Source organism: Vibrio sp. 1751 (assembly GCF_033339895.1).
Lineage (GTDB): Bacteria > Pseudomonadota > Gammaproteobacteria > Enterobacterales > Vibrionaceae > Vibrio > Vibrio alginolyticus.
In genome coordinates this window covers 1-52,242 of sequence record NZ_JAWOVM010000025.1, presented here as the reverse complement: position 1 = coordinate 52,242, position 52,242 = coordinate 1, and the positions used below count along the sequence as shown (strand labels likewise).

Annotated in this window: 45 protein-coding genes and 1 pseudogene; 21 read left to right on the top strand and 25 right to left on the bottom strand. The window is 47.6% G+C overall.

What is annotated here, in order from left to right; translation table 11 throughout:
* Together R7041_RS10785 and R7041_RS10780 are read left to right on the top strand one after the other, a co-directional pair.
* A partial coding sequence (locus R7041_RS10785; protein WP_318128626.1) for an arginine deiminase-related protein occupies positions 1-132 on the top strand: 132 nt, incomplete at its 5' end.
* A gap of 265 nt (positions 133-397) precedes the next feature.
* Positions 398-1,636: a DEAD/DEAH box helicase gene (locus tag R7041_RS10780; protein WP_064369552.1), complete on the top strand. Its 1,239-nt coding sequence runs from the start codon at positions 398-400 to the stop codon at positions 1,634-1,636.
* Positions 1,637-1,701: 65 nt separating this feature from the next.
* Here the strand turns inward: R7041_RS10780 and R7041_RS10775 are convergent, their stop codons facing one another.
* The gene (locus tag R7041_RS10775; RefSeq protein WP_206949178.1) at positions 1,702-2,394 is read right to left on the bottom strand and encodes an MOSC domain-containing protein; all 693 of its coding nucleotides are present in this window, start codon (positions 2,392-2,394) and stop codon (positions 1,702-1,704) included.
* 110 nt (positions 2,395-2,504) lie between these two features.
* Between R7041_RS10775 and R7041_RS10770 the strand changes: the two genes are divergently transcribed.
* Together R7041_RS10770 and R7041_RS10765 are read left to right on the top strand one after the other, a co-directional pair.
* On the top strand, positions 2,505-3,320 hold the full coding sequence (locus R7041_RS10770; protein WP_017634526.1) for an AraC family transcriptional regulator: 816 nt from the start codon (positions 2,505-2,507) through the stop codon (positions 3,318-3,320).
* Between the two features lie 88 nt (positions 3,321-3,408).
* Complete coding sequence (locus R7041_RS10765; RefSeq protein WP_158155576.1) at positions 3,409-4,401, top strand: zinc-dependent alcohol dehydrogenase family protein; 993 nt, start codon at positions 3,409-3,411, stop codon at positions 4,399-4,401.
* Between the two features lie 73 nt (positions 4,402-4,474).
* Here R7041_RS10765 and R7041_RS10760 read toward each other — a convergent pair whose 3' ends face one another.
* From R7041_RS10760 to R7041_RS10750, 3 genes are all read right to left on the bottom strand, one after another.
* The gene (locus R7041_RS10760) at positions 4,475-5,170 is read right to left on the bottom strand and encodes a VC0807 family protein (protein WP_053303949.1); all 696 of its coding nucleotides are present in this window, start codon (positions 5,168-5,170) and stop codon (positions 4,475-4,477) included.
* Between the two features lie 166 nt (positions 5,171-5,336).
* Positions 5,337-5,867, bottom strand: coding sequence for a sigma-70 family RNA polymerase sigma factor (locus tag R7041_RS10755; protein ID WP_255209459.1), 531 nt, complete (start codon positions 5,865-5,867; stop codon positions 5,337-5,339).
* A 120-nt stretch (positions 5,868-5,987) separates the two neighbouring features.
* Complete coding sequence (locus R7041_RS10750) at positions 5,988-6,674, bottom strand: DJ-1/PfpI family protein (RefSeq protein WP_005374612.1); 687 nt, start codon at positions 6,672-6,674, stop codon at positions 5,988-5,990.
* Between the two features lie 126 nt (positions 6,675-6,800).
* Here R7041_RS10750 and R7041_RS10745 point away from each other — a divergent pair, with 126 nt between their 5' ends.
* Together R7041_RS10745 and R7041_RS10740 are read left to right on the top strand one after the other, a co-directional pair.
* Positions 6,801-7,757, top strand: coding sequence for a LysR family transcriptional regulator (locus tag R7041_RS10745; protein WP_054576541.1), 957 nt, complete (start codon positions 6,801-6,803; stop codon positions 7,755-7,757).
* Positions 7,758-7,884: 127 nt separating this feature from the next.
* Positions 7,885-8,424 (top strand): CAP domain-containing protein, encoded by a 540-nt coding sequence (locus tag R7041_RS10740; protein WP_005398264.1) that lies wholly within the window; start codon positions 7,885-7,887, stop codon positions 8,422-8,424.
* Between the two features lie 79 nt (positions 8,425-8,503).
* Here the strand turns inward: R7041_RS10740 and R7041_RS10735 are convergent, their stop codons facing one another.
* On the bottom strand, positions 8,504-8,923 hold the full coding sequence (locus R7041_RS10735) for a VOC family protein (protein ID WP_005374615.1): 420 nt from the start codon (positions 8,921-8,923) through the stop codon (positions 8,504-8,506).
* A gap of 230 nt (positions 8,924-9,153) precedes the next feature.
* Between R7041_RS10735 and R7041_RS10730 the strand changes: the two genes are divergently transcribed.
* Positions 9,154-9,723, top strand: a complete 570-nt coding sequence (locus R7041_RS10730) for an imm11 family protein (RefSeq protein ID WP_053350147.1) — start codon at positions 9,154-9,156, stop codon at positions 9,721-9,723.
* A 248-nt stretch (positions 9,724-9,971) separates the two neighbouring features.
* Here the strand turns inward: R7041_RS10730 and ahpF are convergent, their stop codons facing one another.
* From ahpF to R7041_RS10715, 3 genes are all read right to left on the bottom strand, one after another.
* The gene (gene ahpF, locus R7041_RS10725) at positions 9,972-11,540 is read right to left on the bottom strand and encodes an alkyl hydroperoxide reductase subunit F (protein WP_005374617.1); all 1,569 of its coding nucleotides are present in this window, start codon (positions 11,538-11,540) and stop codon (positions 9,972-9,974) included.
* 169 nt (positions 11,541-11,709) lie between these two features.
* Complete coding sequence (gene ahpC / locus R7041_RS10720) at positions 11,710-12,267, bottom strand: alkyl hydroperoxide reductase subunit C (protein WP_005374632.1); 558 nt, start codon at positions 12,265-12,267, stop codon at positions 11,710-11,712.
* A gap of 305 nt (positions 12,268-12,572) precedes the next feature.
* A complete protein-coding gene (locus R7041_RS10715; RefSeq protein ID WP_206949177.1) occupies positions 12,573-13,031 on the bottom strand; it encodes a MarR family winged helix-turn-helix transcriptional regulator in 459 nt (152 codons plus the stop codon).
* Positions 13,032-13,168: 137 nt separating this feature from the next.
* Between R7041_RS10715 and R7041_RS10710 the strand changes: the two genes are divergently transcribed.
* The gene (locus tag R7041_RS10710) at positions 13,169-13,591 is read left to right on the top strand and encodes an organic hydroperoxide resistance protein (protein WP_005374640.1); all 423 of its coding nucleotides are present in this window, start codon (positions 13,169-13,171) and stop codon (positions 13,589-13,591) included.
* Between the two features lie 78 nt (positions 13,592-13,669).
* Here the strand turns inward: R7041_RS10710 and R7041_RS10705 are convergent, their stop codons facing one another.
* Together R7041_RS10705 and R7041_RS10700 are read right to left on the bottom strand one after the other, a co-directional pair.
* Positions 13,670-14,767 (bottom strand): YdcF family protein, encoded by a 1,098-nt coding sequence (locus R7041_RS10705; RefSeq protein ID WP_017634518.1) that lies wholly within the window; start codon positions 14,765-14,767, stop codon positions 13,670-13,672.
* Between the two features lie 298 nt (positions 14,768-15,065).
* On the bottom strand, positions 15,066-15,965 hold the full coding sequence (locus tag R7041_RS10700) for an AraC family transcriptional regulator (RefSeq protein WP_042522251.1): 900 nt from the start codon (positions 15,963-15,965) through the stop codon (positions 15,066-15,068).
* A gap of 184 nt (positions 15,966-16,149) precedes the next feature.
* On the opposite strand from R7041_RS10700, the gene R7041_RS10695 reads away from it, so the two are divergent.
* On the top strand, positions 16,150-17,013 hold the full coding sequence (locus R7041_RS10695) for a helix-turn-helix domain-containing protein (protein WP_206949176.1): 864 nt from the start codon (positions 16,150-16,152) through the stop codon (positions 17,011-17,013).
* A gap of 91 nt (positions 17,014-17,104) precedes the next feature.
* Positions 17,105-17,692, top strand: coding sequence for a GNAT family N-acetyltransferase (locus tag R7041_RS10690; RefSeq protein ID WP_042522248.1), 588 nt, complete (start codon positions 17,105-17,107; stop codon positions 17,690-17,692).
* A gap of 81 nt (positions 17,693-17,773) precedes the next feature.
* Here R7041_RS10690 and R7041_RS10685 read toward each other — a convergent pair whose 3' ends face one another.
* The 6 genes from R7041_RS10685 to R7041_RS10660 all read right to left on the bottom strand — a co-directional run bounded on the left by R7041_RS10685 (position 17,774) and on the right by R7041_RS10660 (position 25,029).
* The gene (locus tag R7041_RS10685) at positions 17,774-18,040 is read right to left on the bottom strand and encodes a DUF2999 family protein (protein WP_004746427.1); all 267 of its coding nucleotides are present in this window, start codon (positions 18,038-18,040) and stop codon (positions 17,774-17,776) included.
* Positions 18,041-18,143: 103 nt separating this feature from the next.
* On the bottom strand, positions 18,144-19,253 hold the full coding sequence (locus R7041_RS10680; protein ID WP_206949175.1) for a lipocalin-like domain-containing protein: 1,110 nt from the start codon (positions 19,251-19,253) through the stop codon (positions 18,144-18,146).
* Positions 19,253-21,763, bottom strand: coding sequence for an ABC transporter permease (locus tag R7041_RS10675; protein ID WP_042522245.1), 2,511 nt, complete (start codon positions 21,761-21,763; stop codon positions 19,253-19,255). The genes R7041_RS10680 and R7041_RS10675 overlap by 1 nt, the downstream gene beginning before the upstream one ends.
* A complete protein-coding gene (locus R7041_RS10670; protein ID WP_042522244.1) occupies positions 21,750-22,460 on the bottom strand; it encodes an ABC transporter ATP-binding protein in 711 nt (236 codons plus the stop codon). The genes R7041_RS10675 and R7041_RS10670 overlap by 14 nt, the downstream gene beginning before the upstream one ends.
* A gap of 226 nt (positions 22,461-22,686) precedes the next feature.
* The gene (locus R7041_RS10665) at positions 22,687-22,932 is read right to left on the bottom strand and encodes a DUF3297 family protein (RefSeq protein WP_005374689.1); all 246 of its coding nucleotides are present in this window, start codon (positions 22,930-22,932) and stop codon (positions 22,687-22,689) included.
* 105 nt (positions 22,933-23,037) lie between these two features.
* The gene (locus tag R7041_RS10660; protein ID WP_064369561.1) at positions 23,038-25,029 is read right to left on the bottom strand and encodes a U32 family peptidase; all 1,992 of its coding nucleotides are present in this window, start codon (positions 25,027-25,029) and stop codon (positions 23,038-23,040) included.
* A gap of 227 nt (positions 25,030-25,256) precedes the next feature.
* Here R7041_RS10660 and R7041_RS10655 point away from each other — a divergent pair, with 227 nt between their 5' ends.
* Complete coding sequence (locus R7041_RS10655) at positions 25,257-25,703, top strand: DUF302 domain-containing protein (RefSeq protein ID WP_005383492.1); 447 nt, start codon at positions 25,257-25,259, stop codon at positions 25,701-25,703.
* A gap of 96 nt (positions 25,704-25,799) precedes the next feature.
* Here the strand turns inward: R7041_RS10655 and ptsG are convergent, their stop codons facing one another.
* Positions 25,800-27,242 carry a glucose-specific PTS transporter subunit IIBC gene (ptsG, locus tag R7041_RS10650; protein ID WP_081048937.1) on the bottom strand — a complete coding sequence of 481 codons (1,443 nt, stop codon included), beginning with the start codon at positions 27,240-27,242 and terminating at the stop codon, positions 25,800-25,802.
* A gap of 247 nt (positions 27,243-27,489) precedes the next feature.
* On the opposite strand from ptsG, the gene R7041_RS10645 reads away from it, so the two are divergent.
* The 3 genes from R7041_RS10645 to R7041_RS10635 are packed head-to-tail and all read left to right on the top strand — an operon-like array spanning position 27,490 to position 30,864.
* Entirely contained in the window at positions 27,490-28,197 is a 708-nt protein-coding gene (locus R7041_RS10645; RefSeq protein ID WP_005383484.1) for a response regulator, read from the top strand.
* A complete protein-coding gene (locus R7041_RS10640) occupies positions 28,187-29,617 on the top strand; it encodes an ATP-binding protein (protein WP_017634508.1) in 1,431 nt (476 codons plus the stop codon). The genes R7041_RS10645 and R7041_RS10640 overlap by 11 nt, the downstream gene beginning before the upstream one ends.
* Positions 29,618-29,619: 2 nt before the next feature.
* The gene (locus R7041_RS10635; protein WP_017634507.1) at positions 29,620-30,864 is read left to right on the top strand and encodes an ABC transporter substrate-binding protein; all 1,245 of its coding nucleotides are present in this window, start codon (positions 29,620-29,622) and stop codon (positions 30,862-30,864) included.
* Positions 30,865-30,938: 74 nt separating this feature from the next.
* Here the strand turns inward: R7041_RS10635 and R7041_RS10630 are convergent, their stop codons facing one another.
* Genes R7041_RS10630 through R7041_RS10610 form a run of 5 tightly spaced genes read right to left on the bottom strand, consistent with a single transcriptional unit; the run spans position 30,939 to position 38,187 of the window.
* Positions 30,939-32,141, bottom strand: coding sequence for a type III PLP-dependent enzyme (locus R7041_RS10630; protein ID WP_064369563.1), 1,203 nt, complete (start codon positions 32,139-32,141; stop codon positions 30,939-30,941).
* Positions 32,134-33,963 carry an IucA/IucC family protein gene (locus R7041_RS10625; RefSeq protein ID WP_064369564.1) on the bottom strand — a complete coding sequence of 610 codons (1,830 nt, stop codon included), beginning with the start codon at positions 33,961-33,963 and terminating at the stop codon, positions 32,134-32,136. Before R7041_RS10625 ends, R7041_RS10630 begins: the two co-directional genes overlap by 8 nt.
* Entirely contained in the window at positions 33,935-35,140 is a 1,206-nt protein-coding gene (locus tag R7041_RS10620) for an MFS transporter (protein WP_005374702.1), read from the bottom strand. Before R7041_RS10620 ends, R7041_RS10625 begins: the two co-directional genes overlap by 29 nt.
* Positions 35,141-35,146: 6 nt before the next feature.
* Complete coding sequence (locus R7041_RS10615) at positions 35,147-36,979, bottom strand: IucA/IucC family protein (protein ID WP_170889925.1); 1,833 nt, start codon at positions 36,977-36,979, stop codon at positions 35,147-35,149.
* Positions 36,976-38,187 carry an ATP-grasp domain-containing protein gene (locus R7041_RS10610; protein ID WP_170889926.1) on the bottom strand — a complete coding sequence of 404 codons (1,212 nt, stop codon included), beginning with the start codon at positions 38,185-38,187 and terminating at the stop codon, positions 36,976-36,978. The genes R7041_RS10615 and R7041_RS10610 overlap by 4 nt, the downstream gene beginning before the upstream one ends.
* A gap of 250 nt (positions 38,188-38,437) precedes the next feature.
* Between R7041_RS10610 and R7041_RS10605 the strand changes: the two genes are divergently transcribed.
* The 6 genes from R7041_RS10605 to fecE all read left to right on the top strand — a co-directional run bounded on the left by R7041_RS10605 (position 38,438) and on the right by fecE (position 46,527).
* On the top strand, positions 38,438-40,474 hold the full coding sequence (locus R7041_RS10605; protein ID WP_206949174.1) for a TonB-dependent receptor: 2,037 nt from the start codon (positions 38,438-38,440) through the stop codon (positions 40,472-40,474).
* A 120-nt stretch (positions 40,475-40,594) separates the two neighbouring features.
* On the top strand, positions 40,595-42,733 hold the full coding sequence (gene pvuA / locus R7041_RS10600) for a TonB-dependent siderophore vibrioferrin receptor PvuA (RefSeq protein WP_017634503.1): 2,139 nt from the start codon (positions 40,595-40,597) through the stop codon (positions 42,731-42,733).
* Positions 42,734-42,834: 101 nt separating this feature from the next.
* Positions 42,835-43,758, top strand: a complete 924-nt coding sequence (locus tag R7041_RS10595; RefSeq protein WP_053308093.1) for a Fe(3+) dicitrate ABC transporter substrate-binding protein FecB — start codon at positions 42,835-42,837, stop codon at positions 43,756-43,758.
* Positions 43,759-43,832: 74 nt separating this feature from the next.
* A complete protein-coding gene (locus R7041_RS10590) occupies positions 43,833-44,792 on the top strand; it encodes a FecCD family ABC transporter permease (protein ID WP_373417389.1) in 960 nt (319 codons plus the stop codon).
* Complete coding sequence (locus R7041_RS10585) at positions 44,789-45,760, top strand: FecCD family ABC transporter permease (protein ID WP_005383459.1); 972 nt, start codon at positions 44,789-44,791, stop codon at positions 45,758-45,760. Before R7041_RS10590 ends, R7041_RS10585 begins: the two co-directional genes overlap by 4 nt.
* A gap of 2 nt (positions 45,761-45,762) precedes the next feature.
* The gene (gene fecE / locus R7041_RS10580; protein ID WP_213987579.1) at positions 45,763-46,527 is read left to right on the top strand and encodes a Fe(3+) dicitrate ABC transporter ATP-binding protein FecE; all 765 of its coding nucleotides are present in this window, start codon (positions 45,763-45,765) and stop codon (positions 46,525-46,527) included.
* Between the two features lie 117 nt (positions 46,528-46,644).
* Here the strand turns inward: fecE and R7041_RS10575 are convergent, their stop codons facing one another.
* A complete protein-coding gene (locus R7041_RS10575) occupies positions 46,645-48,531 on the bottom strand; it encodes a methyl-accepting chemotaxis protein (protein ID WP_005383451.1) in 1,887 nt (628 codons plus the stop codon).
* Between the two features lie 364 nt (positions 48,532-48,895).
* Here R7041_RS10575 and R7041_RS10570 point away from each other — a divergent pair, with 364 nt between their 5' ends.
* On the top strand, positions 48,896-51,646 hold the full coding sequence (locus tag R7041_RS10570; protein ID WP_005374719.1) for a M16 family metallopeptidase: 2,751 nt from the start codon (positions 48,896-48,898) through the stop codon (positions 51,644-51,646).
* An 87-nt stretch (positions 51,647-51,733) separates the two neighbouring features.
* On the opposite strand, the gene R7041_RS10565 is transcribed toward R7041_RS10570, so the two are convergent.
* Positions 51,734-52,075, bottom strand: a complete 342-nt coding sequence (locus R7041_RS10565; RefSeq protein WP_318128624.1) for a polymer-forming cytoskeletal protein — start codon at positions 52,073-52,075, stop codon at positions 51,734-51,736.
* Between the two features lie 14 nt (positions 52,076-52,089).
* Positions 52,090-52,242: pseudogene (locus R7041_RS10560) on the bottom strand (M23 family peptidase); the annotation flags it as partial.

Sequence of the window (52,242 nt, the reverse complement as noted above, 5' to 3'; positions counted from 1 at the left end):
CAAAGAAACCAATTGGCGACGCACGGTAAATTGCTGCCATTCGACGTTTCTACCATAGAATCTATTGGTGGTGGTTCGGTTCGTTGCATGTTGGGTGAAGTGTTCTTACCGAATCGTAAAGCTGTGCTTTAATAAACTGCACATTTCTTTTCAGCCGCAGTGAAAGGCTGATGAAGCGTTCTCTTCAAGGGTTTTTAGCCGTTAGCTCTGTGGCAGTACAGACTAACGGCTTTTTTGCGCTTTTTAGTTTTCTGACGATTTGCGTAGGCTACGCTTGGTTTAAGCGCCTAAAATAGGATGGTTCACCTAGCAGATTGTGGTAAAGTCCGCGCCTGCGTTTTACCGCATCTTCATTATTTTTATTGCTTCTTCAACCCAAAGTACAAGGTTTTCGTTAATGCCATTTTCTACTCTCTCATTGAGTTCTGAGCTGATTCACGCACTGCCAAAAGACTTCAAGAAACCGACCGATATTCAAGCGTTGGCCATTCCTGAGCTGTTGGCTGGTCAAGATCTATTGGCTTTGGCAAATACAGGCAGCGGCAAAACCCTTGCTTATGGTTTGCCTTTGTTGGAAAAGCTGGGTGTCAATCCAGAGCAAAAAGCGCTGATTCTTGTGCCAACTCGTGAGCTGGCAATGCAAGTGAGTGAAGCAATTAACCAAGTTGGTCAAGTTCTTGAACTCAACGCAGTGTGTTTGTGTGGCGGCGTTGATAAAGAGCAACAACAGCAGGCGCTAGCGACAAATCCTCATATCCTTGTCGCGACGACAGGTCGTTTGGTTGATCTGGCAAACAACGGTTTAGACTTAAGCAATATCCATTACCTAGTGTTGGATGAAGCGGATCGTCTGTTGGATATGGGCTTTTGGCCTGACGTACAAAATATTGCGGGGCTGATTTCAAACCAGCGTCAAACCGCGATGTTCTCGGCAACGTTTTCAGATGAGTTGAAGGGTAAAGCGAAGCTGCTTATGCCGGCACCAAAGCAAGTTGCAGCGCATCAAGAAAACAGCACCAACCAAGATATTGCTGAAACGCTGTACCTCGTTAACAAAGGCAGTAAAACCAAGGCATTGATTGAACTGATTCAAAAAAACGCGTGGACTCAGGCATTAGTATTTATTGGTGCGAAAGAGAACGCCGATGGCTTAGCGAAGAAGCTGAATAAAGCGGGCATCTCAACCAATGCGCTGCATGGCAATAAGAGTCAAGATGAGCGAGAAGAAGCACTGGCGCAGTTTAAATCTGGGCAAATTCAGGTGTTGATTGCCACCGATCTACTAGCGCGCGGCATTCACATTGAGCAATTGCCTGTAGTGATCAACTTTGAACTGCCAATGCATGCAGAAACCTATGTTCACCGAGTAGGACGCACCGCTCGCGCAGGCGAACAAGGTGTGGCGGTGTCATTGGTTTGTCATGGTGAAATGGACGCACTAAGCGCGATTCGTCACCTGACTCAACGTGCATTACCAGTGCAAGATCTGGCAGGTTTTCCAGTAACGGATAAGCCATCAACTGGCGAGAGCAAACGCGCGCCACGCGATAAAAAAGCCAACCGCCGAACTAATGCTAAGAAGAGCATTAAGCAGTTTCAAGGTAAGTCGAAACGCCCAGCCCCGAGTGCGAAGTAAACCAAAAAAACACGCTCTGACGGCATAGTCGGTTCAGAGCGTGGCTTAAATTTTACTTTGGGGTGTTAACCCACAGTTGGGCCAACCAAGCGCATTTCCCAATCTTCAACTTCGCCAGTTTCTAGGCGGCGCTCGACCAACTTGCCCCAAGACTCGACTAACGGCAGCTCAGACAGCTGAGTGAGTTCTTTTCTATCTAAACAGCCAGTGAAAACCGCGCCCATGATGTGAGCCAGTGGCCATTCTGGATAAGGTCTTTCGCACAGAATAATCTCGTCACCTGCACCGATATCGCCTTCTTCCAACACTCGGAAATACCAGCCTGTTCGAAGCGTATCTTGCAGTTTTCTCGCCATGTCGTGTTGGTCAAAACGTACGTTAAGTTTCCAGCAAGGCATGCGACCTTGCGACACTTCCAGTTGTGTTGAGCCGATGCGAATTTTATCTTTCAAGCAAATCGTGGATTCGGTGACGCCTTCGGAGCTGATGTTTTCGCCAAAGCCGCCGGCGGATTGGAAAATTGGTCTTTCGCCTAATTCTTGTTGCCAGATTGGGTAGTGCTCGCTTGGGTAAATATGAAGCGCTTTTTGAATGCCACCATGAAAGCGCGGATCACCTTGCTCATCACTGGTAAAACCAAGCTCTGTTGCGTGCTGGCGCTCAGGTAGCACTTGTTTGTTGATTGCGCTTTGCGCTCCATGAGCATAAGGGACGGTTTTCCCTGCTAGCACAGCTTTTACGACGCCGATTTTCTTCATATAACCTCCTTATATTTGAATGAGAGATAAAGTGTTTACCTTCATTCGCAATGCGGAGCATGATAGCCTAGTAAACTTGTGTCGGTGTAGGGATGAAAAGACAACTAACAATGCTAACTCGCCAAATTGATTCGAAGTCAGGCGTCGTCACCTCCAATGAGATGATGGCCGCGAATCCCCATTCTCCTGTTTTAGTGAAAACCATCGACATGCCAAAAGGTTACATTGATGCGCTGCATCAACACACTTGGCATCAAATCATCTTTCCTATCAAAGGGTTATTGCAAACACAAACTGAGCATTATCAGCATTTGGTTCCGCACACCTCTGCGTTATTTGTTCCTGCGGGTGTTCAACACGAGTCGATTGCTCTAAGCAATACGATATTTGTTGGCATTTACCTCAACCCTGAGTTTGGCGCAACGTACGAGCCACAAGTGAGAACCATTGCTTTAACGCCGTTTTTAAATGAGCTTTTACAAGAGATCCGCAGACAGTGTGAAGGTGAGACAAGCCACGAAGAAGTGCTGCATTTGCTGGCGGTGTTGCATGATCAAATTTTGAAACGCAACGTGCAGACATTTCAGTTATTGCTACCACAAGACAGACGACTAAAACTGATTTTCGAGCAATTGACAGACGAGCCCGCGTTAAGCTGTTCGCTAAAAGAGTGGGGGGAGAAAATTGGGGCGTCTGAGCGTACTTTATCACGGCTGTTCGCCAAGGAATTCAACACTTCATTTCTGCTTTGGCGGCAACAAATTCGGCTAATTTACTCGCTTTCTTTGTTAGATGAATCGTTGCCAATCCAAGCCATTGCAGACCTAGTGGGTTATCAAAATGACTCATCCTACATCAAAGCATTTAAAGCCTATTTTGATATGACGCCACAACAGTTTAGAGTGAACGGCGCATCGCGCAGGTAGAAATACAGAGTTTCGACTTCACTTAATGCTTTTGAGTAGAAGTTACGAAACTTCCTTTTTGAATTTCAATTACATGGTATGAATAACAATGGCACCAACGATAAATACTCGAGTGAATCAATTCTGTTTTGGCCAACCCAAAACGTCGCTGTCGTTGGAAAAAGAGCCCCTCAAACCGCTTGCTCAGGGCAAGGTTCGGGTGAGACTCGAAGCTACAAACATTAACCCAAGTGACTTGCTTTCCATTCATGGTGTTGGGCAATACCGCCGCGTTCACGTACCACCTCGCGTGCCGGGATTTGAAGCGGTTGGGCGTGTGGTGGAAGTCAGTGCAGTCGGTCAAACTGACCTTCAAGTTGGGCAAAAGGTGTTGGTGGCGATGAGTGGTACTTGGCAATACTACATAGATGCCGCGCCTGAGAATCTTTTTCCGCTACCTGAGAGTTTGGAGAACGGCTATGCCTGCCAATTGTACATCAACGCGCTAACCGCGTGGGTTATCACCACTAAAGTGGCGAAGTTGAACAAAGGCGATGTGGTGATCATCAATGCGGCAGGGTCAGCGATCGGTAAGATATTCGCCCAGCTTGCTCACTCACTGGGTTTTACACTGATTGCTGTGACTTCAAAGCCAGAAAAGTATCCGTACGATACGATTCCAGTGTTGGACGCAAAACAAGACTTACACGCGCAGCTGCAAACGCGCCAACTGCCACAACCAACGGTCGCTTTGGATGCGATAGGCGGTGAGGCTGGCACGGATCTCATTCGTACCTTGAAAGAAAACGGCCAATACATCAACTACGGAACATTGTCGTTAACGCCTTATACGCCTGAGTTTTTTGAATCGATGAAGGCCAACAACATCGACTTTAGTACATTCTTTTTGCGGTATTGGGAAGAATCGGTAGGTAAAGGCGGGAGAAAGACGGTGTTCGCTGAAATGTTAGAACACTTTACTAGCAGCGACATAAAGTTAAACGTTGCATATGATCTGTCGTTAGAGGACTTTCAAACAGCGATTGAAATGGTTGAGCGACGCTCGTCAGCAGTGTCAGGTAAAATCATTTTGACGCTATGATTTACAGTGAGTCTGTTGAGAAAAGGGAGGATAAAATCCTCCCTTTTTTATGGGTTTATTTGTAATGATAGGGCTATTTTAGATGGAAGATTTGCTCTGTTTCGAGCGATGTCATCGCACGTACTTGACGCCAAATGTAATAAAAAATACCGAACATCATCAACATACTTGGGATGGCAATCATTGGGTAACTGTACAGCGTCATTTTTCCTAACTCTTCGTTAAAGGCAGCAGTACCAGAAGGGCTAGTCACAATCCAAGTCGCAAGGAAGTAGTTCATTGCAGATGAGAACGCAAAAGTACTTGCAAACAGGTAGTTAGAAGACATAAGGCAACGTTCGAACGCATCGGTTTTATCATTTTCTTTTAAACGTTGGTTAATCAACGCGAGGTTCAACACTGTGTCATTCAGTACTAACTTCTGCATCAGCGGGTAGCGGGTAAACGTTGAACCCAAAACCGCTAAACCGATCAGGCCAGGAATCAGGGCTTCTTTTAGTGCTAACCAGCGTGTATCAAGCTCTAACAAGCCGATGCCACCAGTTAGTAGAACACTGATAAAGCCCAGAGCAGAAATAAAGTTAAATTTCTTGTTACGGACAAGGTCCATACCGCCATAAATGATAGGAAATAGCAAAGCGACAACCAGCGCCATTGCTGTCCCTAGATGCTCATCGCCACTAAACTTCATCAAAATGAAGGAAGGGATAAATACGTTGAAAAGGATTTCAAATAAGGGATTCGGCTTTTTCGCCGTCGTGTTACTCATAATGTTTTACTGACTCTACTCTATGTCGGCTGTTATTGTACTTTGACAAGAAGTGTTCATCTAGTCGCGCTTGATGTAAAGCGTTAAAGCGTCGAGTTGTGTAACGACTTATGAAATAGACCGGAGCATAGCCAGTTAGTTTACATGGTTGACTACTTTTTGTGTCTTAATGACTCTCCTTCTGTGCGATGATCTGATTACGCGCTCTGAATAATCGAGTCGCCACTGTGTTGTGGTTGAGCCTCAAGGCTTGGGCAATTTCATCATGATTCAACCCAGCCACTAAGCTCAAGAGCAACGGCTCTCGGTATTTGGGTTCGAGAATCATCATTTGTTTTTGAAGCCAATCTTGGGCCATGTCGTAGTCACTGCCAGGGTAGGTTTTTGTCTGTATTGCACACTCATCAATGTCGACAAAATCGTACTGTTTTCTATCAAAGCGCCGAGCATTCTCACGACGCAAAATAGTAATGAGCCAAGACTTCGCGGCGTTGGGGTCATTTAATTTATCAAAGAATCGCCACGCTTTCAGAAAGGTTTCTTGCGCTAAATCTTGAGCAAGGTGGTGATCTTTGCATAACCAATACGCGAGACGGTAGATCTCTTGGTATCGATCTTTCGTCAGTGCTTCGTAACGTTTATGTTTTTCCATAGCATTAAGATAAAAAGTTTGGAGAGCACGTTGTGTCTGCCAGATGAACGACAACCCTTTTTATCGCTTTTACAGTGATAAAAAGGGTTGTTCGATTAGGAAGATAAATTCGAAGAGTTAACCTTCGAAATATCGAAGGGTGGCTCTGATTACTTTCTTACACGCTTAAAATGGTTGGTTGGAAAAACGTGAGTACTGGATGGCATCTGCGACTTCCTGAGCTTTAGACTCTGAAGTCATAAGGTGAAGTAGCTTAAGAGCAGCTTGATAGCTAACTAGGCTACCGTTCGAAGTGATAACGCCATCATCAATGACAAAATTCTGGTCGACTTGTACTTTGACTGCTGGGTAATCTCTTTGAAAGCCGTTTTCACCTCCGGCCCAAGTTGTTGCTTTTTTGCCGTTTAAAAGGCCAGCTTCGGCTAACAAATACGCGCCAGAGCAATTACTTGCCATCCAATCTGCCGCCTTTGAGGTAGTTTTAATAAAGTGAATGAGATCTTTATTTTCGATTAGTGCATCCATGTCATAGCTGGATGTTAAAACCAATACGTCGAGTTCCGGCAGATCACCAATCCAAGCATCCACACCAATTTTTAATCCTTCTTCAGTGGTGATGGTTTTCTGATCTGAGACGGAAATGGTGAGCACGTCATAATCACTAAACCAAGTGAGACGACTTGCGACGCCAAAAACCTCTAAAGGAGCAGTAACATCAGAGGTCAGTACGCCATCGTAAACCAGAATACCAATTCGTTTATCTGCGGCATGTGCTGTTTGAAGCACCCCAAAGAATAGGACTAGTGTCGCTATCAATAGTTGTAGTGCATTCTTCAATCCGTTTTTACCCATGGTTTTTTCCTCGCTAACAGAGCATCAAGTTATTGAGGTTCATTATATTTAGGCTAATTAGTGATTGAAGAGCCACTTGGTCTTTACTAAAGTGAATAAAATTCATGAATAGAGTTCATTGGTTATATGGATAAGATACGGTCCCTACGATTTTTTATTGCCACTTTAGATGGCGGTAGTTTTGCTGCGGCTGCCAAAGTGTATGGCACTGACCCTTCGACCGTGAGTAAAGCCATACATCGTCTTGAAAGCGATTTGGGTATACAGCTTTTTCAACGTTCTACGCGACAGAGCCGCCTGACAGAAGCTGGTCGTAGGTACGCAAATACTGCTAGGTTTGTACTGGAGGAGCTGGCGGCATGTGAGGATTCATTAAAAAGTCACAATGATGCGCTTTCAGGGCAGCTTAAGATTAATGTGCCAGTCTCGTACGGTCGCCTCTATATTCGTCCTTTATTAAAAGAGTTTTGTCGCCGCTACCCTAACATCACTATCGATATTCATTACGATGACGCCTACGTTGATATTATTGAGCAAGGTATTGATGTGTCGATTCGCTCTGGTGTCGTTCACGATAGTCAATTGATTGTGCGTCAGCTGAGCCCTATCGATTTTATCATTTGTGCCAGTCAGGATTACTTAGCGCGCCATGGTGTTCCGAGTGGCCCGGATGTATTCAATGACCATTCTTGGGTTCGTTTTCGTTTTAAACAAACGGGGAAACTGTTGCCGATTCGGATGCCAGAACCAGACGGTGCGAGTGAATATGACCCCGAAAGAAACTACATTGTAAATGACGGTGAATCCATGGCAGAGCTTTGCGCAGAAGGCTTAGGATTAACTCAGATCCCTCATTTTATCGCGAGAGACTGGCTTAAAGCGGGGCGTTTAGTGCCGATATTTCCGAGCATGCGCCAAGCAGGAAATGGCGTGTATCTTCTCTATGCCAACCGGGATTATGTGCCTGCACGAGTTAGGGTGTTCATCGATTTTATCACTCAAGCAATACAGGATATGGATGAAACGCCATTCCATACTTGGGCTGAAACGTTGCCGATTTATCGACCGAACCAAGGCGATTGAAAACTTCATGTGAGTCTTTGGTTAAAACCCCCTAAGCTATATGACGCTTTTATTGGTTTTTGTTAGTTTATTGGGCGTTATTATCGAAAAGCGCAGTTTGCTCTTCGTCACTCATAAAGGAAAGACAATGCCAACTAAGATCTTAGTGCCTGCTTTGGCCCTACTTCTCAGCGCATGTGGCGGCGATGGGGAGTCGTCAGCCCCAGCAGAAAGCGGCTCACAAAACACAGGTTCCACATCGTCACAAGGCACATTTGCCGAGCAGATGCTTGCAGCGGTCAACAGCGCTCGCTCTACTACACAACAGTGTGGCGCAACCACCATGCCACCTGTTGGGGCCCTGACTTGGAGCTACGATTTGGAAAGCGCCGCTTATCGACATTCAAGCGATATGGCGAACAGCGATTTCATGAGCCACACAGGCTCTGATGGCAGCAAAATGTCAGATCGAGTTAACGCAACGGGTTATGCTTGGAGCGCCATTGGTGAGAATGTCGCCGTAGGGCAAAGCACCATTAACGCCGTCGTGAATGCTTGGTTATCGAGTGAAGGTCACTGCCTTAATATCATGAGTGCGGATTTTGATCAGATGGGCGCGTCGCTTGTCGAAAATCACTCTGCACGTTACGGGTATTACTGGACTCAGGTTTTTGCCAAACAGCGCTAATGCGATAAAGAAGCCCGATAGATAAAAAATAAAACGCCAGCAGTCACTATCTGCTGGCGTTTTATTATTTACATCTCTTTTAGCTTGTCAGGTTACGAAGTTTTGGGTCATCCGCCAGGTATTCAACAAATTCAATCTCAAAACCTGCAGGGTCAACAAAATACACATTTTTGCGATATGGTTCATCAGCACCAGGTTGGGCAATCGGATAACCTGCATCGGTTAGTCTTTTGATGATTGCATCGACGTTGTTGGTCACATAAGCAAAATGCGCTAGCCCAACTTGGTGCCCGCTCAACTCGCGGTTTTCTCCTTCGCCATGGTCACTCATGGCTATGTATTGATACTCGTCGCCAAAATGTAGCCAGTTTCTTGGCTTGCCACTCCATTCGCCTTTACCTTCATCACGCACGTACCAATGTGGAAATGCAGTTTGGTAAAACTTCAGCATTTCAGGGATATCTTTCACGACTAAGTTAATATGTTCTAGTTGGATCATGATGTGCTCCTTTTTGTCATTTTCTAGCCAACGATGAATATGCTAAAACCTCAAGTAAAGTTGAGGTAAAGGGCTTTTTTGATTTTATTTGTAGACGCCATTTATAAAGGTCAGGCAGCTGACACTGAAGAGTTGGCTCACACAGAAATCATTGAAACCTTGTGCAAGATTGGAAAGATGTTACATGATGGGGGACTTCCAGTTAACCGTTTGATTTAAGTAAGCAAAAGATGAAAGTTTTTACACTTAATCATGATGTTGAGAATTTCCCTTTTTTACAAGAAACTCAACTAGAGATTTCTATACAATACTCGGATGGCGATTTGCGGGAGTTATGTGGTGAGCGTGTCGCTGATACTTGGATGATTATTGATTTGGAGTGGGTGAGTGATAACCACATGCTTACAACAAAACCTGATTTTGCAATCTGGCGTGCAGGCGAGTTTGCTTGTTCTGAGTCCGCATATAATCAAATAAACGAAGCTCTTGATTCCAGTTGTGAGTTTTTGCCATTACGCGTCGCTGGCGAGCGTTGGTATGCTATAAACATACTCAAAACTTGCGATGCCATTGATAAGGATCGCACTGTGTTAAATGTAAGAGCTAATGGTAAGCCAAGTCGTGTAAAGCGGTTTAAAAAATTAGTGTTGAGTAGTAAATCAATCAAATCCGGAGGCTTGTTCAGGATTGAAAATAACGGAAGCGGTGTTTACTGCAATGATGAATTAGGTGGTTTGTATGAAATTTACCATCGTTGTCAGCTAAAAGGCCTGATATTTGAAGCAGTAGAAACGAGTTAAAGCCCGCAATGTTTCACCCTAAGTGTATTTCGGCAGCTTTATTTTACGCTGTTATTTCTAGTAATAATTTGTTTCCCCCCCCCCAAAAAAAAACAAAAAAGCCAGCAGTTAATACCTGCTGGCAAAGTCTTTGGGCTTCTAGGTTTTTTGATTTTATTTCTTGTTACTCATCGCTGTCACGGTGCCCCGATTGGTTTTCCGGGGAAGAAAACACAGCACCGTGCGCTTTGTGCTCAAGAAATTGGAGATTAACCTTGCTTACGGATTAGGTAGTCAAATGCGCCTAAGCTTGCTTTTGCACCTTCACCCATCGCAATGATGATCTGTTTGTAAGGAACGGTTGTTGCGTCACCTGCTGCGAACACACCTTCTAGGCTAGTATCGCCACGGCTGCCGACTTCGATTTCGCCGCGCTCAGATAGCGCTACTTCTGAATCTTTTAGCCATTCTGTGTTCGGTACTAGACCGATTTGAACAAAGATACCTGACAATTCAATCTCTTTGATTTCGTCTGTGTTGCGGTCTTTGTACTTCAAGCTTGTTACGCGAGTACCGTCGCCCACTACTTCTGTTGTTTGCGCCATCGTGATGATGTCTACGTTTGGTAGTGAGTTCGCTTTGTCGATAAGCACTTGGTCTGCACGAAGTACGTCTGCGAATTCAAGAACCGTTACGTGTTCTACGATACCAGCAAGGTCGATAGCTGCTTCGATGCCTGAGTTACCACCACCGATAACTGCAGTTTTCTTGCCTTTGAACAGTGGACCGTCACAGTGTGGGCAGTACGCGACACCTTTGTTACGGTACTCTTGCTCACCCGGAACGTTCATTTCACGCCAGCGTGCACCAGGGCTTAGGATGACACTCTTACTCTTCAGCGTTGCACCGCTTTCAAGTTGGATGTGAATCAAGCCATCTTCAGTGTGTGCTGCGCCCATTAGCTTCTCAGCTTGTTGCTCAGTCACGACGTCTACGTCGTATTCTTTTAGGTGTTCTGCTAGGTCTGTTGCCAGTTTTGGACCTTCAGTGCGTTTTACCGAAATGAAGTTCTCGATTGCCATGGTGTCCATAACCTGACCACCAAAACGCTTAGCAACAACGCCAGTACGAATACCTTTACGAGCAGCGTATAGTGCAGCTGCGCTACCACCAGGACCACCGCCGACAACAAGTACATCGTATGGGTCTTTTTCGCTCAGTGCTTTCGCGGCTTTCTCGCTCGCGCCGTCATCCACTTTGTTTAGGATTTCAGTCAGAGACATACGGCCTTGACCGAATAGCTCACCGTTCACGAATACGCTTGGTACGGCCATGATGTCGCGTTGTTTCACTTCATCTTGAAACAAACCACCGTCGATCATGGTTGCTTTTACTTTCGGGTTGATCGCCGCCATCATGTTGAACGCTTGAACCACGTCCGGACAGTTTTGACACGAAAGTGAAATGAAGATTTCTACGTCTAGATCTTTGTCTAGTGCTGCGATTTGCTCAATCACTTCTGGTTCTAGTTTGATTGGGTGACCGCCAGAATGAAGCAGTGCCAATACTAGAGAGGTAAATTCGTGACCCATTGGCAAGCCTGCAAAGCGTAGTGCTGTGCCTTTTGCTGGGTTAGTTACCGCCATCACTGGTTTACGTGCGCTTGCGTTGTCGTCACGTTCAACGGTGATTAGGTCGCTCATCTCTGCGATTTGGTTCGCTAGAGACAAAATGTCATTCGATGCTTTGCTTTCATCTAGACTAACCACTAAACGAACTTCTTCTTTTACATTAGCCAGATATTGTTTGAGTTGTTGTTGGATCGCTTGGTCTAACATAGTTGTTACTACCCTAAAAATATTAAAAGTGGTTACTGTAGATAAAACCTGAGGGGGAGAGAGCAAATCAGGCAGAAGGTCGTCAAGGTATCTAACCTGAAGTGCTCTCTAATTCAGTTCTAATCAGAAAAAGGAAATCGGAACTGATTAGAACTTAAATTTCAGTGGCTTAGATTTTGCCAACTAGGTCTAGTGATGGAGCTAGTGTCTCTTCACCTTCTTTCCATTTAGCTGGGCAAACTTCGCCTGGATGTGCTGCTACGTATTGAGCTGCTTTCACTTTGCGTAGTAGGTCTTCTGCGTCACGACCGATACCTTCAGCAGTGATTTCCATTGCTTGGATAGTACCTTCTGGGTCGATTAGGAACGTTGCACGGTCTGCAAGACCTTGACCTTCACGCATCACACCGAAGTTGTTTGTGATGTTGCCTGTTTGGTCGCCAAGCATGTAGTACTGAATCTTACCGATTGTGTCTGAGCTGTCGTGCCATGCTTTGTGAGTGAAGTGTGTGTCAGTTGATACTGAGTAAACTTCTACGCCACGTTTTTGTAGCTCTTCGTAGTGGTCTGCTAGGTCGCCCAGTTCTGTTGGACATACAAACGTAAAGTCTGCTGGGTAGAAGAAGAATACTGCCCATTTACCTAGAACGTCTTGTTCTGTTACTTCAACGAATTCGCCGTTTTTGTACGCTGTAGCTGCAAATGGTTTGATTTGAGTATTAATCATAATTTACTTTCCTTTGAATGTTTTAAGCTGAGCTGTTGTTGCTTTCGGAAAGTATATTCTCATCGGAGTGTGTTTAAGGAAAATCGCTTGTAACTATCCTATTGATAGCCATTTCCTATTTCACTTGATAGGGAAATCCGATGTAAGAGGGGTTCCTTTGATAGGTTTTATTGAAGATGAAGGCAGAGTAGCAATAGAGAATAGCGGAGATGACCTTAAGTGGATCGTCTGAATAAGATCGAAAGAGCCTGCATCTCGGCAGGCTCTTTCTAATAGGAAGTTGGGAAGCGAATGCTTCTATTTTTTTAGCTCAGATTGTCGAGCACTTTGCCACACAACTTCTTCAGCATGATCATTTCATCCAACTCTAAGGTGATTTTACACATCATGGCGTTTGGCACTGACTTGGCTTGTTCTTTAAGGTCACGACCTTGTTCTGTTAGGTTGAGTACGCGAACGCGTTCATCGGTTTCACTTCGGCCGCGTTCTACATAACCTTTTGCTTCTAAGCGTTTGAGCAGCGGTGTGAGTGTGCCAGAGTCCAAATGCAGTTGTGATCCCAGCTCTTTCACGCTGGCACCGTCTTTCTCCCACAGCACCATCATCACTAAGTACTGCGAGTAAGTCAGATCAAGCTCGTCCAGCAACGGGCGGTAAGCTCGGATCACTGCATTTGCTGCGCTGTAGAGCGGGAAGCAAACTTGGTTTTCGAGTAAGAGTTTATCGTTGTCGGTCATGGTATTGTCGGTGTAACACTGGCTCATTGGTGTTGCCTACCTGCTTACAGAGAAAGAGAGTTATAAAATAAATTGTGCACAATATAGTTGCAAACTATCTTCACTTCGATGTAAGATTGCAAGCAATTAAATTGTGCGCAACTTAAATTAAGAAGGACACTCGCATGACTACTCTATACAAAACTCAAGCTACCGCTTTGGCTGGTCGTAATGGTCAAGTAAAAACTGATGACGGTCTTCTCGATCTAGAGCTGTCATACCCGAAGGAAATGGGCGGCACAGGCGCAGCAACTAACCCAGAACAGCTGTTCGCAGCGGGCTATTCAGCGTGTTTTTCTAACGCGATTTTGCACGTAGCACGTGAAGGTAAAGTAAACCTGAAAAGCGCTCCTGTAACGGCAGAAGTGGGCATTGGTCCAAATGATAACGGTGGCTTTGCACTGACAGTGAGCCTAGCGGTAGAGCTAGACATGCCACAAGAACAAGCGCTAGAGCTAACGCGCATTGCACACCAAGTTTGCCCATATTCAAACGCAGTTCGTGGCAACATTGATGTGGCAGTAACGGTAAACGGCGAAGCAATTTAAGCGGTTCTTACCACGTTACAAAGACAAGAAAGCCTGCAAGTGCGCAGGCTTTTTTTGATTGGTATGAGTCGAGAATACTTAACGCGACTCTAGCGGGTAAGAGCGGTAGCTCCACATGCCGTATGTACGCAGTGCATCGCGGTAGATACCAAGCAGTTCGCTATCGCTGGCTTTGGCTAAGTCTTTCAGTGGCTTGTCTGGGTAGCTTACGGTGTCGAAAGTGATGCCTTGTGGGCCAGTTTGCCAACTTGCGATTTCAAACAATGTTTGACCACGGCGCACGTGACTCGCTGAGCTGATGATGGTCGCGTGTTTAATGTTATGACGCGCCAATGCGTAGCTGCTAAATAGAGCGTTACCTACCGTGCTGGTGGCGTAGTTTTCTTCAATGATGCGATCTTTGCTGATGCCTTTTTCAATCAGCCAATCCGCCATTAACTTGCCTTCGGTTTTGTGGTTCTTCGGTACACCACCCGTCAATACGATCAACGCGTCTGGATTTGCTTTCGCCATTGCTAGCGTGGTTTCCAGACGCTCAACCAAGATTTGATGCATTGAACCATCTGGGTTCAGCGCGTATCCCAACGTGACTATAGCGCCTTTGTCATCCAGTTTGCCTTTATCGGCTTTCTCTTTTAGTGGCGTTGCAAGTACGCGGTCTACGGTGTCGAAGATGCGTTGGATATCTGCCGCTTTACCTGCATTGAGCTTCATCAGCGTCGCCATGTGTTTCGCTGATTCTGCTTGGTTGCCCTCAAAGCGTTGCCATACCGCTAAGTAAGCGTGCAAATCCACATCGTCTGGTGCGACAGAAAGAGCTTGTTCAAATAGTTCAATCGCGCGGTCTGCATTCTTGTTGTAGATCTGTGCGTTTGCCGCAGAAATCAGTAGGTCAGTGCGGTACGGCTCAAGTTTGTAGGCTTCTAGTAAGCGGTCGGTAACAATCTCCATGTTGCTCGGCATTTTGGCGGTAAAACCCGCATGCGAGATACGCGCAGGGGATTTGAATGCTTGTACCGCGTCATTCAGCAGTTGGTCGACAACCTGACGTTTGGTGACGATCTGTGAGTAGTCGGCGGAAGATTGGATAGCAGCATCGTTAGCCGCGATAGAGTATGGGGCAGCAGTCAGCGCAATTACGCTACCAAGAGCAATGGCAAGTAAGTTCTTCTTCATGGAATGTCCTAGAGGTGCTGTAGTACCTAGTTTTTATTGTGCCTAGCGTTGTAGGTCTAACGGGGTCGATAGAATTTTTTCAGTCTAGGTTCGCTTCATGAATAATCTGTGAAATGAATCCCAACTCAGCCGAGCAAATGAACGCGCGTGGTCAAAACGCGAAGTAGGATCACGAAAACACTGAGGTATTCATTCGTGTTCTAAGTAATTGGATTAAAAGATAAACAGCGTTTGGAAGAACGGATTTAAGCAACCAGAGTAAGAAATGAAAAAGCCTGCAACGATGCAGGCTTTTGGTTTATTTGATGGCAGTGCAGAAGCTAACGTCTGCATGGTGCGTTTGTGGGTCAAAGCTGTGGTAAAGCTCAAAGCAAGGACGGTCGTCGTTCTCAATACCGGATTCAATTACCTTGCTCATGACATCATCCCATGCTTTTGAGTATTGGCTCGGGTCAGTAATGTGCTGGCGCATCACCGCATATTGACCACCGGGGAAGTCTTGCAGCTCAATGCCTTTTGGAACTTCCGTATCTTCTGGCACCATCAAGCAGATATCAGTGCGACACTTCTCGTCTGGCGTGATTTCAGGATTGTCATGGTAGATGAAGATGCAGGTATTGCCCGCCAAACCTTTCATTCCTGCCCATTGATACAGGCGACCTGATGGCTCTTCATAGCCTTGCCCGTAAGGGCCGTTTACGCGAATGTAAGCCAGTTTTGCTTTTTCAAAGTTTTGCGTTTCCATTGTCGTGCTCCATTTGGTGAGTTCAGAGCCAGTATATGAATCGCTTGGTGTTACTTCGTTTCCATTCTTGCGCAACGTGTGTCCAATCTTGCTGTTTCGTGCTAATTCAGAAAATTGCTGATAGTTTTCGCAGTCACGAAAGGCCGTAGGTGTAACGCCATAATGTTGTTTGAAGGCTTTGGCTAAGCTCTGTGAGCTAGAAAATCCGTACTCTAGGGCAATGTTCAATACTGGTTGCTTGGATTTGAATAAGTCATCGGCGGCGGCTTCTAGACGCAAACGTCGAATGAAATCAGCCAATGTCTCGCCTTGCACGGCTTTGAAGGTGCGATGAAAGTGATAAGGGGAAAGGTTCGCCAGCGCGGCCACTTCTGGCAGGTTGAGTGGTTCATTAAAGTGTTGCTCTAAAAAGCGAATCACAGGAACCAGTCGTTGGTGGTAGTCGACGCGCATCGGGGTATTTCCTTGTTCTGTTCAGCTTGTATTCTCTGCTCAAAGCCTACCGCAATCCAACAAGCTTGCAAGGGAGTAGGGTGAGAAATGCGTGGCGAGATGAGCGTCAATCAGTCACACTCAACGAACAGATGTTTAAGCAAAAACGTTGTGCTCATTATCTTTACTAACCGCTAGGACAATCATGATAGCTTGGAAACAGTCTATGCCAGAGTACGAATGGCTCGTTCATCAAGTTTGGTACTTGGAAGTGCTAGAGGGTGAAGTCATTGACCCCAAGCCGCACCTTATTCCAAACCCGCGTGCTCATTTACTCTTTACGCCATCAGAGCAAGGCTACAGCTACGACACGAGAGACACTAAGCTTGCTGGCAAAGGCTGCCATTTATTAACGGCTAACGAACATTTGCTGTTGTTGGAAGATAGGGCACCCATCAAGCGTATTGGTATCACCTTTCGCCCAGAGGGTTTGTATGCCATTGAATCACGGTTTAGTGATGCATCCCAAGTAGCTGCAATTAACCAATGCGAATGGTTTGATTGGCTTAACGCGGCGTTTGATGAGCGCTTTCAACAAGGTCTATGGCAGTTAGAGTTGCAGGATTCACCGCAATGTTTGCTGAGCTACATCAAACAACATTTAGATGCGTTAGATACCGCCCCTTGCCGTACCAAACCGTTTTTGGCATCGCAAAAAGCGGTATCCGTGATGGACGCTCAAGCACTACGCTCACCTGAACTAGCGATGGATATTGATGAGATAGCCAAACAGTGCGCCTGTTCTCGAAGAACGCTTGAGCGCAGTTTCAAGCAAGTGGTGGGGTTGAGCGTTAAGCAGTATCAACAAATGGCGCGTCTGGAGCAGATGATTTTTACCCTCTACAAGCAACAAGAGGCGATTGATTGGGCGAGTTTCTCACAACAATTTGGTTTCAGTGACCAATCGCATTTGATTCGCACCCTCAAACAGCAGCTACGAAAAACGCCGAGCAAATACTTGAAAAAGCGTGACTTAACCATCGATATCTATGGCGATTTTGAGTCGTAATACATTGCTAATCAGCCCGAAAGTTGTCGCAAAAATCCAATTCTTCTCTTATCCGCTGGGCTACTATTTTCAGCAGATAACGAGGTAACACATGTCATATCAAAAACTAAAACAAGGCGAAGCCATCCCATTTAATGAATCTTTGACTATCCAACTGATTCAAGGCTCTGATCTACAAGATATTATCGAGATGTTGAACGACGATAAGGTCAATCAATATCTGTTCTTCGCACCTGCTGACAACAGCCTATATGAAGGCTTCTTTGGCCCTATTATTGAAAATACGGCACAAGCGATTAAAGACGATGTTTGGCCAGATAGCCCAACGTTCGTGATTCGCGACCAACAAGGTCTGTACATGGGAATGTGTGCAGTGACCGCGGTGATGTTCTTAACTGGCAACTACGAAGTGGGTTATCAATTACCAACTTGTGCATGGGGCAAAGGCGTTGCGACTCGCGCTTGCCAAATGATGACCGAGATTGGATTTACTGAGCTAAACGCCCATAAAGTCAGTGCGGATTGCTACGCTTCTAATGCTGGTTCTTACAAAACGTTAGAGAAAAATGGTTTTACTCAAGAAGGCCGTCAGAAAGACTACTACAAACGAGAGCAAGGCTTTGACGACAAGCTTTACTACGGCATGACCGCAGAACAATTCGCGTCTTTAAATCGCTAATAATTAGCTAACAAAAAAGGCCGTTAACCCAAATGCTCGGGTTAACGGCCTTTTCTATATTCAGCGCTAAATGGCAAAGGCTTAGTTGCCTTGGTTTTGGCTTTGAAGCTTCTCTTTTGCTTCTTCAACCTTTGAGAAATCCAATCCCAATTCGTCTACCGCTTCTTTGATTAGCGCAGGGTTTTGCATCACTTGCGCCATCAGCATTTGTAGCTTGTCTTGTGGCAAGCCTAGTTGGCTGATTGTTGCCATTGCCGCTAGAGGGTTTTGCGTCAGAGTCTGAAAAATCTCGTTGATTTGTTCGTCGCTGATGTTGTTCTCTTTTAGCAAGGCGATAATTGGGTTCATCATATTTCCTTTCAATTATTCATTGGATGACACTGAGGTGCAGTGTATCACTCGGTTACCTGTGTTTGTACTAGCTGAATAATTGGGGTAATCACTCAACTTTTCAATACCCCGTTAGTTCCATATAACCTGTCCCAGAATGAGAGCCCTCAATACGCACTGGGCCTTCCCAATAAGGCACAGAAAGGGGCATTTTCGCGTTCGGGTTGAGGGCAGAAACCGTAAGTTCGATTTGCTGGTTAGGAATCGATACTTGCCACTCGGTTGGATACTTTCGCCCTTGGATTTCTGTTTGCTTAGTTGCCTTTAACTGAATGTCTTTTTGAGAAATGGCGATGCCAGAGCCATCTTGCTGCATCAGTCTTGCGTTGGAGTAACTGGCTGCTCCGGTTTTGGAATCCCGCAACTGGAACACCACCAAGCTGGTGTCGTCACTCAATCTTAGGGCAAACCAGTCCCAGCCTTGTTGTGAGTCGAGTAAGAATTGCGAGCTCCACTCTCGGTCTATCCAGCCTTTGCCCGACACTTGATGGGTTTTGCTGTCGATCGTGACTTCACCGGAGACATCAATAAACGGTTGGCTGTAGTAATACGAAGCCACCTGACCATCGGCGCTTTTGGTGCTGTACCCTTGCTCTCCTTGTTTTTGATACGGTGCGCTGCTGGTAAGAGTGAGCGAATAGCCAAACTGTTCGGAGTTTGCATTCAATGTGGCAGGGAAGAGATCGGTGGTTGAAGAAGTCCACTGCCAATCATCGAGATAAACCCGAAATGGTGAAGTGTCGACGCCAGCGAGAGAGGCTTGATCGCGCGACCATTTTTCATCGGCGTAGTGTTTGTCTGCGGTCGTCACTGCGCTGTGCGCCATGTAGATTTGTTGAGCTTGCCATTCGGTTTTCTTCACGTCATCTTCGCCCGTTGGCGGCGCAGCAGCAAAGCGAAACTGTGTCCACTGGACGCCAAGTGGAGTGCCATCTTCATCAATTAAGTTAGCGGTTAAGTACCACCATTCATGACGAAAGTTTGGGTGTGCTTGATGGTCTGCAGGGAAGGTGAGTTCAATCCCTTTTTCTACGGGTGTGAATAGGTTGCTTTCGCTTTGCATATCTCCACTGCCCAGAAAAGTTCCCATATTTTGTTGCTGCGCATCTTCACAACCGAATAGGAATAAGCTGCTTATGAGTAGAGTAAGTTTGCTTGCCAATCGAACCATCACAACACCTCGCTTTGCAAACTGGATACGACAGGCTTACTGACCAATCGCCACAGCGGAATCAAGGTTGCGATCACTGCCACCAAGATTGTGATTGCCGCAATGCTGAGGGCGTCACTCCAATTCCACAGATAATTTAAGCTCCAACCAAAAGCTCGTAAGGTGACGATGTCTGTCAGTACGTAACCCACCATGGCTCCGAGGGGCAGGGCGATAACCAGAGTAAAACTGACCAAAGCGACGATCTGTCCGACCACCATGGTCATTAATTTACGACGACTAACGCCAAGTGCATACAGCCTTGCAATGGCGGCTTTACGCGCGTCGAGCAACATGAAACAAGCGCTGAACAAGCCAATCACCGCGACCATCAACGTCACGCCGTTGAGCGCACGCGTAATGGCGAAGGTCTGCGAGAAAATATCCAACGCGATGGATTTGATTTGCGCCTGATCGTAGAGCTGACTTGGATGCAGATTCAATTGCTCGCGCAGTTGCTCGTAGACGATTTGTGGTTCACCTGAGACTTTAATGCCAAGGCTTGTTGGCAGGTCGGTAAAGCCGCTCTCTTGCCATAGCTTTGGTGCTAATAACACTTCACCGTTGGGTGAGCCGTAATCGTGGAATACCGCACCCACAAGCAGGTTGTTATTTGGAATGGCATCAAGCGTGAGCTCGCTACCCAAAGATAAACCCAGTTTGACCGCAGTAGGTTCACTGATGGCGACCAACTCACCTTGGTAAAAACGTGACCAGAAGTTCTCCAAATGCGATTTGAACACCATGGTTTGTTCTAAGGTGTCTTTGTCTTTTGTGCCAAGCAAAATCGGTAAGCCTTGCAGGTTATCGTCGACGTAGTATTGCTTGTAGACGGTCTCAACCTTCTCGAACTGCCCTAACGCGCGCTCCACATCTGCGATTTCGCCTTGCGCAGGGCTAACGTAAATATCGGCGTGCAGTCTTTGTTCTAACCACTGTTTTAGGGTGGACTCGAAGCTACCAACTAGCGTGTTCATCCCCATATTGGCAGTAACGGCGAGTAGCAGTGCCATCATGGCGAGAGAAAGCGGAGAAATCAGCTCGTGCAGCTCTGCAAACAGATACTGCATCAAACCGGAAGTGGTGCGCTTTTCACACCAATTGGCTAACACGCTGAGTGTTTTGGGTAGATACAAAGGTATCGACACCACAAGCACACCGAGCCACGCCATGGTAAATCGGTGGTGCTCACTCAGCCATAACCCTGCGAGTGCGAGAGTTGTCAACGCAGCACCTATCACGAACAATTGGTTTTCGTTAGAAGCTTCAGGTGCTTGATAAAATCCGCCATGAGAAGAGAGCGGTTGGCGCACTCGTTGTTTGAAGTGCTGCCAACATGCCAATAGGGTTGCGGCTAACGTGAGCAGCAGGGCTTGCGCCCACCATTGCCACTGCCAAGTGCCGGGCAGCAGTGTCGCACCATAAAGTTGTTCTAAAGTCAGAGCTACAGTCGGATGCAACCAATGGCTGAGCTGCATGCCCAATACAAAACCAAGGGAAGCACCGATGGTAACGAGAATAGTGAGTTCAACTAACAGCGCAGAGAACACAATGCTCGGCGCAACACCCGCCTGTTGAATTTGCACTAACAGCCGATTGCGTTTAAGCAAGCTGTACTTTACGCCGTTGTAGGCAATGAACAACCCGACTAAAAAGGCAAGTAAGCTCATTGCGGTGAGATTGAGGTGAAAGCTGTCGGTCAGCGAACCAAGGTCTGTACTTTGGTTATTGGAAATCCATTGCCCTTGCTCACCAATGATGCTTTGCCAATTTGCTTGCGTGCCTTTATGCCCTTTATCACCCGAATGGAAAACCGCAATGTAACTGAGCTGTCCTTGTTTATTGAGCAGTTGCTGGGCAAAGCCAATGTCCATCAACATTCGGCTACCTAACTGCCATTCGTCAGGCAACACCACCACTTTGGTTGGAATGTCGTCCAAAGTTAGGGTTTCTACCTCCCCTAAGTTTTGATGTTGAGATTGGCTCATCATTACGATCGGCTTGCCAGCCAAAAGCTCAGGCAAAGGTAAAGCACTGTCGAACAAAGACACGTTCTGTTCACTATCCGATGAATAGCGAGAACGTGAAGAGATAGCGGCAATCAACTCGCTGCCTTGTACTGACCAGCGACGCCCTTGTTCGTCTCTCACTCGCCCTTCGATTACCGGTAGTGCTGCACTGAGCCCATTTTGTCTAAGGGTGAAGTAGAGCGATTCGGGCAGATAGTTTTGCCCTGCTGGTGGAATAATTACGTTCTGAGCTTGTGCGCTGAGCTGCTCGGTAGACTCAGCATAACTGCGCTTGGCATTGAGGTTGATGGCTTGCACCGCAACAAACAAGGTCACTGCCAGCACTATACCGATCAGAATTGCGGCGGCTTGCAGTGGCGCCTGCCGATAGTGCGCTACAAACAGATTCAGGGCGAGTCGAGTATGCGTGAATCTGGTGTTTGGTTGCTTAGCTTGCTTCATGGCGAAGCTCATGTTTGTTTTGGTGATGACTGTTCTGTAGCTGACTATTATCTAATCGCAGCCGTGTTTTCATAAACTCAGCGCATTCAGGGCTGTGGGTGACTAACAGCACTGCCGTATTGCCTTGGGTGGTGATTTCACTGAGTAGCTTCATCACTTCTAACCCCGCTTTTTGGTCGAGGTTACCTGTGGGTTCATCAGCAAGTAGCAGTTTAGGTTTGTGTGCTAAGGCGCGCGCAATAGCGACTCGTTGTTGTTGACCGCCGGAAAGGGCAGAAACATGTCTATCGAGCAGTTGGCTGATGCCTAGAGTCTCGACCAAATAATCGCACCAGTCATTCCATTTTTGTTGATTCAAATGCAGAGGGAAGGCGATGTTTTGCTGCACGTTGAGCGGCGTTAATAGATTGAATTGCTGGAAGATAACACCGAGTTTTTGATGTCGAAATCGGCTCCATTGTGGGTCTTTCCAAGCCGCCGTGTTATCGCCATCTAACCACAACTTACCATCGGAAAGCGGCTCAAAGCCAGCGATGACATTGAGTAAGGTACTTTTGCCGCTACCACTTGCACCCGTCAGCGCAACGCTCGCTCCTGTGTTCAACGTAAAGTCGACGCCTTCCAACACGCGATGTGTCTCTTTGCCATCGACAAAGCTTTTGCTGGCGTGTTTGAGTGTGACAAGTGGGCTTTCCATTTCCTCTCCCTGTATTCAAAAGGTGTCGTTTCTTTTGGCAATCGCTATTGCAGTTCGTTCTTTAGAAACTTTAGACAACAATCAGATAAAAACAGCGATTTACATCGATTTCTTAATAACTTGTACTGAAAAGAAGAGGGAATAGATTAAACGAGAAGGGGATATGACAGGCATTAAAAAAGCCCGAGTCAGACTCGAGCTTTCAAATACATTCAGCGTGGTCAGCTTACACGTAGTACGCTTCAACTTCGCCTTTAAGTTTGATTAGCATTGGGTTACCGAAACGGTCTTTTGCTTTAGGAGAAGCAATTTTTACCCAACCTTCGCTGATGCAGTATTCTTCTACGTCAGTACGCTCTTGGCCGTTGATACGAATACCGATTTGGTGCTCGAAGCATTCTTTGATGAAGAATGGGCTACGTGGGTTACCCGCTAGGCGATCTGGTAGAGCTGGTTTAGCTGTATCTGTCATTTTGTTTGACCTAAATTCCGTAAAAAGTGCGCTATTGTAGTCAGTGCACTGTATGTGTTCAAGATATGTTGAGAGTGGATGCGTTGTTTAACTTTCAAGTACCGCCTATAACCCCTTTAAATACTGCGCGTTGGCTGTTGGTTGAATCATGGCATTCAGCGTTTGGACGGCTTGTTCACTGTGATCTTCAAGTAGAGCTAAGAACGCGTCAATCAACTCAGGTTTGCTTGCTGAGACTTTTGTTTCGGTCTGGATATCACACAGATCGATCAACACATCGGTAAACAATTGCGGCAGATCGTGCAGCACTTGCAGGTTTAAGATGTTGTGCTCGCTGTAGATTGAATTGTGGCTGCCTTTTTGTTTTTGCACCAAGTAAGGATTGTCTTTTAAGTTGATGATAGACGTGCGTTTATCACAGCGTTTCAAACAACTTTTGTTGACCTTCACCTTACGGCATCCTTCGGTTTGTTGAAACAAACATTGGCGGCTCGTGAGTAGAGTGTTCGGGTGATAAATGCTGTAGAAGCTGCGCATGTTTTTCGGACGCTTTATGTGACGCACCTGCTTCATATTCAGCTCGTTAGAAACAAACGCGCCACTTGCCGCGAACTCGTCTTGAAGGCATTTAAACGCGTATGAGTTCACCGTGTTCAGTTGTGGGCCTGCCACCCAGCCTAAGCCGAGCTCTTTTGCGATCATGCCGACACCTGAGTTGTTGGTGATCAACAACTCAGGTTGGATGGTTTCCAAAAATACGCGCGCGGCGTGGTAGTCTTCGCCAATCAAAATGGCTGGGAACCAAGGTTTGAGCATTGGGTTGGCTTGGAACAATTCAATCATCGCGCTCAGTTCACCAGACAATCCCATTGGCAATTGATAGTAAACATCAACGTCGTGGTATTCGCACAGCATGGCTTCTTGTGCTGACGAGATCAGAACCGATAATTTTGGCGCACCTTGGCGAGGTTCTGGTTGAGGTAACGTTGGCAGAGTTGGCACATCAATCGACCCTTTCAAGCTGCTGCCGGATACTTGTGTTGAAGTGACATCGAACGACTTAGTTTGCTCTGCCACTTTCTCAATGATCGCGGTTTTGTCATCGTAGAGTTTCTTTTTCACCGCTTGTACATCATCAGCAGACTGGCATTGGTAAACCTTCGAAAAATGCTTTACAGCATGGTCGCGCGGGTTGTCGATGTACATCGCCTTGCCGAAATCACCTTGCAAAAATGCGTTGGAGAAATCACGGTTGAACACTGTGTATAACTCTGTGGTGTCTTCAGAGAGTTCCAAACCCTCGCACAAGCGATCAATCTGTTTACGCCAGTTATCGACCACGGTGTACACGTAGTGGGATTTCTTAATGCGGCCTTCCACTTTCAACGAATACACACCCGCATCAGCAAGCGCTTCCAAGTCCCCAAAGGCGGAGTTGTCTTTCATATTGAGTGGGTAGTTGTTGCCTGTTTTGGTCGTTTCGTACTGTTCGCGACAAGGTTGGCTACAGCGTCCACGGTTACCTGATGCGCCATTGCGAGCGGAACTGATGTAGCAAATTCCGGAGAATCCGATGCAGTATGAGCCGTGGACAAACACTTCCATCATTACGTTGTGCTCGCGACCAAATTGCGCCAGATGTTTTATCTCACTGATGTTAAGTTCGCGAGATAAGTTTACTCGGCTTGCGGTGAGCTGGTTGAGAAAGAGGATTTGGCCTTCGTTATGCGTGTTCAGTTGCGTTGAAGCGTGCACATCCAAATCGGGAAAGTGATGTTTGAGAATGTAGGCCAGACCGAGATCTTGTACGATCACGCCATCGATTTTGGTGGTGTTCAGTTGGCTGAGCAAGCGAACAATCGCTGGAATTTCACTTTCTAAAATCAGCACATTCAACGTTAGGAAAATCTTACAGCTGTGCTGATGGGCTAACGTTAACACGCCATTTAAGTTATCTAAGGTGAGGTTGGTCGCTCGGTTACGAGCATTGAAGCGGTCGAGCCCACAGTAAATTGCATCGGCGCCAGCGGCAATGGCGGCTTTGATGGAATCTAAATCACCACCGGGTGCTAATAACTCAAATTGATCGCGTGTCACTACTTTTCTCTTTCTTACTAAAATAGGCTGCAAATGTTACGTATTTCACGCTTTTGATGCTCGGCTAGTTAATGCTTTATTAATCTGAATCAATTAATCCGTGTTACACGGTCGACTCTTGAGTGGGTAGAGTGCAATTCGCGATAGTGGGATCTGACTTCTATAGTTTTCCTACACTTGGTTTTTCTATATCTAGTTTTCGACTCAGAGAGAGGAAGGGACGACAAATGAAAAAAGTAATCATCGGGTTGGTCGTGGCGTTGACGTCATTGAGTGCGTTGGCTGGTGAGGGTGTGGTAACCGTTGCGAGCACGCATTCAGCAAAAGATACGGCGGATAAATTTGTCGCTATCGCGCAAGAAAAAGGGTTGAACGTCTTTGCGCGCATTAACCATCAAGAGAATGCCACGAAAGTCGATATGACGTTGCGACCAACCGAAGTTATCGTGTTTGGAAACCCTAAAGTGGGCACGCCACTGATGATCTGTGCGCAGGAAGTGGCGCTCGATTTACCCCAAAAAGTGTTGGTGTATGAAGATGCTGAAGGCAAAACGTGGTTAGCTTATAACGATCCTATGTATTTAAAGCAGCGCCATCATATTGAAGGCTGTGACGAGGTATTGAACAAAATCAGCGGCGTGCTGGGCAATTTAACCAACGCGGCGGCGAAGTAGGGCTGGTTATTGGCTTCGCTTTTTTTACTCCGAAAACGAAAAAGCCAACCTCACAAGGAGGTTGGCAAATCTTACCTAAACTGGGGGTAAATAAGATCAGGAGGTGGCGAGTACGCTGTGCACTTCTGACTTAATTGAGTCAGACTGCGTGCCGAAAATCGCTTGTAAACTGTCGCCAATCACTAACACATCTCGCGCGCCAAGTGCTTTTAGCTTAGCAACATCAACGTTAGCAATGTCTTTCACCGATACGCGCAGACGAGTGATACACGCATCGACTGACTTGATATTGGCTTTGCCGCCCAATGCCGCTACTACATCCACCGCGATTTCATCAGGCTGTCCGGCAATCTTCACTTCTGCAGTGTCGGTTTCGCGACCCGGCGTTTTTAGATCCAACTTCACAATTAGGAAGCGGAACAAACCGTAGTACAGCGTCGCCCAGATTGGACCGATGATGATGAACATCCACGCGTTGGTCGACATTGGGTAGTAAAGGAAGAACTGGATCGCGCCGTGCGCAAAGTCCGTACTGTGTTTGATTTCCAAAAACGCGGTGATCGCAAACGCAATACCGGTGAGGAAAATATGGATCACGTACAGCACTGGCGCGACGAATAGGAAGGTAAATTCGATTGGCTCTGTGATACCAGTTAACCAAGAGGCCAACGCCGCAGACATCATCAAACCGCCGACGATTTTCTTACGCTCAGGAGACGCGCAGTGGTAAATCGCCAGTGCCGCTGCTGGGAGCGCCCACATGGAGTACATAAAGCCACCAGACAGATAACCTGCGGTTTTATCGCCTGCGAAGAAGCGAGTGAGCTCACCAGTAAACTCTTTGCCTGTTTCTGGGTCTACATAGCTGCCGACTTCAAAGAAGAACGGCGCATTCCAGATGTGGTGCAAACCAACCGGGAGTAAAGAACGTTCGCCAGCGCCGTATACCGCCCACGCGAGTACAGGGTTTTGGTACGCTGCCCAATGAGAAAATGCATCAAGAAGTTGTCCGACAGGTGGCCATGCAAACGCGAGAATCGCACCAACGACGATCGCCGATAAACCGGTGACAATGGGCACAAATCGCTTACCCGCGAAAAAGCCCAAATATTCCGGCAGCTTGATGTTGTAGAAGCGGTTGTACATGATTGCCGCGACCGCACCGATAAAGATGCCGCCAAACACCCCGGTTTGCAGCGTCTCAACGCCCATGATGGTGGCGTCAGTTTCTAGGCCGCGCAGGCCAGTCACGATACCGAGCGATGCGTTCATTATAATTAGGCCAACTAAGCCTGCGAGCGCAGCGGCACCGTCATTGCCTTTTGACAACCCGAGCGCCACACCGACTGCAAACATCAACTGCATGTTGCCGAATACGCCTTCACCGGCGGCGAGCATCACTTTGTTGACCGCGTCTGGAATAAACGCAAAACCCGCGTTACCAATACCCAGCATCAAGCCAGCCACTGGTAACACCGCCACAGGCAGCATCAACGACCGCCCTATTTTTTGTAGTTGTCCAAATATACTTGCAAACATGGTTTCCTCCTGACGAATGCCAGTGTTGTAGGACCTGATTCCTTCAGGTCATGTTGTTTCACGTAAGGTCAGGATGATCATAGCGAGCAAGGCGGCGCCTAAGGTTACAAAAGGCAATCAGTTTGTAAGTGGCCGCTTACAAATCTCTTACACTGAGAAGTGAAAATTGTAATCGGCTCGATTGTGCATGGGCGTTTAAGAATGCATCATATTGGCCAGCGCTAAGCACAGGCACAGGGAAAGTAGGATGGAAAACAAGCAGATACTGGTCGTCGATGACAACCTCGACCTTCGCGAAGCGTTGTCAGATTACCTTGGCCGCGCAGGGTTTGAAGTGCTTTGCGCGGAAAACGGCGGCGTGATGTGGCAACTGCTCAACGATCACCATCCTGATTTGATCATCCTCGATATTATGATGCCCGGTGAAGACGGCTTTACCCTGTGCCAGAAACTGCGCAAAAACTCCGATATCCCGATCATCATGCTGACCGCCGTCACTGAAGAAGCCGACCGAGTCGCGGGGCTAGAAATGGGCGCTGACGACTACATCACCAAATCATTCAGTCCGCGTGAACTGCTCGCGCGCATCAAAACCATTCTGAGACGCAGCCAATCGACCGCCAATAGCAAACTGACGCGTAAAGTGCGTTTTGACGATTGGTTATTAGATACCGTAACCCGGCAACTGACCCACGTTGCTAGCCGCGAGGTTAAGCAACTGAGTGGCGCGGATTTGTCGCTGCTCGGTTTGTTCGTCAACCACGCGCAATCAATATTGTCTCGCGATGACATTGCGCGCGAGATCTGGGGACGCGATGCCGACCCGTTTGAACGCGGCATTGACGTGCAGATCAGCCGCTTGCGTCATCACCTTGAAGATAAAGACCGCTCTCTGATCTTAACGGTGCGTAATAAAGGCTACATGCTGACCACGGACGTGCACTATGAGAATTAAACGCTGGACGGGGTCACTGGTCGTTCGTACCAGTGTGTTCTTGTTGCTGGTGATCATTCTGGCGCAGGTATTATCCGGGATTATCTGGTATCAACACGCCAGCGAACGCGATAAAGAAGGCCTGACCACCACGGTCAAAAGCTTAGCACTGAGTGCTTCTTCTACCATCGCCTTCTTTCAAACCCTCCCTTCGGAATATCGCCACTTGGTGCTCAATCAACTACGCAATATGGGTGGTACGCGCTTTTTCGTCTCACTCAACAATCACCAGATTGACGTCGACCCACTGCCAGAGAGCGAGCGCAAAACGTTGGTCATCAACCAAGTTCGCGAGGTATTAGAAAGCGAGCTGAGCGGCATTCCTAATATCGAGGTGGAGTTCACCCAGCGCGACAAACTCAAAGTGTTCAACAACGAGCTACCTATCGACGAACTGCCGTTATTGTGGGCGCATTATTCGCTTTCGTTTGGTGACCTCAATCCGCCTATTCTGGTGATGCAGGTCGAAGTCGCACAGAACGAATGGTTTTATCTCGCGGCGGTGCTACCCGCGCCTTACATCAACCTAGAGACTAACTATTTTGAGCTGCGCCAATGGCTCACGCTATTACTGTCCGCGCTAATGCTGTTGCTGTGTACCTGGTTTATCGTTCGTAAAGAAATTCAACCCATTCGAGAGCTGGCAAAAGCCGCAACCCTGATGTCGAGCCGATTAGACGTGCCCGAAGTCTCTGAGCGCGGCAGTAACGAACTGAAAGCGGCGGTACGTGCGTTTAACAAAATGAACCGACGCATCGACAGCCACATTAAAGACCGCGAGATGCTGTTCAGTGCCATTTCACACGATCTGAAAACGCCTATTGCTTGCCTAAAACTACGGGCGGAAATGCTGGATGACGACGCCGACCGAGAACGCTTTATCCGCCTGAGTAACGACCTAGATTTGATGGTCAAAGGCGCATTGCAATGCATTAAAGAGACCGATATCCACGAGGAAATCGAGCCGATCAATTTCACCCAACTGATTCAGCACATTTCCGCCAATATCGCCGATGCGCCGGACACAATTCGCATCCACGGTGAAATCCGCACCCACTTTGCTGGTAAACCGTTAGCGATTAAGCGCTGCATTCAGAATCTGGTCGATAACGCGCTCAAATACGGCCATCAAGCGGACATTACGCTGAGTGAAAGCCCAGAGTCGATCCAGATTGAAATTGAAGATCACGGTGATGGTGTTGACGACTTATTACTTGAAAAGCTCTGCCAGCCATACTTCCGCGCTAGCAACGATAAAGAAGGCAGTGGGCTGGGGTTAACCATTTCACAGAGCATTGCAAAGGCTCATGGTGGCAACTTGTTGCTGAGCCATTCTCAGTTTGGCGGCCTCTGCGCCACACTGACTTTCCCGAGAGACTGACTATGAACAAACTGGCATTCTTGTTCCCACTGTTGCTCGCCCCTTGCGTCGCTCGCGCTGAGTCGCCACAAGGGGTAGAGTTTTTACATTGGTGGACTTCTGACGGCGAGCAGCAAGCGCTGCAAACACTTAAAGCTCAGCTAAAACGGCACGATATAGAGCTGCTGCAAAGTCCGGTGTTAGGCGGTGGTGGCGACAGCGCGATGACGGTACTGCAAGCACGCGCGCTGGCGGGCAACCCACCGAGCTTCGCGCAAATCGAAGGGCCAAGTATTAAGGCGTGGGATGCCATCGGTATTTTGCACAACGTCAACGCGGTAGCGGATGAGCAGCGCTGGGACGAGGTGCTCTACCCGCTGTCTATCGAAATCAATAAAACACAAAACGGCTACATCGCCCTGCCACTCACACTGCACCGCTTAAACTGGCTGTGGGTCAACCACAAGCTGCTTAAACAACTGAATCTGTCCGCGCCGAAAAACTGGCAAGAGATGTTCGCCGCCATGGAGCTTGCTAAGCAAAATGGCATCGTGCCGATCGCGGTCGGTGAGCAGCCGTGGCAAGTCGCCCAACTTTTCGAGAACTTAGTGATCTCCACTGGCGGCGTTGAGTTCTACACCAATGCGATGGTTAAACTAGAACGCGACAGCATCGACAGCGATACACTGCGCCAAGCGTTGAAGCAATTTCGCCGCCTGAGTTTGTTGATCGACAACCAATTACCTGACAGTAAGTGGGATACGGCGACCCAAGCGCTAGCCGACGGTCAAGCGCTGTTTCAAATCGGTGGAGATTGGATTTTGGGGGAGCTGCTCGCCAATCAAGTCTCGGTTCCGCAAGAGGTCGGCTGTTACCCAACGCCGGACAGCGATGGTGTATTCCTCTACAACATGGACAGTTTGGTGTTTATGTCGAGCAAGTCGTTTTCTGCCGAGGCGGCTCAGCAAACCGCAAGCGCGCTGGCAGACGTCGAGTTTCAAGCTAAGTTCAATAAGGTAAAAGGCTCGATTCCGGTACGTACCGATATCGACATCAGCGATTTTAATCCGTGTCAGGTCCAGTCATATCAAGACTTTCACTACGGCGTTAAACACAACCTCGCTGTGCCGAGTATGATTGATTCGATGGCGGTCAATCCGGTTGCTCAGCAAGCGATAAACTCGGAAATATTCCGTTTCTACCGCAATCCCAAGATGGAACCCGACGAGCTGATAAAACGCATTATTGCTATTTCGCAAAGCGGTTAATGGCAATGAATTTGTGCCGAGATGGAATAAAAAAGCCCCAATGATTGGGGCTTGAGTAAAGCGAAGTATGCCGTTTAAAAATAGTGGAAGATCGGCGGTTCATGCATCAAGAAGTTTTGATGGGAGATGTTCCACGCATAGGCGCCCGCTAAGGTAAACACAACGTAATCACCAATATCGACGTGGGCGACGTGTTGGTTGCGTGCCAGCACATCTTTGGGCGTACAAAGCTGGCCGACAAAGGTCGCTTGTGCATGCTGAATTGGATGAGAAATCTCATGGTGTTGCTCGCTTTTCAGGATGACGAATGGATGATCATGGCTCTGCGCCGCTGGCGTGCGGAAGTGGTGAGTTCCTCCGCGCGCGATGACAAAGTTTTCGCCAAGATTTTGTTTAATATCCAGTACTTCCATCACGTAATAACCGCATGCCGCCGTGATGAAACGTCCGCATTCAAAACGCAGTGTCCAGTCTTGCACTTGCTCTTTGGCGATGAGGAATTCCAACTTGTCGCAAAACTCCATCCACGGAAAGTGTTGCTCAGGGTTTTGGTAGTTAATCCCCATACCGCCGCCCAAGTTGATCATCAGCTCACTGAGTTCGAACTCCTGCTGCCACGTTTTCACGACTTGGAAATAGCGCTGCATTAACGCTAAGTGACGTTCAACATCGAGCTGATGCGACATCAAGTGAAAATGGAAGCCTTTGAGTGACACTTGCGGGAAATCGCGCAGCAACATCAAAGCATTACTCAGCTCGGACTCGTCCAAGCCAAATGGAGTCGGCTTGCCACCCATCGCCAACTTGCTGAGCGTGATGTCGCCAATATCGATGTTCATACGCAAAAAGATCGAAGCAGGGCGGTTGAGGCGCTCGGTTAGTGCTCCAATGCGTTGTAGCTCGGTGAGGCTTTCGACATGAATTGCATCAACATCAAGCTCAATCGCTTGTTGCAATTCACTTAGCATTTTTCCGGGGCCACCGAAGATCAATGGCTTATCGAGTTGTTGCTGGTGGAGGTGTGTCAACTCCCCGCCAGATGCCGCTTCAAAACCATCGACATACGGCGCGAGCGTTTTAAGAATCGGGCCCGATGGATTGGCTTTGGCTGCGTAAAATAGCTCGACATTTCTCGGCAAAACGTGACGCAGTTGTTTGATGTGTTCTTCTAAGGCGCTTAGGTCATACACGTATGCGCACAAGGGTTGACTTTGCTGCTGTGCGAGTGTGTGAACTTGTTGGCAAACGAGTGTCGGTAGAGAGAGGGAATTAGACATGTTGCGCTCCTTTTTCGTGTTGCTGCCAAGGCGTGGCGACTTGGGTATAGCCCGACTCCTTATCGGCTTTTTGCATCAAACGCGTGGTGAAATTATTTTTGCTCGGGAAGTGACCGCCATTCAGCAACGCTTCTAGTTCCGGCTGTTTTCCATTCACTGATTGCCAACGCACAATGGCACTTTGCACCGCATTCCATAGCGTTTGCTCTAGTGGCTCGTCACCTTCTGCGATGAAGAAAATCGCTTCGCTGATGTTGTTGATAAAGGTGCAGTATCCGATGCGATTCCAGCCTTGTTCGCGACTGTAGTAAACCGATTGTCGCGCGCGTTCAGACAAGTCAGTTAAAGTTTCTGCTGGCCAGAACTCCGGCAGTAACTTGGTGCCTTCCAAATCACGAATCCAAACACAACACGGCATCTCTTGCTCAAAGCCAATCAGGGTGTTTTGCAAATGCGGCTCAAACGCCACCCCGTGTTTGAAGTAGTAATTAAATACGCCCGGGATCAGGCAATGCAAATAGCGTTCAAACCAAAGTGTCGCGATGTCGGAATAGCGACTTTGCGTAGTACGCGCTTTGTTTTTAAGGCGTTGAGCAATGCGACTGTTGCCGTTATTATCGTAAGCAAACAGAGCGCCAGCGAGGGTTGGTTTCAAGATGTCGACTTCGCTCAGCGAGAAATTTTCGCGATACAAAATCCCAAACGATTCGCGTGCTTTGGTGTTGTCGTCCCAGTTGTGCTCAGCGACACTTTCTAGATTCAACGTGGTGGCGTAAGGCTCTGTCATCACTTTAAATACGGGGTTGTGCAGCTGTTCGTTTTCTCTAATTGGTTTGAGAATCGACGTGAGTTGCACGGCGCTGTCGAGTTCGTACCACGCGTTTTTGCGCACGCAATTGGTTAATCGTACGTTGATGGAGAATTTCGCAAACCAGTCCATGTCAGGGTGGTAGAGGGTACGAACTGAAGAGGTCGGCTGCATCTTTTCACCACCTAAACCCAGTGGCGTGATCTTGCCTTGTTCAATGGCGCGCTTCACGCTTGGGTTACTCAAAATGGTGTAGCTTTCCCAAGGATGACAAGGGTAGAGGGTCTTCCCATTGCTGGTGGCGTGTTGTGGCGCGAGCCGTTGTAGCATGCGCTGCGCAGGGTTAGCTTCTCCGTCGGAACTCAGCACATCAAGTAAGGACGTATCCACTTCAAACCAGTACAACGGGACTTGCGCGCCGACTTCTGGAGAAAACGCCAAGAGATCATCCATGGTGACGCCCGAACGACTTTTCGGGGTCGGATGGAAAGTATGCCCCCAAATCAGAGATTGTTCCGAAGCGATAAATTCGTTGTGATGCGATTTGGGCGCGACGTTGAGAAACTGCTCGGTAACCAGCACGCTATTTTCTAGTTGTTCGATCAGCTCATGGTTAAACGGGATCGCCAATACCTGCTTGAGATAGTTAAGCAAAAGCGTAAGAGTTTGCGTGGCATCCAATTTCGCCCAACCAGATCCCGGCATTTTCGCCCAAGGCAGTTCTGCCAATTTGATTTTGCCCAGTTTGCTCGCGTAGTGAATCGGCAAAACCAGCACGCCATTTTGTTGAGAAAGATGAACGGCTATCCGCTGTTTAGCGGGATAGTTGCGTTTTAACGTTTGGGGTAGCGATGTCGATTGGTAGTGCCATTCCACTTGTTGATTCGGTAGCGCAAATTCACGTAAGTAACAATTAAGAACACCCATTATCGTGTTGAGTTGGGCTTTCTCACGGTTGAGCTGCACCTCATGCGCGCGCAACTCGCTAGTCTGAGAGGATTGAGTTTGTAACATGTTGATTTCCAAATTTTGAGTGGAGAACCAGCGCGATCAAGGTGATTACGCTGACTATCGCAGAAAGTAGGAAAGGAACCTCAAGTAGCCCCAAGCTAGAAATGAAAGAAGCGCAAAATCCCGCTGCCACGCCACCCCATTTGGACATGGCATCAAAGCGAGAAAATACTTTGCCACTGAGTTTGCGATCCAGATTGCTCGCAAGATGCTGATGCAATCCGTGATAACAACACACCATCGCGATGCCGAAGATAATTCTCGCAGCAATGAGTGCGGTTTCGGACGCAATCAAATGCAAGGCAGAGCTCACGGCAAGCAATGCAAACCCAAGCCATAACGTGCGCAGCGGTTGATGGCGATTCAACCCATCTGACAACACGTGAATTTTTCCTGCCAGCAACAGATAGACGCCATGCGGCAGTGCGTACAAAAAACCGATCCATGCGTGGTTAGTGATGCCATATTGCTGCACAAACGGCGAGAAGTAAGGAAAGGTCACCACCATAGAAAACGCAAACCCGAATTGAGCAAAGAAGATCCAACGAATGGCATGCATTGCGTTTTTCTGTGCAACCGGTTTTTCTTGCTGAGGTTCTGAGTTTGGCTTTTCGAGGTTTTGGTCGGCGGGTTTATCCGCTGGCAGTGTTAGCGTGATGCCCATAGCAATTAAAGGCAAAACGCATAACCACAGGTACGCGTTGAGCGGGTTGGTCTCTGACAAGCTCCAGCCGAGCCCAATGGGCGCAACGATCAGCGCCAAGCGAGCAGATAGTTGGGTTTTATTGAGTGACTTGCCGAGTGTTTTGGCTTCTTTAATTTGACTAGATAAGTAGCTGTTCGAGGCGGCCATGGTGCCGCCAAAGGTTCCTTGAACAATAAGACCAAACACAAACATGGCGAGGTTGTCTGCCAAGCCGCACAGCGCAAACCCTGCTGCAAGGCCAAGTTGCGCACGCAAGAGTGAGAGGCGGCGACCGTAGCGATCGGCAAAGTTGCCCCAAAATCGCGCCGCCAACGCAGTACAAAACGTAGGTAGGATAAACAATACCCCTGCCCAGTCCGCATCAATGCTTGCGCCTAACGTTGGCAACACGACGGGTAGAAATAGCGGCATACCTAACGCGGCAAACGCAGCGATAAAGTGGCACAACAACACACTGTAGATGAGTTTGGTCATAATCGTTTAACGTACGCTTTTTTTGATGGCTTCTAAGTAGGCGCGTTGCGCTTCTTCGTTAGAAAGCAGCAAGAAGTTCGGAGCCGACAAACCATAGAACTTATTGATGTCACTCGCGCCGGAGGCTTCTTTCGAGAGCAAACTGCCAGAGCTCAACAAGTACTTGGCGTACAAATCAGGCGCCTCTTGCAGTAACTCGCGTGCCAGTTTTGTCTCTAACCCTTCGCCTTCCAATCGGTTGAGTTGCTCTGCAATGCTTTTGGCCACGATGGCGTAAAGCGATGCTGAAGAGGCAATGCCCTTCGCTGCCATAGATTCTACAATCGCTGCGATATCCAGTTGCAGTGTGATGGTGGTAAACATCTGACCGAGCGCCAATTCATTGTCGACTTTGATGCGTTGGTCGAGCAGTTCATCGCAATCCACTGGAATTGTTTTTGCGCCGTGTTTTTCGGCAGCATGGTCTGTTGCAAAGCGGAAGCGCTCTGGCCAAACTCGCGCCGCGTCGTTGTCTTTCATCGCGAGCGTCATTCTGCCCTGTTGATCAAATGCAATGATGGCGTTTTGCTGGTTGGACTCCAATGCGATGCCATAACGAAGCCACAAGGTGAGGTGCACTTGGAATAATAGATCGACGTAATCTTGGAACCACGCCAGCGTATCTTGTTGATAGTAATGTTCTGCCAAATGTTCTAAGAACAAGCGGTCGTCAGGCATTGGGCTTGCTAGTGCTGCAACCGGAACTAACGCTTTGTCTTCGCAATGAGTAAGTGGGTACTCACGTACGATGTACGCGAAGGTTTTATCCTCGCCGATGTGTCCACCGTGTTTTTCGTTGCAATGGAACAAGCGACTGTTTAAATCGGCGTCCGTTTGTTCAAGGTGGCTGAGTAGGCGTTCAAACCAGTGGCCGTCATACAGTGTTGAAGGCTTGATTAAGCGAATATTTTTCGTGCCTAGCGATCGCATGATCAGCGGAACCTTGATGTGAATGTGCGGTGCCTCGTTGACGACCACAGTACGAACGGAAAGCGTCGGCGTCACGTCTAGATACGTTAAAGGCGCTTCTATCACACCTTCGGGTAAGGCTTCTAAAGATCGCAGGGTGAGCGGATGTGCAGGGAACAGAACGTGGCTCAGTGCAAAATCAGCAGGAAGCCCCACTTGCTCCATTGTTGGCCAGCAATCAGGTTGTCCGCTGGTTAATGTCACCAGTGATTTTTCAATCGCAATCCAATGCAGAGCAAAGCTTTGTGCGAACTCGGGCGCGTACTTAGCAAGGTCTTCATCGCTCAGGCCAAACTTCGCCCGCGCAGTTGGATAGTACGGGTGGTCAAGGTAAGAAGCGATCTGATCGGCTAGCAGCAGTTTTTGATGCCAAGAACCAAGCTCGGATATTGGTTGAGAAATGTGGTCTGCATGATGATGAAACGCTTGGTCACACAGCGCTTTGTGTTGCTCTGCACATTCCAGTTCTTGAAGGTATCCCGCCAGCAACTCGTGAGAGCTCTCGTGCGCCAGTGTCGTTAGTAGCGCAATCCACTCTTTGTAATGCTGTTGATGCTCGACTTGGCCATTTTTCTCCACCCACCAACCTGGTGGTGTTTCGTCATTGGCGTGACCGTAGCGCCAGTGCTGCATGTAATACGTTGGCGCAACAGGTAAATACAACGTGAAATCAGAGTTGGCAAATATCAGCCAGACTTGCTCGTCTTGAGGAACAATTACCCCTTTTGGCGCGTCTCTACTGAACTTGGCCTTCGACAAAATGCCAAACATGTCTTCGCGCAAGCAAGTGTCGATCAATCGTTGCGTTAGATACAAAGCGTTGTCATTCATGCTGCCACCTCACGAGTCGGAGCGAGATCGAAATTGCTAAGCGCGTTCTGCAGCGCTTGGTCGAGGTTTCGCCCTGATGGTGAGACAATCGAAATTCGGGCGAGATAATCCTTATTGGAATAACTCTGTTGGAAGTGTTCTCCAGCGGTTTTTAGTACCTGTTGCTGGGTGATGATATCGTCATCGTGTTGGATGAACGACGTCGAACCTCCGTCAATCACACCACTGTGTCCCGCAACTACGTAGTGCACGTGCGCTGACCCATGAATTTGGTAATCGCCGTCCAATCTTCGACCCAGATGCAGACCCAAAATCGTGCTAAACCAGCCGAAGTGAGCGAGATTGTTGAGCAAGAATTCGCGGCCATCTCCAATACTGCGGTAGTTAATTTCCACCAGAACCGGGCCATTTTCCGTAATGATAAATTCGCTGTGGCAAACTCCAAAACCAACGCCGAACGCTTTCAGTTGAGCCAAGCAAGCTTCTCGGTGAGCAATGCCGTTTGGTCCGTTCCAGTCTGCGGCGGTTTCGATGAAGTAAGGCGGCTCAGAGAGCGACACATCAAAACCGCCCACGGCGATAAGTTGGTTACCGTCTCCTAAAGTTTCGAGCGTAACCAACGGTCCTTGAAGAAACTGCTCCACCAGAATGGCGGCGTTTGGGTGCTTTTGCCAAAACGCCTCGGAGTAAGCATCGAGCTCGCTTTGGGAGTCACAGCGCTGTACATCTAAACTTGCCACGCCTTCTTTGGGTTTTGCTACGACAGGGAAGGCCATGCCTAATGCCACATTCGAATGGCGATGCAGCAAACAGCTTTGTGTGTTGGGTAAGGATTTTTCATTTAACACCTGTCGAGTTAAGTGTTTGTTTTTGGCCTTTAACGTGACAGACCAATCTTTGGATGGGAGGCCAAAAAATTGCGCGCAGATGGAGGTGGAAGTTTGTAAGTGATCACTATTGCTGAAAATAGCGTCTGGCTTTAATTCATGCTCCGTGATGGTTTCGATGAGTTCTAATGGGTTGAAGACATCACATTCTAGAATGGTATCCGGATTAAAGTGACTATCACGACTCGCCAGCTCTAAATGGCTTAGCTTGTGGTCGGTGATAAGAACGACGTGAAGGTCCATCGCTTTAGCTGCAGGCACAAAGCCGTGAGTGACTGCATCGTTAACGACATGACTTACGATAATCATCGTAGATTTCATGAGCTTTCCTAATTTTCTAACATTTTCTTCTAACGTTGATAAAGTCGCTCACGGTCGTCTTCCAATGTGCCTCTCTCGAGACGGAGGGCAGAAGTTTTAGTGTTTATTGTTATGATATTTGGTTTTTTTTGTTGTTAGTTGTGTTTTTAGGGTAAATAAATATAGAGCATAAAATTAATATTGCAAATAGAAATAATATTTGTTCTTATTTCCATCCGTTGGCTTTATAACAACTAAACGGAATTATGGAATGAATAAATTATTGACCCTGACCCCCTTGGCGGTCGCGATTGGTTCTTCATTAGTAGCACCAAGCGCAGTGGCTTCAGAAGAGACGAACTCAACCCCATCAGCAACTGAAACGATTCAAGTCTTCGGTCATCAGTACGAAGGTTATGCTGAATACATGCCTCAATCAGGCACCAAAACCGATGTGGAATGGCTTGATGTGCCACAAGCGGTATCCGTAGTAACGAAAACAGAAATGCAAGACCGAGGCGCGGTGCGCTTAGTGGATGCGCTAGATGGGGTAGCCGGGGTCAATAACACCTTGGGCGAAGGCAGCCGCGATCAGTTCATGATACGTGGTTTTGATTCACTCAACGATATGTACCGTGATGGCTTGCGAGATGACGGTACGTTGCAGTCTTACCGCAGCTTAGCGAATGTTGAACGCGTTGAAATTGTGAAAGGCCCTGCGGGCGCTTTGTATGGCCGTGGCTCGGCTGGGGGCATCATCAACTTGGTGACGAAACGCGCTAACGGTGAGAATTTTACTCACGTAAACGGCAGTGTAGGTAGCAACAACCAGTATGTCGGTCAGGTCGACAGCTCAATGGCGTTTACAGATAAGGTCAACGGGCGTATTAACTTGGAATACCGTCAAGCCGACTCGTACGTTGATCATGTTGATTCAAACGATTTCTTCATTGCACCGACCATTCGTGTGTTACCAGCGGAAGGTCACACCATTGATGTTGACGTGGAATACGCCCATCAAGAACTAGTGCCGTATCGTGGTGTGCCATCAAAAAATGGCAAGCCAGTTGATTTGCCAGTAAGCACTTACTTTGGCGGCACAAACGACTATCAGGAGTCAGACAGTCTCCGTATTGCGGTGGATTACGAATGGCGTCTGAATGATCAATGGGTATGGAACAACCGAGCGGCATTCAACCATATCGAACTTGAGCAAAAAGGCACGCGTCAGGGCAAAGTGACGGGTAATGAAGTGTCTCAAACCGTCAACAACTTTGGTTACGATCCACGTACTACGACCACTTTACAATCTGAGTTGGTTTGGGAAACCAGGGACAATCAATTGATGGTGGGTGCAGATTTCAACCAGATCGATATCGACCTAACGTTGGCAAGTGACAAAACGCTTCCTCCGCAAAATATCTACGACCCAGTCGTTGGTCCAACGCCTGAACCGGGCTTTAAGCCATTTCGTGACAATACCACCACCACGACAGGTTTGTATGTGCAAGACGTCTATACGTGGGGCGACCTTTCTTTGATCGGTAACGTGCGTTACGACTCGATGGAGCTCGAACAACAAAAAGCGGGCTCAGATAAGGAAAAATTGGATGATGACAAAGTCAGCTACCGTGCTGGTTTGGTATACCGCATCAATTCCGACACATCCGTATACGCCAGTTTAGCGCGCTCTTGGCAGTTACCGTACGCTGGTATCTACATCAATCCAAAATTGGCGGAATTCTTCCACACCGACTTAAAAGAGGTGGGTGCGAAAGCGTACCTTTTGGATAACGCATTAATGTTGAATGCGGCACTGTTCCAGATTGATCAAGAGCAACCACAAACTAACGTGGACGGCGATGTGATCGATAAAATTGAAGTGCGTCACCAAGGTATTGAATTAGAGGCTCGCGGTCAAATCACCAAACAGTGGGACATCTCTGTGGGTTACAGCTACTTGGACGCGGAAGACAAAGCCACAGGCAAAAAGCCGAACGATGTATCAGACCACTTGTTCTCTCTTTGGAGCACTTACCAATTGAATGACAACTGGCGTTTAGGCGGTGGTGTGAAGTACGTGGGCGACCGTTACGCAGGTAACGACGAAGCTGTCGCACTTGGCGATTACACAACGGTGGATTTGATGGCGGCGTACACCACTGGTCGTCATAAAATCCAAGCGAACGCTTACAACATTTTGGATGAGAAATACATTCTTGGCGCAACAAACGGCACGTCTGGCTTAAACCAGATTGGCTACGGCGCACCAGCCGAGTTTATGCTCAGCTACGGATATCAGTTCTAGGCTTTTTGTGCGTAGTTAGCGCCTGTTAGCCGATTTTTTCCTCATATTGAGGATGTTTAGCCCCTAGAGCCTACGGGATGTATTCTGCCCGAGGCTCAATTTCTCGCAAAGGAGATCTTAATGTCTTACCAGAATTTGGATGGTAAAGTGCGTGTACGTGCTGGTTTGTCTACCACTTACAGTGTGCTTGCGATTGCAATCGCTTCTGCCACATCCATGAGCGCGGTTGCCGCTCCTGCTAAAAAAGAACAAACTACCGCGATGGAAACCGTCGTTGTCACTGGTAGCGTGATTGGTAAATCTGAAATTGAAGACGTCAAAGAGTACCCAGGTGCTCGTACCGTCATTACCCGCGATCAAATCGAGAAAACCGCCGCAGGCTCGATTGATAACGCGCTACAGCGCGTGCCGGGTATTAAAGTTCAGGATGAAAGCGGAACGGGCGTATTGCCTAACATTTCCGTACGTGGTTTGAAAGCAAGCCGTAGTGGTCATGCTCAGTTCTTGATGGATGGTGTACCGCTAACACTTGCGCCATATGGTCACACTGGTCAGTCTATCTTCCCAGCAACACTGTCGATGCTTGATCGTATTGACATTGTACGCGGTGGTGCCGCAGTACAGTACGGCCCAAACAACGTCGGTGGTGTGATCAACTTAGTGACCAAACCGATTCCACACACGTGGCAAACTGAAATCAGTAACCGCCTTACCGTGTTTGATGGCGGTGATGCGCCGCTGAATGATTTTTACCTACGCACGGGCGGCTGGTTAAGCGACACATTTGCACTACAGTTGGAAGGTAACTTCCTAAAAGGTGAAAGCTTCCGTGAACATTCCGATACGGACGTGAAGAACTTCCAAGCCAAAGCACAGTGGCTACTGAGTGACACTCAAGAGATTCAAGCATTCCTGCAACGTTACGATGCTGAAACGCAAATGCCGGGCGCACTTTCGCCACAAGATTACGAGCAAGATCGTCACCAATCGAAACGTCCTTACGATGATTATGAAGGTAAGTCGACGCGCTGGAGTGTTAAGTACATCCACGATTTGCCATTTGCCGACAGTGCCGAGCTAGAAGTGCTAACGTTTGGCCATAAGTCAGAGCGTCTTTTCAAGTGGGGCTTTAACAGCGCGGGTGGCCATTGGGCGGATCCGGCTCTGCCAGCGACGGACGTTCGTACCTCTCCACGTGAATTTACCGTGTATGGTATAGAGCCAAAAATGGCGATGTACTTTGGCGAAGGTAAATCCGTTACTCAAAACTGGATCGTGGGTACCCGTTATGTTAATGAAGACATTGACTACAAACTCACTCAGACTCCAATCGCCGGTGGTGCAACCAGCGTTCCGCGTGATTGGCATCTAGATACGGACGCGTTTGCTGGATACGTTAGCAACGAAATTGGTTTGTTCAATGATACATTGAAGGTAACGCCTGGGTTGCGTGTTGAGTCGGTTCGAATGACGTTTACCGATCGTGGTAAAAAACAAACAGCAGACAACACCGTGACGGAATGGTTGCCAGGTTTGACGGTGGCATACAACTTAACTGATCAGTGGGTGACGTATGCGAACGCGCAAAAATCACTTCGTGCGCCACAAATTGCCTACATCCGAGGCTTGGGTGAAGAAGGGAGCGAACTGGCTTGGAACTACGAAGTCGGCGCGCGTTACACCCAAGATGCGACCAGTTTTAACGCTGCACTTTATCGCATCGATTTTGAAGACCAACTGCAATGGCAAAGCTCAACGCAGACCTTCGATAACATCGGAAAAACACTTCACCAAGGTTTAGAACTTTCTGCTCGTTACGTGCCTGAAGTTCTACCTGCTCTGAGCTTGGGCGCAAGTTACAACTACCTCGATGCCACGCTTGAAGAAGAGGGTGCGAATAAAGGTAACCAGCTGCCTTACACCTCTAAACATCAACTTGGTTGGGATGCGACCTACGCGTTTTACGGCATGGACACCACGCTATCGGGCTTCTACTTCAGTGATTCGTATACCGATAACGCCAACACCAGTGCCGAAGACGCAACAGGTGCAACGGGCAAAGTGCCCTCTTACATGGTGTGGAACTTCAACTTAGGTACGGATTTATACAAAGACGACAAAGGCAAGTTACGCATGAATGTTGCAGTAAACAACTTGTTTGACGAGGAGTATTACTTCCGTGGGATTGATACCAGCCCAGTTGGTCGGTACCCAGCTCCGGGACGCTCTTACACACTGGATCTGAACTATCAGTTTTAAGCGTTTCGTTCACCGAGTTTGAAAAGAAAAGTCGCCAATTTACCTTGGCGACTTTGCCGATCTTAGGTACTGGAAAACACTTAGCACTGGAAAAAAGCAAGATGAAAAATAAAAAACAATTTACGATCAAACACTTTTCAACCGTTTTGCTGATGCTGTTGAGCTCAGTTTTTATGTCATTTTCCGCAAGTGCTCAGGTGCGCAGCGTGCAAGATGAGCAAGGCACTTTTGAGCTAGAAGCGATACCTCAACGTATTGTGGTTTTAGAATTTTCGTTTGTCGATGCATTAGCGGCAGTCGATGTCTCACCTGTAGGCGTCGCCGATGACAACGATGCCACACGAGTCATCCCTGCTGTTCGCGCCAAGATTGAACCTTGGCAATCGGTCGGCATGCGTTCACAACCGAGTTTAGAGGCGATTGCGGTGCTCAAGCCGGATTTGATCATTGCCGATGCCGAACGTCATCGCGCGATTTATCAAGATTTGCAGCGAATTGCGCCAACCTTGCTGTTAAAAAGCCGTGGAGAGACGTATAAAGAAAACCTCGAATCTGCACAGAAAATCGGGGTTGCGATTGGCAAGCAAGCGAAAATGACACAACGAATTGAGCAGCACAAACAGACAATGGCAGAGTTCAAACAGCATTTTGCGACACAAGAAACCATTCAGTTTGGTGTGGTTTCTGACAAAGGGATGTGGCTGCATAGCCCGGTTTCTTACGCTGGGGGCGTTTTGAGTACGCTGGGCATCCAAAGCCCGCTGGCTCCATCTGAGCAAAAAGCGTATATCCCAACCAGTTTCGAACTTTTACTAAGAACCAACCCTGATTGGTTGTTAGTTGGACTTTACTCTCAACCAAATATTGTGGATGAGTGGCGCAAAAACCCATTATTTAAGCTGCTAACCGCTGCGAAAAAACAGCAACTTGTTGAGGTATCTCCTGAACTGTGGTCGTTAAATCGCGGCATGTTGGCTGCGGAAGAAATTGCCCGCAATCTTGAAGCGTTATTGGAGCGCTCATGAGTGCGGCGATAAGCTCGGAAAGCGCGTCTTCGGTTAGCAAATCGCATTGGAAAGCGAGCTTGTTTGTCTGTGCTATGGCGTTGTGTACGCTCTCAGGCTATGCAGCCTCAATGATTGGCTGGTCCAACTTTTCTTTGAGCGTTAATGATCTGACAAGCTATTGGTTTGCGTTTGATGAGGGCAATATGCTGCATCAAATCCTCGCGACGCTGCGTGCGCCTCGTACCTATGCTGGGTTATTAATTGGCGCTTCGCTTGCGGTATCCGGAGTGCTGATGCAAGGATTGACTCGTAACCCTTTGGCGTCGCCATCCATTCTCGGCATTAATGCAGGTGCGGCGTGTTTTATGGCCTTGGCGTCCATCGGCGTACCATTCTTTAGTCAATTGAACCCAATCATCAACGCAGTACTCGGCGCGCTACTAAGTGGTGGTGCGGTCATGTTGTTGGGCGGTTTTTTCTCCGCGCGTTCTCACCCATTGCGTTTAGTGCTAGCGGGCATTGCCATCAGTGCACTGCTGATAGGGTTAACTCGTGCGTCGGTAATTTTGGCGGATGACATGGCTTACAGCGTGTTGCATTGGTTAACGGGTTCACTCTCCGCGGTAGATTCTGAGCAGTGGCAGCAACTGTGGCCTTTTGCGACTTTAGGTTTGGTGCTCGCCATGGGCTTAGCGCGAAACTTAAATTTACTCGCGTTGGGGGACGAAGTTGCTGTCGGGTTGGGTGGTAACATTCGTCTTACGCGATTAATCAGTGGTTTAGCGGTTGTGCTGTTGGCAGGAACTAGCGTAGCGATTGCTGGACCAATTGGCTTTGTCGGGTTGTTAGTGCCGCACTTGGTACGCCCGATTGTTGGTCACAACTATCACATTCTCATTCCGGTTTCCGCCTTGTGTGGCGCGGCATTGGTCACGTGGTCAGATGCTTTATCACGCGCGATTGCCTTTCCGGCTGAAACGCCAGTGGGCGTGATTACCGCGCTGTTGGGCACACCTTGCTTTATCGCGATTGCAATGAGGAAATCATCATGATGAATCAAACCAAACTGTTTGCATTAGTTGGATTGTTGCTGATTGCGTCTTCTCTCACGCTGTTTGTTGGCGCGGCGAACATGTCGGCTCAACAGGTTTTTGCATTGCTGTTTTCTTTCTCTGACTCGGACTTTGTGATTCACCAATATCGATTACCGAGAATGTTGCTCGCCATTGGCGTGGGCGCTGGGTTGGGGCTGTCAGGCGTTTTAGTTCAAGGCGTCATCCGTAATCCACTTGCCTCACCAGATTTAATGGGGATAAGCGCCGGAGCAGGACTGGCCGCTACCGCTTGTTTGGTGCTGTATCCGAATGCGCCAGTGGCAATGTTGCCGATGGTCGCCATGGCGGGAGGCTTGCTTGCTGCTGGCTTTATTGCTGTGCTGGCTTACTGGTCGAAACCAACACCAGCACGTTTGGCGCTGATTGGTGTTGCTGTCAGCGCATTTTTAGCCAGCGGTATCGATTTTCTTCTGATTGTGCACCCTATCGAAATCAACACGGCGATGGTATGGCTAACCGGCAGTTTGTGGGGACGAAATTGGCAACAAGTGCCGTTTATTTGGAGTGCTCTATTGCTGCTACTACCATTGGCGTTTTGGCTGGCTTGGCGGCTAGATGTTATGGGACTGGGAGAAGAAAGCGCCACTACACTTGGCACGAAACCAAGACAGATCCAAATTCTTGCGTTGATTGCTGCCGTGCTATTGGCGAGTATCAGTGTGTCTGTGGCAGGCACGATCAGCTTTGTTGGCCTGCTTGCGCCGCATCTTGCGCGTTTGCTGTTTGGCCACAACCACAAGTTGTTGATTCCAGCCGCTGCAACCCTTGGCGCTTTGTTGGTGATTTGCGCCGATGGTTTAGCGAGAGGCTTACAGCCACCAATTGAGCTACCAGCGGGAGTGCTGACATCTGTTATTGGCGCACCATATTTCATTTTTCTTTTGTATCGTTATAGAGGTTGGTAAGCATGTTACGAACGCAGAACTTATCCGTCGCGTACGGCAAACAGACCATCATTCCAGATCTCTCTTTGTCGATTCCTCAAGGTAAAATTACCGCGCTTGTTGGCCCAAATGGTTGCGGTAAATCGACACTATTAAAAACCTTGGTACGCATCAATAAACCTGCTTCTGGCCAAGTGTTGTATAACGACAAATCACTAAGCAGCTACGGTGATAAACGCTTGGCGCGTTCGTTGTCTTTGCTGCCGCAGATTCTTGTCAGTCCTGAAGGTATTACCGTCAGAAAACTGGTCGAATATGGCCGCTCGCCTTATCTCTCTCATTGGGGCAGGTTAAGTCAACAAGACAAAGCCTTGGTCGAGCAAGCAATGCAAGATACTGGCGTGATTGAGTTTGCTGACAAGCCAGTTGAATCGTTGTCTGGCGGTCAAAGGCAAAGAGCGTGGATTGCGATGGTAATGGCGCAAGATACCGACGTAGTGATGCTTGATGAGCCAACCACTTACTTGGATCTCTCTCACCAAGTTGAGCTGATGAAACTCATGAGGCAGATGAACGACAAAGGCAAAACAGTGGTCGTAGTGCTGCACGATCTAAACCAAGCGTGCCGTTACTGCGATCATTTGGTGGTGTTGGAAAAAGGTCAGTTAGTCACGCAGGGAACACCGCAAGAGGTAATGACAGAAGGCATGTTGTCATCGGTGTTTGATTTACAAGCGAGAGTATTTAATGACCCAATCTCAGGCACGCCGATGTGTGTGGCGGTGTAGGTTTACGTCTTTGGAAAGCTATCTGCAATAAAAACGTCGATCCATAAAAACAAACCCCGCTAGTAACAAAGTTGCTAGCGGGGTTTGTTGTTTTTAAGAGCGTCCTTAATGTGGCGTTTAAGCCAGTTTAAACGTCGCCACTTTCGAGTTGAGATCCTCAGCTTGCGATTTCAGCTCAGCAGATTGATTCATCGATTCTTCGGCACCAACTACCAAGTGATCGGTCACATCTTTAATGGACGTGACATTTTGCGTGATTTCATTGGTTACGTGCGTTTGCTCTTCGGCGGCGGTCGCGATTTGCGTTGCCATATCGCTGATCAGCGCAACGGCCGCGTTGATTTCATCCAGAGCCAGTGCTGCGCGATCTGCATCTTCCACCGAACCTTGCGCGAGCTGAGAGCTTGTATCCATGATGGTCACTGCGCGTTGTGTGGTTTGCTGCAAGGTCTCGATCGTCGAGCGAATCTCTTCGGTTGAGGTGTGTGTGCGTTGTGATAGCACGCGAACCTCGTCTGCAACAACGGCAAAACCGCGACCTTGCTCTCCTGCACGCGCCGCTTCAATCGCCGCATTCAGAGCCAGTAAGTTGGTTTGCTCTGCGATGTCTCGAATCGTTGATAGCACGGTTGAGATGTCTTGCGCGTGCTGGTTGAGCTCACCGATGACAACGCTCGCTTGGTTGACTTCAGAAGACAAATTATTGATGGACGATTTGGAGTTGATCACCAACTCATGACCATTTTGTGTGCTTGCTGAAGAGTCTTGAGCGGCTTTAGCCGTCTGCTCTGCATGTGCGGCAATCTCTTGCGTTGCCGATGCCATTTCGGTCACAGCGGTCGCCACCATAGTGATTTCTTGTTGCTGATGGTTCAGATCAGAAACCGACTGATTCGCGCGAGTCGTGCTCAGTTCTGATTGCTGGCTTAGTTCTTCCGCTTGGTGACGAATATGACCAATAAGCTGCTGTAAACTTTCAACAAACTGGTTGAAGTTTTCAGCCAGTTCACCAACTTCGTCACGGTTTTCTACTTTGATGCGTTGAGTCAGATCGCCGCTACCGTTGGCGATTTGCGCAAGCGCATTCGAAACATTGTAGAGCGGACGGAACAAGATGTTACATAGCAGGTTAAACAAAGCCACACAGATAACGACGACGATAGTGGTTGCGATGATTTGATCCCAAACTGCATCGTAAAGTGGGGCAACCAACGAGTTTTGATCTAACACTGTGACCGTTGTGAGTTTGGTACCCTCTATGTGGCGCGCGTAAATCACATATTCGATGCCGTTAATAGAGACGCGACGTTCTGTACCTGAACGTGCGGCTGACGTAATGTCGTTGTTGTTGAGGCCTAGCTTGCTAACCGGTTGATTCAGCAGTTTACCGTTGTTATGAGTGAAAATATTGCCCTGTTCATTGGCAATAAACATATAACCTTCACCCGGTAGGATCACTTGGTTGAGGCTGTTCAGGATATCACCGATCTCTACGTCAGCACCCAGAACGACGGTTTGACCATGCAATTGCAGGGCTTTACCGAGCGACACCACATTCGCACCAGTTGCAGCAGCAACGGTCGGATTATCCATAAAGACTTTCGATGGATTGGCAATGGCGTTGGTGTACCAGCCCCACTTGCGAGGATCGTTATTACCTGGTGGCAAAACCACCCCATTAGCGTTGTCTTGTGACCCGTCCGGGTAAGCGAGGAAAACGTTATCGAACGCGCCAGAGTCTCGGACTTGTTTCAAATGTGTAACCAGAGAACGTTTCTCTGAATCAGAAGAGAGTGAAGTCAGTGCGCGCTCTTTAGAGAGTAGCCAGTCCTTTACGTATTGATTGTAAGATGCGCTAGTGCTTTCTAGTCGCTGTGCGACTTCGACATCGAGCCTATTTAATGAATCTCGAAAAGACAGCCCCTCTACCAGCACTCCCCCTAGAATGATGGCGGCACTGGCAGAGATTGCCAGTTTGTTTTTTAATGATAGATTTTTGAACATAAAGCGAATAATAGATCTTTGAATAATAGTTGTTGTGTTTTTATTCTCATCAGTGCTCTCTGCGCTGTTGAATATGCAGCAGAAAGTCAGATTCGAATCTGTTCAATAATTATATTTTATTGCTCAAAATAAATACTGACTCCATGTCGCGAATTTGAGTTTTACATCAAATAAGCAAAAGGATTTGGGACGATATTATTTATGTATTTGTAAAGTAAGGATTTGTCGATTTTTGTAAATGAGAATTCATTTCAATAAATGATGATCTTTATCACATTTGCGTATTTGATAATCCATTAAAAATGTGAAGGTTATAGCACCGGATATATATTGATTAGCTTAATCATTGTTATGGGCAATCGTTATGCGCAGTATATTGTTAGTCCCCGCGTTATTAGTGTCAGGGTGTGCTCTGATACAACAGTCGACGCCGATTCAACCTGACGCCAACTGGCACGTGGACCAGTTATCGAACGGTATGAAATACCATCTTTATCCAACAGAAGACCAAGAAGTCTCGGTCCGTTTGGTGATGAATATCGGCTCATTCCAAGAAACATCCTCTCAAAAGGGTTACGCTCACTTTGTTGAGCATATGGCGTTTAATGGTAGTGAGCATTTTACCGGTAACGACGTTGTCAAACTTTTCGAGCAATCTGGTGGTAGCTTTGGCGCTGATATCAACGCTTTTACCAGTTATCAGCAAACGTCTTACCAACTTGACCTTGCGAATAATACGAAGCTAGAAGATGCCCTGAAGTGGATGAGAGATATCGGTAACGGGCTTGAGTTTGCTCCTGAGCAAGTAGAGAAAGAAAAAGGGGTGATTCTCGGTGAATGGCGACGTGCTAATCCGGATGATAAGTCCTTTTCTATGCATGCTTACCAAGCCTCGATTGAAGGCACTATATATGGTGAGCATGACCCAATTGGTACTCGCGAAGCGATTCAAAATGCTTCCTCAAGTAAGTTAAAGGCGTTTTACGACAAATGGTACCAGCCACAAAATGCCGAGTTGATTGTGACTGGTAATATCGACGTAGATTCACTGTCCAAGATTATCAAAAGCAAGTTCTCGAACTGGGAAAGTACCTCGGATACGGTAATAGAGAAGCGCCGTGATATTCGAGTGAACAACGAAAACAGAATCTTGCCAAGTAACACGATGGAATCACCAAGTCTTCATTTAGTGATTGAGCGTGGTCTAAGTGGCGGCACGACGATTGAGCAACAACATGAAGTGTGGCGTGATGAAGTCGCAACACAACTCATTCAACAGCGTTTGATCCGTGTACTCAGTGATGCCGCTGAACCTTTTCAATACGCTTATGCAGAGCCCTATTACTCTAACTATCAGCGTATGATGTCGGCAGGGATTTCGTTTGCACCAGATCGCCGCGAACAAATGCACCAGACTTTCATTCGTACCTTAGCGTCGTTGAGAGATTATGGTGCGACTCAATCCGAGTTAGATAGCGTTATGTCAAATTGGCAAGGTGAACTTGCAAATATTGATTCAGATTGGAGTCAGCGTAAGCCAAACAGTTACGCAGAAGCACGTGTTTTTCAAATTGGACAAGACAGTGTCAGCCAATCAAAAGAGAATTATGCCCAGAGTTTGGCAGAATTCATCAACAACGAGAATTTAGAGAGCATTAACACACAATTGACGGCTTTATTATCTCAGCAGCCAAGCTTTTTTATTGGTTTGGGGAAAAGCGAAACGTCAGAGCAGTTCAACGGTGTATTTGCCGCTCTAAACAGTGCCTATCTTCAAACTGGCGAAAAACCGCTAGAGATGTATGACAAAGTGGATGGATTCTTAAAGCCTACCCAGGAAGGCAGCATCACGAGCATGCGTCAGGAAGCGGGTGGTTTTCAAGTCTATACGCTATCAAACGGTGTCGAAGTGTGGTTCCAAAAAGATACTAAAGCGGGTGGTCGAGCGTATATTTACTATGCGAGCCAAGGTGGTAAAGCCGCTGTTGATCCGACGTTGTATGCCGCTTATGAAATCGCAGCAACAACGGCAATACGCAGTGGGTTAGGGGCATTTTCTGGTTCAGAGCTAGATAGCTACTTACGCAAAAACAACATTGCGCTTGGCGCGATGCTTGATGCGACCAGTCACGGAGCGCAAATTACGGCGCCAAATACGCACCTAACTGATGCTTTGAATGGACTATACAACCTAGCGACGGAGATTAAAGTCGACGAGCGCCAGATGGCGGCAGCGAAGCAAGAGTTTAAACAGCAGAGCGGCGCTTTTTTTGAATCACCGATGGGAAAACTGATTCAAAAAGCAAACGGCAATTCTTATTTGCCGGGTAGTCGTCATCGTATAGTGTCCAGTGATGATGTTGAACAAGTGACTTCCGAGCAGATACTAGCGGTGCATGAGCAACTTTTCAAAACCAATGATGGTTTTAAGATGGTTATTGTTGCAAACGTAGAGCCGGAAGAAATTACACCACTTTTGCGTAAGTATGTGGCCTCTATTGAAATGAAACCGAGTCGTTCGATTGATTATCACGTTGCGTTTAACCCGGAAGTGCCGGAGCGAACTGTGGTTGCGGATGGGCATGAACCTTCATCGTTGTATGTAATGCGTTTGACTAATACGAGCGATTACCAACGTACGGCAAGAGACACGGTTATCGAAGATATTTTGCAACGTATTAGTAATGCACGTGTTTTGGATATTGTGCGAGAAGAGTCTAGCCTTGATTACAGCCCGAGCATTTACACCATGACACAAGATCGCGAACCCATCTCTGATTGGCTCTTGGAGTCTCAAGTTGAGCCCGAAGACGTGGCACTTTTAGAGAGTAAACTGGGCAAAGTGTTTGATGGTTTAGCGTCAAATATTACCCAAAAAGAAGTGGATACGGCCGCGAAACAACTGGCAGTCGCGATGCAAGGATTGGATGACAACCCAGCACAGAGATCATGGGCATATACTCGTTATTTGGTGCATGATTACGGCGTCGATGTGTTGCTTGACGTTGAGAAAGTGGCTAAGAGTGTGACGTTAGATGAAGTGAAAGCGCATGCAAAATCAGCTTTTGGTCCACAAGCAAAACGCTCGGTAATGGTTTTAAATCCGGCCGAATAATCACGTAGTTTCTGACGAAAATCGTGGCAATAGTAATAAAAAAGACGGCGTGAAAGCCGTCTTTTTTAAGCACTTTAATCAAAGCTTTTATGCTGATTTACGCGAAAGTCGCTTTTCATTGTTGGTGTTATTTTCTTTTGTGATCGCACTGTCTTGAGCCTTACCCTTTAACGTTACCACTTCCTTTTCAGGTAATTCGGCTGCTTCACCAAAGAATTTGCCACCAGGTTCAATGCTGAGGTTATTGCTCCAGATCCTACCGCTTACGCGTCCCTTGGCAAGCACTTGAATGTGTTCTGCGTGACAGTTTCCGTCCATCATGCCATTAATGATCAGCTGTTTAGCGTAGATTTCACCGTTTACTCGCCCGCTTTCTGCGACAACGAGAGTGCCTTCCACGTTAATTTGACCATCGACGATGCCATCAATCTGGACATCGTTTTCTACTTTGAGTTCTCCGCTAAGAGAACAGCCTTTGGCGATGAGAGTTGAAGCTGCTGAGCTACTCGTTGTTCCACTGTTTTGATTAAAGATTCCCATCGTATTCTTCGCTCCTTAGTAAAAATGTCTTCGAAATCATTAAGGCTCCAATCGAC

What these genes read in the sequence shown, in the direction of transcription:
- R7041_RS10780 (WP_064369552.1), top strand. Translation starts at nt 398, where the DNA reads ATGCCATTTTCTACTCTCTCATTGAGTTCTGAGCTGATTCACGCACTG.
- R7041_RS10775 (WP_206949178.1), bottom strand. Translation starts at nt 2,394, where the DNA reads ATGAAGAAAATCGGCGTCGTAAAAGCTGTGCTAGCAGGGAAAACCGTC.
- R7041_RS10770 (WP_017634526.1), top strand. Translation starts at nt 2,505, where the DNA reads ATGCTAACTCGCCAAATTGATTCGAAGTCAGGCGTCGTCACCTCCAAT.
- R7041_RS10765 (WP_158155576.1), top strand. Translation starts at nt 3,409, where the DNA reads ATGGCACCAACGATAAATACTCGAGTGAATCAATTCTGTTTTGGCCAA.
- R7041_RS10760 (WP_053303949.1), bottom strand. Translation starts at nt 5,170, where the DNA reads ATGAGTAACACGACGGCGAAAAAGCCGAATCCCTTATTTGAAATCCTT.
- R7041_RS10750 (WP_005374612.1), bottom strand. Translation starts at nt 6,674, where the DNA reads ATGGGTAAAAACGGATTGAAGAATGCACTACAACTATTGATAGCGACA.
- R7041_RS10745 (WP_054576541.1), top strand. Translation starts at nt 6,801, where the DNA reads ATGGATAAGATACGGTCCCTACGATTTTTTATTGCCACTTTAGATGGC.
- R7041_RS10740 (WP_005398264.1), top strand. Translation starts at nt 7,885, where the DNA reads ATGCCAACTAAGATCTTAGTGCCTGCTTTGGCCCTACTTCTCAGCGCA.
- R7041_RS10735 (WP_005374615.1), bottom strand. Translation starts at nt 8,923, where the DNA reads ATGATCCAACTAGAACATATTAACTTAGTCGTGAAAGATATCCCTGAA.
- R7041_RS10730 (WP_053350147.1), top strand. Translation starts at nt 9,154, where the DNA reads ATGAAAGTTTTTACACTTAATCATGATGTTGAGAATTTCCCTTTTTTA.
- ahpF (WP_005374617.1), bottom strand. Translation starts at nt 11,540, where the DNA reads ATGTTAGACCAAGCGATCCAACAACAACTCAAACAATATCTGGCTAAT.
- ahpC (WP_005374632.1), bottom strand. Translation starts at nt 12,267, where the DNA reads ATGATTAATACTCAAATCAAACCATTTGCAGCTACAGCGTACAAAAAC.
- R7041_RS10715 (WP_206949177.1), bottom strand. Translation starts at nt 13,031, where the DNA reads ATGAGCCAGTGTTACACCGACAATACCATGACCGACAACGATAAACTC.
- R7041_RS10710 (WP_005374640.1), top strand. Translation starts at nt 13,169, where the DNA reads ATGACTACTCTATACAAAACTCAAGCTACCGCTTTGGCTGGTCGTAAT.
- R7041_RS10705 (WP_017634518.1), bottom strand. Translation starts at nt 14,767, where the DNA reads ATGAAGAAGAACTTACTTGCCATTGCTCTTGGTAGCGTAATTGCGCTG.
- R7041_RS10700 (WP_042522251.1), bottom strand. Translation starts at nt 15,965, where the DNA reads ATGCGCGTCGACTACCACCAACGACTGGTTCCTGTGATTCGCTTTTTA.
- R7041_RS10695 (WP_206949176.1), top strand. Translation starts at nt 16,150, where the DNA reads ATGATAGCTTGGAAACAGTCTATGCCAGAGTACGAATGGCTCGTTCAT.
- R7041_RS10690 (WP_042522248.1), top strand. Translation starts at nt 17,105, where the DNA reads ATGTCATATCAAAAACTAAAACAAGGCGAAGCCATCCCATTTAATGAA.
- R7041_RS10685 (WP_004746427.1), bottom strand. Translation starts at nt 18,040, where the DNA reads ATGAACCCAATTATCGCCTTGCTAAAAGAGAACAACATCAGCGACGAA.
- R7041_RS10680 (WP_206949175.1), bottom strand. Translation starts at nt 19,253, where the DNA reads ATGGTTCGATTGGCAAGCAAACTTACTCTACTCATAAGCAGCTTATTC.
- R7041_RS10675 (WP_042522245.1), bottom strand. Translation starts at nt 21,763, where the DNA reads ATGAAGCAAGCTAAGCAACCAAACACCAGATTCACGCATACTCGACTC.
- R7041_RS10670 (WP_042522244.1), bottom strand. Translation starts at nt 22,460, where the DNA reads ATGGAAAGCCCACTTGTCACACTCAAACACGCCAGCAAAAGCTTTGTC.
- R7041_RS10665 (WP_005374689.1), bottom strand. Translation starts at nt 22,932, where the DNA reads ATGACAGATACAGCTAAACCAGCTCTACCAGATCGCCTAGCGGGTAAC.
- R7041_RS10655 (WP_005383492.1), top strand. Translation starts at nt 25,257, where the DNA reads ATGAAAAAAGTAATCATCGGGTTGGTCGTGGCGTTGACGTCATTGAGT.
- ptsG (WP_081048937.1), bottom strand. Translation starts at nt 27,242, where the DNA reads ATGTTTGCAAGTATATTTGGACAACTACAAAAAATAGGGCGGTCGTTG.
- R7041_RS10645 (WP_005383484.1), top strand. Translation starts at nt 27,490, where the DNA reads ATGGAAAACAAGCAGATACTGGTCGTCGATGACAACCTCGACCTTCGC.
- R7041_RS10640 (WP_017634508.1), top strand. Translation starts at nt 28,187, where the DNA reads ATGAGAATTAAACGCTGGACGGGGTCACTGGTCGTTCGTACCAGTGTG.
- R7041_RS10635 (WP_017634507.1), top strand. Translation starts at nt 29,620, where the DNA reads ATGAACAAACTGGCATTCTTGTTCCCACTGTTGCTCGCCCCTTGCGTC.
- R7041_RS10630 (WP_064369563.1), bottom strand. Translation starts at nt 32,141, where the DNA reads ATGTCTAATTCCCTCTCTCTACCGACACTCGTTTGCCAACAAGTTCAC.
- R7041_RS10625 (WP_064369564.1), bottom strand. Translation starts at nt 33,963, where the DNA reads ATGTTACAAACTCAATCCTCTCAGACTAGCGAGTTGCGCGCGCATGAG.
- R7041_RS10620 (WP_005374702.1), bottom strand. Translation starts at nt 35,140, where the DNA reads ATGACCAAACTCATCTACAGTGTGTTGTTGTGCCACTTTATCGCTGCG.
- R7041_RS10615 (WP_170889925.1), bottom strand. Translation starts at nt 36,979, where the DNA reads ATGAATGACAACGCTTTGTATCTAACGCAACGATTGATCGACACTTGC.
- R7041_RS10610 (WP_170889926.1), bottom strand. Translation starts at nt 38,187, where the DNA reads ATGAAATCTACGATGATTATCGTAAGTCATGTCGTTAACGATGCAGTC.
- R7041_RS10605 (WP_206949174.1), top strand. Translation starts at nt 38,438, where the DNA reads ATGAATAAATTATTGACCCTGACCCCCTTGGCGGTCGCGATTGGTTCT.
- pvuA (WP_017634503.1), top strand. Translation starts at nt 40,595, where the DNA reads ATGTCTTACCAGAATTTGGATGGTAAAGTGCGTGTACGTGCTGGTTTG.
- R7041_RS10595 (WP_053308093.1), top strand. Translation starts at nt 42,835, where the DNA reads ATGAAAAATAAAAAACAATTTACGATCAAACACTTTTCAACCGTTTTG.
- R7041_RS10590 (WP_373417389.1), top strand. Translation starts at nt 43,833, where the DNA reads ATGGCGTTGTGTACGCTCTCAGGCTATGCAGCCTCAATGATTGGCTGG.
- R7041_RS10585 (WP_005383459.1), top strand. Translation starts at nt 44,789, where the DNA reads ATGATGAATCAAACCAAACTGTTTGCATTAGTTGGATTGTTGCTGATT.
- fecE (WP_213987579.1), top strand. Translation starts at nt 45,763, where the DNA reads ATGTTACGAACGCAGAACTTATCCGTCGCGTACGGCAAACAGACCATC.
- R7041_RS10575 (WP_005383451.1), bottom strand. Translation starts at nt 48,531, where the DNA reads ATGTTCAAAAATCTATCATTAAAAAACAAACTGGCAATCTCTGCCAGT.
- R7041_RS10570 (WP_005374719.1), top strand. Translation starts at nt 48,896, where the DNA reads ATGCGCAGTATATTGTTAGTCCCCGCGTTATTAGTGTCAGGGTGTGCT.